The organism is Algibacter luteus (assembly GCF_030344935.1).
Classification (GTDB): domain Bacteria; phylum Bacteroidota; class Bacteroidia; order Flavobacteriales; family Flavobacteriaceae; genus Arenitalea; species Arenitalea lutea.
Genome location: NZ_CP128313.1, coordinates 3,377,814 through 3,435,484, shown reverse-complemented (window position 1 = coordinate 3,435,484; position 57,671 = coordinate 3,377,814). Strand labels below are relative to the sequence as shown.

The following is a 57,671-nucleotide window of genomic DNA, read 5'->3' as shown; positions in this document are numbered from 1 at the left end:
GTAAGTGACGAACTGCCATAAGCATCTAATATAATATAAACCTTCACATTTCGATGTGCTGCTTCTTTTAAACAATTTGCTATATCATTTCCTGTTTCATCATTTTCGAAAATGTAAGTCTGTAAATGAATCTCTTCTCGCGCATTTTCAATGATTTCTTTCATCATAATGAAATATTCGTCACCAGAATGTATCAGCGTTATATTTTCATCGTCCTTAAAAAGCATATTTATCATCTGTCTACCGTTGTTTTTTATAACTTTTATGTTTTGTAAGCTAAAAATCTAATATTTGTTTTGAAATCATTCTTTATTCAATTTATCGAGATTTAAAGAAGGTAAAATCAATCCAAGAGTCAGTAAAATAGAAACACCTGCAATTATAAAAGGATAATAAAATCCACCAGCAACTAACCACGTTCCTATAATTGGTCCTAAAATTTGACCGATGCTATTAGTAGAACTTTGTATGGATATATTTCTTCCTGTATTTTTCTTTGATATCAAAGAAACTGCCGAGAGCAAATTTGGTGTAACCATGGCACCACCCGCGGCAAAAACAACAATTAAACCATAGACCATGAATTCATTATTAAAAAATGGAAAGATAATTAAGGATATTCCAGATATTAGTAGCCCTAAAGCAATTTGATTTTTTGCTGATAAGATCTTTTCGCCATAACTGGCAAAAACTGGTTGCAAAATAGCCATTACTGATCCACAAAGCATAAAGCCAATGCCTACTTGGTTACTATTAAATGCTAATTCATCTTTACCATAGATTGAAAATACTGTTTCAAATAAGGTTACTACAAATTGCATCACAAACGATAGTAACAGCAGAGCAACAAAATACCTGCTAAACGAAAAATGAAATATTACTTTCTTAGATTTGAATTTACTGACTTGCTTTGAATTTTGAAGCCATTTAACTACTATAAGTAATACAATTAACCCCACTATGGCGACAAAAACAAAAGGAACAGAAAACTGGTTTAAATGTAATTGTCCAAACGAATATTCTAAATGTAAATCTGTTTGTGATAAGAAACCGCCAATTACGGGACCAAAAATAAGACCAGAACTTATTGATACTCCAGACCAAGCCATAATTTTTGTTCTTCGTTTTTCTGAAGTGATATCACTTAAATAGGCATTACTTACCGGAATGACAGAGGATGTGAATATGCCACCAAATATGCGTGCAACATACAGCATAGTCAGCGATGTTGCAAGACCAGTAAGTAATTGCATTATTACAAAACCAATAAGACCTATTATTATAATTGGTTTACGTCCGTATTTATCAGATAGCTTGCCCCAAACCACTACAAATACTAATTGAAAAAATGGATAAATACTCGTTAGCAGTCCAATATGGAAGTTGATAAGGTCAGTATCGAGATTGTCTTTTAAAGCTAATCTTTCGGTATAGTAGGGAAGGGTTGGTAATAAAATACCATACCCTAACATTACTACAAATAAACTCAATAGGATTAAAAATATCCTGTTGAGTTTTTCTTTCCTATCCATTTACTTTTTACCAATTTTTCGCTTCAATAATTGCGCGTTAATAGCCACTATAATCGTACTCAAACTCATAAATACTGCTCCTACAGCTGGTCCCAAAACAAAACCTGAAGAATATAGTACGCCAGCCGCTAAAGGAATAGCTACAACATTGTATCCCGTTGCCCAAATCAGGTTCTGAATCATTTTGTTATAGGTTGCTTTTCCAAATAGTATTAGATTGGCAATATCCTGAGGGTTACTGTTTACCAAAATAATGTCTGCAGTCTCTGCTGCTACATCGGTACCAGAGCCTACTGCGATTCCAACATTAGCTTTGGCAAGAGCAGGTGCATCGTTTACGCCATCTCCTGTCATTGCTACAAACTCATCTTCTGCTTGAAGCTTTTCTACGATTTCCACTTTTTGATGTGGTAACACCTCTGCGTAGTAACCGTCCAATCCTAATTTTTCACTTACGGCTTTAGCTGTCTTTTCGTTATCGCCAGTAGCCATCAATACCTTGATGTTGTTCTTTTTGAACACTTTAATCGCATCTGCAGATTCTGGTCTTATTTCATCAGCAAGAGCGATGTATCCTGCTAGCTGACCATCGATTAATACAAACACAACAGTTTCAGCAGCGTCACTATAAGCATCTTCAGGAATAGAGATTTTTTCATCTCTTAAATATCCAGGACTTACTACCTTAACTTGCTTTCCTTCAACATTAGCTTCTACACCTTTACCTGTAATGGCATTGAAATTTTCTGGGTTAGGAATTGTAATATTATCTTCTTTGACCTTTTTTATAATTCCAACTGCAATAGGATGTTCCGAGCTCTGTTCCAAAGCACTTGAAAGCCTTAAGATTTCTTCTGTTGAATAATCTTGGTTTGTGGATTCAACTCTTGTGACACCAAAATCACCTTTTGTCAATGTTCCAGTTTTATCAAACAATAAAGCTGATATTTTTCGGGATTCTTCAAAAGCTGTTCGATTCCTTATCAATAAGCCATTTTGGGCAGATACTGCGGTAGATATAGCAACAACTAATGGAATGGCAAGTCCTAATGCGTGCGGGCAAGCAATAACCATAACCGTCACCATTCTCTCTAAGGCATATACAAAAGGAAAGCCTAAAATGAGCCAAACAGCCAATGTTCCAAAACCAATAGCCAAAGCAATGTAGGTTAACCATTTTGCAGCCCTGTCTGAAAGGTTTTGCATTTTAGATTTGGTCTTTTGTGCTTCCTCAACCATTTTGATGACCTTATTGAGATAGCTATCCTTACCTGTATGTTCTACCTTAACCTTTAAGGTGCTATTGCCGTTTACCGAGCCACCAATTACTTTATCATTTTCATCTTTTTTTACAGGTTTGGATTCCCCTGTAAGCATTGATTCATTTAAGTAACTCGAACCATCTACTATAATCCCATCAGCAGGAACTTTTTCACCAGGCTTTACTAAAATCACATCGTCTTTTAACAAATCTTCCAAGGGAATATCTTCTATAGTATCACCCTTTACCCTGTGGGCTTCGGCGGGCATCATACTTACTAATAGCTGTAGGGCTTTTGATGCACCTAGTACACTTTTCATTTCTATCCAATGACCTAAAAGCATAATTGCGATTAGTGTTGAAAGTTCCCAGAAAAAATCTTCACCACGTAAACCGAATACTGTAGCGGTACTATAAAAGTAGGCGACGCTAATAGCCATAGAAATTAGGGTCATCATTCCTGGTGAACCCTTCTTTATTTCTGACCAAAATCCTTTTAAGAACGGCCAGCCACCATAGAAATACACTACAGTTGAAAGTGCAAAAAGGATGTATGGATTTCCGGGTAAGAGAAATTCATATCCAAAAAATTCTTGAATCATTGGGGATAAGAATAGAATTGGAATGGTAAGCACGAGCGTTACCCAAAACCTTTTCCTGAAGTCGGCAATCATCATTTTATGATGGTCGTGCCCCATTTGTCCGTGACCAGGATTATGACCCGAATGGTCGCCACTTCCGTGGTTCATTTTAGAGTGGTCTTCTTTTTTGTTTTTCATCTTTGAGTGGTCCATTTTAGAATGGTCCATTTCTTTGTAATTGTGGTGTTCGTGGTTTTCCATAATTGATATTGTTTTAGTGTTATCGTAATTTTTTTCTCATTGCTTCAGAAATGTTTTCTGCATAGACCCCATAGGCATCCACCAAAGTACCCTTAATGCCATCTTTAGACGATATGGCATATAGTACGCTATTATCATCGGTACTGCTCATACCTTCAAAACGATGGGTCTCATCAACTTTAAAAGCTTCAGGTTTAATTTCGATTTTAAGTGAGGCACATTCCAAACACGTAGGCTTTACGTTAAAATCGTAGCTGTAGCCTCTTTGTTTTAAATCGTTAATTGCTTCTGAAAGCGTATAGTAATTCTTCATTTTGTTTTAGTTATAAGTCATTGTAAAATAGCTCCCATCGACCTCGGTGAATTTCTGAAATATTAACAAATTGTTATTGTTTAATTCTTCAATAACAGTATAGTTGAGTTGTTTGATACGGATACCCAATGCATAGGCCTTAATATTTATTTTTGACTCGATTTGTATATTTGCTTTGTCGGTATTCAATTGACGGTCATATATTCTAATAAGGCTTCTAGAACCAAAAAAGTTCAGTAAGCCAGAATCAAAACTCATTTCTAGTTCAATATCTTTTAGATTGACTAGGTCGTATAACTTAGTAAAGTTTTTAGTTGAGCTATTGATTTCGGTTTCTTTAGAATTGGGTTTTGCAAACGGGAATGCCATTACCATAATGCTTGTTTCATCAGGTTTACATCGATAGGTCGTAGTATATTTTTCTGTAGGTTTTTTTTCTTCATCAAATAATTCCGTTACGACCTCAATTTGATAATATCCCTTTTTCTCTATTATTTTTCCAGCTTCAAACGTTTGTTTGTTAAGCAACACACCATCTTCATCAAAATTTTCGCGTGCTACCGTCCTGCCTGAGATTTGCCCAATGAGCATTTCAGTTTGTCCATTCATTGGGACATTGAATAGAATAAGGAACAGTATATAGCTTTGTTTTATCATATGTGATGCATCAATTTCTTAACTTCTTTTGCCATAACATCACTCAAGTCAATTGCATTTGAAGGATGTGGAATAGTATTGCAGGTCACTATTTTTTCAACGCCAGAATCCATTAGGTCTTGATAGGCATTGCCTGAAAAAACAGCGTGAATGCCCACACATATTGGCGATTTCATTCCAGCTTTATTTAAGTGCCCTACGGTTTCAATCATTGTACGAGCTGTTGAGATAATATCGTCAACCAAAACAGGCGTGGCATCTTTATATTTATCTACATCAGGAACAGAAACTTCTACATCGCGGTCACCGTGACGTACTTTTTGTAAGATGGTAAATGGTGCATCTGCGTTTTTAGCTACTTCAGATACCCATTGTTCGCTTTCGGAATCCGGACCTATTAATACTGGGTTTTTAATATTTTCTTTTATCCACTTTGAAATGTCATCTGCAGCGTGAATGACTTTGTTTAGAATGTTATAGACTTCACTCAATGAGTGTATCCTGTGTAGGTGAGGGTCAACAGTGGTAATACTATCAGCAAAACCGGAAATTAACTTCCCGAAATAGGTAGAGGTAACGCCCTCACCCTCATTAAATATTTTGTCTTGTCGCATATATGCCAAATAAGGTGCTACCAAACACGTGCACATCGCGCCCAATGATTTGGCGGTGTGGCTTAAAAAATAAAGGGGTAATAGTTTTTCGTCTGGTTCGTGCAAGGTGCATACAAGTACCACACATTTATCTTTTACGTCAGATAATATGCGCGTGTAGGATTCACCGTCAGGAAATTTTCGCAACGTTGCTTTTCCTATTTCTGCATCCATTTTTGTTGCCATTAACTCTGTTAATTCCTCGTTTCCCGGTAGGCTGAATAGTATAGTTTTCATTTTGTTTTTTATTTAATAGTTACAATGTCGTTATGACTGTTCTTGTACTCTAAGGCGTAATTCAATTCGCCCTGTGATTCTGCATAAAGCGTATATAGTAAGTCGTCTTTTTCAATTTTGTCATTCAAATGCACATTCAATAAAATTCCAGCAGATTTAGATTGAGGGGCACCCGAAAGTTTGGCAAGCTTTGCTATCTTTCGATTGTCAATACGCTCTAAAATACCTGACGTCTCTGCTCTAATTTCAATTTTATAAGGTGCCAAAACGGGTTGTGTAAAGCGACCTTGGGCTTTACAAATGGCAAGGAATTTTTCATAAGCTTTACCAGATATAAGCACTTCTTTGGCGGTTTCCGTCCCTTTTTCTTTTTCGACTTTCCCCGAAAGCTCTATTAGTTCGCCAGCCAAAAGCAATGCTCTTTCCATAAGGTCGATTGGTGCATCTGTCTCATTTTTCAAAACCTTTAGTATATCGATGGCTTCCAAAGCTGGGCCAATTCCTCTCCCTACAGGTTGCGTACCATCTGTAATGACCACTTTCACATTAAGCCCAACAGCGTTACCGACTGTTTCCATATGGTTTTTTAGTTTTTGTGCCATTTCTTCACTTCTAACTTTTGCAGTTTCTCCCACGGGAATATCTATAACAACGTGGGTTGAACCTGCCGCAGATTTTTTTGAAAGTACCGAGGCTATGAGCTGCCCTTCACTATCTATATCCAAGGCCTTCTCAATCTTAATCAGTACATCATCGGCAGGGCTTAATTGCGCTGTACCACCCCAAACAAAACAACCTTCTTCTTTTTCTACCACAGCCGTTATTTCTTCGGAAGAGAGCGTTACATTGGTCAGAACTTCCATAGTATCTGCTGTACCAGCGGGCGAAGTAATGGCTCGCGAGGACGTTTTTGGCATTGTAAGTCCATAAGCAGCAACAATGGCAACTACTAATGGGGTTGTTCTATTGCCAGGTAATCCGCCAATACAATGTTTATCTACTACTATTTCTTTGTTCCAATTTAGTTGCTTTCCAGAGGCAATCATAGCTTTTGTGAGGTCGGATATTTCATCAATATCCATTCGGTCACCAGCACAGGCTGCAATGAATGCCGAAAGGTGTATGTTGGAATAGTCGCCTTCAACGATATCGGTTATGATTTGGTTATAGGCGTTATAATCCAGTTTTTGGTTATAGATTTTTGCCCTGACGTGGCTTAACGACTCTATAGGTTCTAAATGGGAAACGTACAAGGTGTCATTGTCAGAAACATTCAACTTTTTTGCAGCAGCATCCGATAGCCCTATTTCGTTGGGTAGCAGTATGTCAGAATTTATAACATTGAGACTTGCTACAATTGAATGGGTTGCCTTTGATATCCTTATTCTTGTTAATGCTTCAAAACCTTCGGAAATACAGACGTGGCAATCCTCACGCATATACACCACATTTTCATTCTGAGTGTAGATTCCAAGATGTTTGTATTTTAAGATATTTGAGTGTTGTTCCATAGTTTATTTTATTTCTTCAATGCTATATAATTGTGGGATTTCAGCATTCCAATCATAGGTTTCCTTGATACCTTTTTGTAATGCTTCTGCACTTTCTTTTTCACCATGCACTATGAAAATCCGCTCTGGTTTATTATTTATTTTGCTCATCCAATCCATAAGTTCAGCGTGGTCTGCGTGTGCCGAAAGCCCTTCGATTTCCGCAACTTCCATATGAAACGGTACCCATTTTCCATACACTTTCAATTCCTTATCGCCTTCCAGTAATTTTCTTCCCCGAGTGCCTTCGGCTTGATACCCCACAAAAAGCAAAGTGTTATTTGGATTTTGTGCCTGTGTTTCAAGGTAGTTGAGCATTCTACCACCAGTAAGCATTCCACTTCCCGCAATCACGATTTTTGATTTGTCATCGGTTCGTAATTCCATAGTTTCCCGATAACTACTTACGACCGTGAAATGTGAGCACATTTCATCACATTCATTGTCCTCTAATCTGTGCCAATCCCTTGTGCGGTGGAAGAGTTCGAGTACATTCGCTCCCATTGGGCTGTCCATTATCATTTTTACTTTCGGTATTTTGTTCTCTTTTAGCAATCTCCAAAAAATCAACATCATTAATTGGGCACGTTCTACCGAAAAGCTTGGAATAAAAAGGCTGCCACCTCTATTGATGGTATCGTTGACCAATTTTTCAATCTGTGGCAGTGCTTCTACTTCATCTGGATGAAATCTTCCGCCATAAGTGGATTCAATGAAAAGCACATCCGCTTTTTTGGGTTTTAGTGGTGGGTAGAGCAATAAATCATTGGTTCTTCCAATATCTCCCGAAAAGACAAAACGTTTTCCGTGTATATCCAACTCGATGTAAGTAGCACCGAGAATATGACCATTGTACTGAAATCTGGCCTTTATATTTTTCATCAATGGCATCCATTGAGCAGGTGGTACTCCCTTAAAATGTGGAATGGTTTTCTCAACATCGTATAAATCGTAAAGCGGTTCTGCCGGACTATGTTTGGAATAACCTTCTTTGTTGGCACGTTCGGCTTCCTGCTCTTGGATTTTTGCACTATCGTTCAAAATGATTTTTGCAATGTCCAAAGTGGGATTAGTGCCGTATATTGGGCCTTTAAACCCTTGTTTTACCAATCGAGGTAAATACCCTGTGTGGTCCATATGGCCGTGGGTAAGCAAGACCATATCAATTTCTGAAACTTTAACGGGTGGATATTCCCAGTTTTTAAGGCGCAATTCTTTCAACCCTTGAAAAAGTCCGCAATCTATCAATATCTTTCTCTCTCCCGTATCCACTAAATATTTTGAGCCAGTTACAGTACCGGCCGCTCCTAAAAAGTGGATGTTGATTCTATTGTTTTTCATCGTATTCTTATGTATTAGTGTCCACCACAACAGGAGGATGTGTTTCCTTTGTCTTGGGTCGATTTGTATAACGCTACCACTTCATTATATAGATTTCGTGAATCTTCTTTGATATAAAGTGCTACCTTTTTTATAGATTTAGGTTCAAAGTCTACCATATCCAATAGTATTTCCAAGGCCTCTTCAAGCAGTTTTGGGTCGTCTTCCAATGCTTCGTAAAAAGGCTCAAAATCTATGTTGTTCTGTTTTTTTAATTCTTCAGTTTTCATATAATTATTTTTTAATTGTTTTTACACAACGCTTCAGAATCTTCCAAAATCTTTCTATGTCTTGTTTTATCAATTCCGATTTGATTTAATAAAGTAGGTTTTTCGTGAAGCTCTTTGCATAGTACAATACCTTTATCCAATAATTTTGTCTTTTCAGATTTGGTCATTGTTGTTAATGCTGTTAAGGGATGAAATCCGGACTTGTCTATTCTGTCTTTTAAACCGTTTCCCATTGGATAATCCCAGCTTGTCAATAACAATCCAACACATTTGCCGTACTGTATTGCATCCGTAGTAAATCGTGTATTGGTATATACACCTCCTTTATGTAGTTTAGCTTCGTGACCTTTTTGATGTTCCCATTGTTTTTCAACATCCAAAAATCGTGAATGGATGTACAAGGGAATCTTGACATTACAAAACCTACCTTGGTCACTATGGTATTTGCATTCAATCATATAATGTTTGTTATCTTTCTGTGCAATAACATCTACTTCGTGCTGTACGCAATTGCCTTGTACAATCACACCAACCTTCGTTTCAAATCCTTCGTGTGCCAATAGTTTTCCCACTAACTTTTCAAACGGAAAGCCAGAAGGGCCCAATTCCATCAATGCTTTTTTGAGTTTGTATTTTGAAGCACTTACACGTGATTTACCTTTAAGCATTTTAAATGCCATTTGGTAGATTTTTTTTGTAGTAATCCCATTGTAAATTGCAGATTCAATTTGTGCTACTATTTGCTGAATTATCTCCTCACTTGCTTGAGCACGTCGCAATGAATCTTTGAGTTTGTCAACATTAAAAGGAACAATATCTCCCGAGTGTTTTATTATGTTTATTGAGCTGTCCATTGCTTAAATATGTATTGTCATTACAGGTAAAGTGGAATGGTTGGTAACACCTTCGGCAATACTTTTTGAAAACAGACTTAAAAATCCTGTTTTACCGTGTGTGACCATTGCTATTAAATCTGAAGGATGTTGTTTTAGAAATGTATTGATGCCTGTTTCAACTGAGGGTTCATTATACACAGCCATTGAATAGTTTTTCAACTCCGGAAAGTTTTGTAACATTTTTTCAATAGGGTCTAGGCCAAGTTTAATATTATTGAAATCGGTCTCGGTATTAATACGCAATAAGTGGATGCGGGCACCACATTTATTAGCAATGGATATTACCTGCTTAAAAGCATCGGTTATATTCTCTTCGAAATTTGAAACAAATACAATATTCTTAAACGGAAAGTTGACCTCTTCATCTTTTACAACAATTACGGGTGCATTGGCTTTTCGTACAATTTCCTCGACATTGCTACCGGTAATTTCTCTTATGACACCTTTAGTGCCACTACTTCCTGTAATAATGAAGTCATGGTGGTAATGACCTGAATGGTCTAAAATATCGCCTTGACCAGCGTCAAATTGTAAGAACCTGCGACACTTTAATCCTTCACGTTCGGCTGTTTTCTCCAATTCTCTTAAAGCTGATTTTGCTTTACCTATTTGCTTTAATGTTTCAGGATATCGTTTTTCCTTTTCTTTATCCAGTTTTACCCAATCCACAGGGGTTTTCATAAGATGTAAAAAGTGAATTTCAGAACTGTATAACTTTGCCATTTCTATACCTAGTTGTGCTGCTTTATTGCAATTCTTTGAAAAATCGGTTGGTACTAATATGTTTCTCATTTTTTGATGGTTTATAGGTTCGTATATTTTTTAGTCTAGGGTAACTTCATTTCCAGAAGGTACTTTCTCTTCAAAACAGTCTAAATTGTATATTGTGGTATCTGCGATGTTTTTTAATGCGGTTTCGGTTAAAAAAGCTTGATGACTAGTAATGAGAACATTATTAAAAGTCATTAATCTGGCAATGACATCGTCTTGCAAAATGGTATCAGAGTGGTCTTCAAAAAACAGACCTTCTTCCTCTTCGTATACATCTATTCCGAAATACCCAATCTTGCCAGATTTTAATCCTTCAATAACGGCTTTGGTGTCAACTAGACCTCCGCGACTTGTGTTAATGAGCATAACACCTTCTTTCATTAGTGTTATGTGTTCTGTGTCTATTAAGTGCCTGGTTGATGGTGTCAATGGAACGTGCAGACTAATTATATCTGCCTGTTTGCAAATGGTGGTACAGTTGGTGTATATGACATCATATAAATCTATCAGGTTCTTATCTTCAGAAACATCGTGGGCTAGTATCTTACATCCCAAACCGTGCAGTATTTTTACGAGTACTGCTCCTATTTTTCCTGTACCAATAACACCTACTGTTTTGCCGTTTAGGTCAAATCCTGTAAGCCCGTTCAGCGAGAAATTTTGTTCTCGAACTCTATTGTGCGCTCTAACAATCTTTCGGTTAAGTGTTAAGATGAGTGCAAGAGTATGTTCTGCTATAGCATATGGTGAGTAGGCTGGTACACGAGCTACTTTTAGTCCTAGTTTGTCAGCTTTTTTTAAATCAACGTGATTAAAACCCGCTGAGCGCAATACGATATATTCAATCCCTTGTTGGTACAATATATCTAAAACTTCAGCAGAGGCATTGTCGTTTGAGAATAGTGCGACAGCTTTTGAGCCTCTTGCTAATCTAGCTGTTTCTTTAGTAAGCCTGTATTCCAGAAAATTCAACTCGTGCTTTCCATCATTAGCTTTAACAAGGGAAGGTTTATCAAATTTATGTGTACTGAATATTGTTGTTTTCATATCTTAATAATTTATGAACCAAAAACTTTTAAAAGGTCTTGCAATTCTTCATCTATATGATGCTGTTTTACGACATTTTGAAATGGGGTGGTGCAAATCATATTATTATATAACCCTACCATAACATTTTCAGAACCTCGCAAAAGCACGTCTATAGAAGCAGCACCAAGTCTTATCCCCAGCATTCTGTCAAAAGCTGATGGATGGCCGCCACGTTGAACGTGTCCTAGTCTTGTTATTCGTAAATCTATATCTGGGTTGACTTCCTTAATTTTGGATGCGACTAAATCTGTACCTGTTTCATCACCTTCGGATACTACAATTAGGAATGCATCCTCGCTATGGTAATTTTTAACTTTTTCTAGTAAGAGGTGTAAGTCCTGCGTACTTTCAGGAATTAGGATGCCATTGGCACCAACCACTAATCCTGAATGGATACCAATATATCCAGAATCTCTTCCCATTACTTCTACAATGAACACACGGTTATGGGATTCAGCGGTATCTCGTATTTTATCAATATTTTCAATAGCAGTATTTACAGCAGAATCAAAGCCTAGGGTATAATCCGTTCCAGCAAGGTCATTATCAATAGTTCCAGGAATACCAATAAAAGGGATGTCACATATTTCTGAAAAGGCCAATAGACCTTTAAAAGTGCCATCGCCGCCAATAGCAATTAGGGCATCTACATGGGCTTTCCGTAGAGTTTGTAGCGCTTTTTCACGGCCTTGCAGGGTCATAAAGCGCTCACTTCTTGCCGTTTTTAGAATTGTGCCACCTTGATGTACTAACTTTTGTAAATCGTGTGATTTTAATGGAATTAAATCACCATCTATTAATCCCTCATATCCTTTTCTAAAACCGCTTACTTTAATCTCATTAACTTCAGCACATTTTGTGATTGCATACAATGCAGCATTCATCCCAGGACTGTCGCCTCCGGATGTAAATACGCCTATATGTTTAATTTTATTCGTGTTCATTTGATATTTTTTTTTGTAATCTTATTTCTGAAATAGTAAAATCTTGAATTACCTTCCAAACAAATTCTGCCTCTTTCAGAAAGAATTGATGGTCTCCTTCCGATGAAGTAATAAAGTGTACGTTTTTAAATTCCCTTGATAATTTTAAGGCATTTTCTAAAGGTGCCGTAGTGTCTTTTTCCCCGTGAATAAAAAGGATACCTTTATCCTTAATTTTCCTTGCTATCGCAAATAAATCTGTTTTCAAGATGACTTCTGTGAGCGAATAATAATAACTCATCCAATGATGCTTTTTTGCATCTTCATAAACTTCATCCGTTAGGTTATCAGGCTTGAATGCACTTGACATAAATATGGGATGAATCATACAGATGTATTTCGAGAATTTGCTTGTTGAAATCCTATCTACAAAGGAATGTGTGGACATAACTTTCTTAAATTCATAAACATCTTTATAAACAGGTATGCCTATAAGTATTCCTGCTTTGAACCAAGTTGGTTGCTTTTCCAATAGTGCCAACGAAATTATAGCTCCCATTGAATGTCCAGCAATAAGTATATTTCCATCGTTGAACCCTTCCTTGTTTAGAACTAATTCTAAAGCTTGTTGCTGACTTAATAGAGAATAATCACTTTTTGGTTTTGGCGAATCACCAAAACCGAGAAGGTCAATAAGAAGTAATGTATGTGTTTTGGTAATCCCATCTAATTCACGTTTCCAATATTTTATAGAGCCTGTCAATCCGTGCAACAAAACAAGTTTGTTCTCTCCAGAACCTATTATTTCATAGTTCAATGAAGTTTTGTTGGCATCATAAGCTGGTTGCTTACCAATCTTGTAATGTTGATAACCTGCTATAGCAATAACAGGAAAAATAAACACTATGGATATGAGTAGTAATGTCATTGTTTTGAACTTTCATTTACTATATTTCTATTTACTAAAATTGGCGTTTTACCATAAAACTTATTGAAGACTACACAAGCAGTTAAATCACCAGTTACGTTAACAGCAGTCCTGAACATTCCTAACAGCCTTTCTACTCCAATAATAATGATTATGCCTTCTGAGGGTATGCCAACGCTACTGAGTACTGAAGCCAAAATAACTACACCACCACCTGGTATAGCAGGTGTGCCAATGGATGCAGCTACAATGGTAACGATGACCACTATGATGTTTAGTAAACTCATTTCCAAGCCATAGGCTTGAGCGATAAACAGCGTAGTTATGGTTTGATAGAGTGCAGTTCCATCCATATTAACTGTAGCACCAATGGGAATTATAAAATTGCTGATGGTCTTGTCTACTTGTAGTTCTTCTTCAGCGGTTTTTAGTGATAAGGGCATCACAGCCGCAGAACTTGTCGTTGAAAAAGCCAATAGTTGTACATCCCTTATTTTTTTTAGGAATTGAAATGGGTTTGTTTTTCCCAATAGTGCAACAAGTCCTAAATAGAAAATCACCAATAATAGAAGGCCAAGAAGTACTACTCCTACATAGTATGTTAGACCAGATAAGGAACTTAATCCAACACTAGAGGTAAGCTGCGCCATAAGACCAAAAACGGCAATAGGTACTAGAAGCATTGACCATTTTACTACCGTCATACAGACTTCCTGTATGGCACTTAAAAGAAGCTTTACTGGGCGCAGTAAAGAATCCTCAAGTGATAGCACAGCTACACCAATAATGATTGTGAAAATCACAATACTTAACATTTCACCACTTACCATTGAGGCCAAAGGATTTTCTGGAAGCAAATTTGATATAGCGTCAGGGATGTTTTCAAGTCCGAATGACAGCTCGGTGCCTTCTGAATTTACGGATGATACATCATTATGTTCTGATAGTGCCTGTTGGTGCAAGAAGCGTCCTGGTTTGAAGAGCTGAGAGATAATGGTACCAAGACTTACCGAAACTATAGTAGTGCCTAGAAAATAGAGTAACACACCACCACCTAATTTTTTTAGGCTGCCCTTATCATTACTTGCAATACCAGTGATGATAGATGCAACAATCAAAGGAATCATAATCATTTGAACCAACTTTAGAAAAAGTACACCAGGAAGTGCTAGCCAATTACCTGCCACGTCAGCTGTTTCTTTAGATATCCAACCATTTTGAGGACTCAAGAGCAAACCAAACCCAACACCTAGAAACAAAGCGATGATTACTTTGAGCCATAGGCGATTCTCTACCAGTTTTACCAGATAGTCGTTTAGTGATTTAAGTGATTTTATCTCCGTGTCAAACATTTCCTATTTTGTTATGCTATACTGATTTTTGAATCCAAGTAAACACTTTGAACCAACTTCAATAATTCAACGCCTTCACCGAAAGGCTTTTGAAAAGCCTTTCTTCCTAATATTAGCCCTGAGCCTCCAGCACGCTTATTAACTACTGCTGTTGTAATAGCTTCAGTTAAATCAGTTTCCCCTTTAGAGCCACCACCTGAATTAATCAATCCTATTTTTCCCATATAGCAATTTGCTACTTGTAATCTGCATAAATCAATAGGGTGTTCTGTAGTGAGCGTTTCATACATTTCATCATCATATTTACCGAAATCGATATTCTTAAAACCAAAATTGTTGGTTGGAAGTTTTTGCTTAATAATATCTGCCTGTATGGTTACACCTAAATGATTTGCCTGACCAGTTACATCGGCAGCTGCGTGATAATCTTCTTTTTCTGTTTTGAATGCTTCGTTTCGGGTGTAGCACCATAAGATGGTTGCCATACCCAGATTATGAGCCTCTTCAAAAGCTTCTGAAATTTCTTTGAGCTGTCTATTGCTTTCCGCTGAACCAAAATAGATGGTAGCACCCACGGCAACCGCTCCCATATCCCAAGCCGCTTTTACCTTACCAAATAGTGTTTGGTCATATTTATTAGGATAGGTAAGTAGTTCATTGTGATTAATCTTCACAATAAAAGGTATTTTATGGGCATATTTTCTGGCATTTAGTCCCAAAACGCCAAAGGTTGATGCTACTCCATTACAACCAGCTTCTATAGCGAGCTTAATAATGTTTTCTGGGTCAAAATAATCTGGGTTTTTATAAAATGAGAAAGCAGCACTATGCTCAATACCTTGGTCAACAGGCAGGATGCTTAAATACCCAGTTCCTGACAGATTTCCGTGACCGTATAACTGTGAAAGACTGCGTAGTACCTGTGGATTTCTATTGCTATTAATAAAAACCTTGTCAAGGCTATTATCACTTGGTGTTAGTAATTCATCTTTTGTTATTTTTTCACAGATGTGATTTAAATAATAGGGTGCTTTTTCGCCTAATATTTCTATAATGTTGTTGCTTGTTTTCATTTTTGATAAGAATTAGTGTATACCTAAGCTTTCATTGGTTTTAGATATAGATTTAGTCCCATTTGCCTCTATTCCAGTAAGTGCCCTTATAGCATCTATAGTTTCTGGTATTACTATAGCTTGGTTATCCACGATATAGGCATAAAAGAGTTCATCTCCCTGTACTTTCAACATATCTTCCCAAAGGGCCACTTCATACATATCGCCCCAAGGTCTTCCCATATCCAAAAACATTTCTTTAATGGTATTGTTTGAGACTAGGCCTTGGTCATATTGAATAAACTTTATACGACTAGACGTTTTAAAAGCATTTAAAACTTCTTCTTTCGAGGCTTGCTTTTTTAACTTCACGTTCCAGTAGTGCATATGGCTTAAAGTTTCTGGAACTTTTACCGCAGAAGTAATCACATCTAATTCTGGGTCAACGCTTTTAGCATCCGGACCTTGATGGCTCGGGATATCTCTTTCGGGCACCATGGTGTTCATTATACCACCCAAATGACTTTCCCAAGGGTCTGTAGCTCTTCTTAAAAGCGTCCCTCTGGCATAATCCAATAAATCAGCTCTTTTTAACGCGGTTAACGTTCTTAATATAGAGGTTGTATTGCAAGAGACTACTCTGGTCGCGTCTCTATTTAACGCCGATTCATAATTATTTTCGGCACTAAAGGAATGCCCCGTGGTTTCGTGTTTTTCGCCACCGTGCAATATGAATTTGATGTTCTGTTCCTTATAGATTGCCACGTTTTGAGCTGCAATCTTTTTAGGGGTGCAATCCACAACAAGGTCTGACTTATTTAAAAGTTCTTGCATATTTCCTTTTATTGTAATGCCTTCAGACTTCATTTTGTCTTCAGCTTCATCAGTTGCTGAATAGATATCATACTCTTTTCTTACCGCATTTTGAATGCGCCAATCGCTTATGATATCACATACTCCAGAAAGCTTCATATCATCCTGTAGGTTGATTGCATCGGCCACTCTTTTTCCTATTACTCCGTATCCTATTACTGCTATTTTTTTCATATTATATTGTTTTAAGTGTTTGATTTTTTATTAAAATGATGGAACCGATAATGCCTGCAATTAAGGAAGCAAACAGGATGCTTACTTTTGCTGTATAGATAAATTCTTCATCGGCAAATGCCAATTCGTTTATAAAAAGGGACATTGTAAACCCGATACCAGCTACAAAGGCAATTCCGTAGATGTGATACCAAGTAATATTTTTAGGAAGTTTTGCTAATTTTAGAAAGACCAAAATTTTTGAAAATAAGACGACACCAATAAACTTTCCGAATATGAGACCAAAACCTATTCCTAGACTTATCGGATGGGTAAGTACTTCCAACACTTTGCCGTGTAGGTGAATACCAGCATTAGCAAAAGCGAATAGTGGTAGTACGATAAAATTCACAAATGGATTTAAAGCATTTTCAAGCTTTTGGAATGGTGTTTCAGCTTCTGAACTTGTAGTTTTGATTTCTTCTAGTATTTCTAATTGGGAATGAGAAATTAGCGAACCTCTTACAGGTTTTTCTTTATTGAACTTGTTGTGTAATGTCGCAAGGCGTTGTAAAAATGTAGCCTCGTTTATTTTTACACGACCTGGTATAGCTAGGGCTGTTAGTATGCCAGCAATAGTAGGGTGTACTCCTGAGAAGAAGAAAGCTAGCCAAACACCACCTATTCCTATAATGGCATAGAACCAAGTTTTTCGTACTCCAGCATAATTGCCAATAACTAGTAATCCAAAGAAAAGAAAGGCGTGAAATAAATCCATAGTGGATATACCAGAAGTATAAAAAAGTGCAATTACCAATACACCGCCTAAATCGTCAACGACAGCAAGTGTTACTAGGAAGACACGTAATGCAATGGGTAAGCGTTTTCCGAAAAGAGCTAGTACACCTAAAGAAAAAGCAATATCGGTAGCCATAGGTATTCCCCAACCTTGTGAAGCTTCACCGGTAGTGTTGAGGATAAAATATATGAGGGCAGGAAGAACCATTCCCCCAATAGCGGCACCAATAGGCAATACTGCATTTTGAGGTGTTGATAGTTTTCCACCTAATATTTCTCTTTTTAATTCTAAACCAACCTGAAGAAAGAACAGAGCCATTAATCCATCATTAACCCAGAGTAGTAATGGTTCGGTCAATTGAAAATTACCGATGCTAAATGAAATAGTAGTATTTAGAATATTTTGGTAAGTGCTTTGCCAAGGTGAATTTGCCCAAAGCATAGCTATTGTTACTGCTATTAAAAGCACAATTCCTGTGTTGCTAAATACTTTATTCGTAATGTTCCAGACGCTATTATGTGCAGTACTTTTAATCATTGATTGTTATTTTTTTTACTGCGGGTTGCGAATTGATTGTGGATTTTGATTCTGATGGTTTGTTGAAATTTCTAATAATCAGGCGGTTGCTCTTTTCGTAAGTGAAATAGCTTACCGCCCAATTAAAACCAACCATCAATCTATTTCTAAAGCCGCTAATGGACATAAGGTGAACAATAGACCAGAGTAGCCAAGCGAAATAACCACCAAATCTGAATTTGCCTAAATCGGCTACTGCTTTACGTTTACCTACTGTCGCCAATGAACCTTTATCGTGATATTCAAAAGGTTTAATAGGCTTGTTTTTTATGATATTTAGGATTGATGTACCTAAGTACTTTCCTTGTTGAATAGCTGTTTGCGCAACCTGTGGATGCCCTTTTGGTGTTTTTTCGGTAATTACAGCCGCTATATCACCAATGGCGAATATGTTTTTATAATCTTCTACCATCAAAAAGGGGTTGGTTTTAATACGGTTACCTCTGACAACATATTTTTTGTCAATACCTTTTGGAAACTGGCCTTTTACACCTGCTGTCCAGATTAGATTTTTTGCCATAATGATGTTATCACGATTTGTGATAACCTTTGAGCCATCATAATTACTTACTGATTCATTGAGTAATACATTTACATTCAAATCTTCTAGGTATTTTAGGGTTTTTGATGATGCCTTGTCTGACATCGAGCTTAACAACTCACCCCTAGCTTCTATCAAATAAATGTTCATTATAGTTGAAGGGTATTCTGGGTAATCTTTAGGAAGGATGTATTTACAGAATTCCGCTAAAGCTCCAGCCATTTCTACTCCTGCAGGACCGCCTCCAACAATCACAAAATTGGTTAGTGTATCACGTTCTTCATCATCACAGGTAATAGCAGCCTGCTCTAAATTTTGCAACATCATGTGTCGGATATTGAGAGAATCGCGAATATCTTTCATCCCCAAGCTGTTATCAGCTACGTTATCCATACCGAAGAAATTGGTAGTTGTTCCTGTAGCTAACACCAAATAATCGTAATGAACATCTCCTTTATTGGTTCTTACAATATTTGAAGTAGGTTGAATTTCTTCTACTTCTGCCAATCGAAAAACCACGTTTTTATAACCGTTAAACTGCTTTCTGAAGGGAAACACGATGCTATCGGGCTCTAGGGCACTAGTTGCCACTTGGTAAAGTAATGGCTGAAACTGATGAAAGTTGTTTTTGTCAAACAAAACCACTTGTACCTTTTTGTTCTTTAGTTTTTCTACCAAAGCCAAACCTGCAAAACCACCGCCTACAATAACCAAACGCGGCCAATTGGTGTCTGGTAGGCATATATCATCTGTTACTTTACAAGTAGATTTTGATGATATACTATGTATGTGATTATCTTCCATAATTATTTTAGATTCTCTAACTGTTGTTTTTGTCCCTTGCTATCATTACCGAACATTTAGCGTGGGTGGCTAAATATTGTGAAACAGAACCCAATAATAGACGTGAGAGCGCACCCTGACCTTGAGAGCCAACTACAATTAAATCAGCATCCCAATCTTCAGCCTTTTCTAGAATTACATTTTTGGGTAGCCCGCTAACAACACTAGTGGTTATGGTAAGTGTTTTATTTAAATTCTTAAGGTTGTCACTGGCTTCAGAAACAATTTTTTCACCCAATTTTTGAGCACCGCTTATGAATTCTTCATAATAATTGTTTAAGCTACCACCTGTAGCCATCAGTTCAGGGCCTATTGCTGTAGGAAATTCGTAAACGTTTATAATACAAATCTCCGTACTTAGTGGCAAGGTTATTCTGTTAAGCTGCTCAACAGCTGCTTTACTGAAATCTGAACCGTCTAGAGCCAATACTATTTTCATAATTTTTAGTTTATTAATAGAAATATTTTAGGCTTTATTTTTACTTATAAAGCTTTGGGCGTCTTGTTTTGAAGCGAAATAAAAGACGCTCCCTTTACTTTTATCCTGAACGATTACAGCATTGGCCTTGTCTACTTTTGTATCATCAATCGGATTACTTCCAAAGCGGACATTGTCAATGTTTTTCTGAAGTTTCTCAACACAGCCTTGACAACAACCAAAGTAGATTGTACCATCTACATCTATCGGTATTTGTTTTACACCCATAAACCTGTCGTTTACCATACAGACTTTTTCATTCGGTACGATTTCATAAGTTGTTTGAGAAGCAACAGCTGAATTCATTTGAATGGGTTTTGTTTTAGTGACTGCAAGCGTAGCTGTTTCAGGCTTATCTTTTTTCTGGTTGGAACACGAAAGCAATATTATTGAGGCTAAAATCAAAAATAGAATACTGATTAATAGCTTGTAGATTCTTCCGCTTGGATTTTCTACTGTTACTACTATGGGTTCGTTGTTCGGTTGTTTAAAATATCTTCGTTTCATTTTTTAAATTATTATTGATTATGAGTTTTATTTAGGCTAATTAGTTTATGCCAATACAAGTGTTCATATAAGCCAGACCAATACATTCCAAAGGTGAAGGCAAAAAGTAATTCTTCAATTGGGATTCCTAAGACTAGAATATGGGTGAGATTGTCGAGATTCCAATATAGTTCCACATACTGGGGGTAAAATGGAAGAATACTTCCAAAGTATATGAAATACAGTATGGTAAACAAGATGCCCCCAACCCATATCTTTCTTTTTAAATCTGGGCGACAGTATAGCGTGGATAGACCACCGATGAACATTGCTAAAGTGCCACAATAAATATGATTTAGTGTTGTAAAAACTGCTAGAATAAGGAAAACTAAAGCAGGTATAAATAAGATATATTTATGCAAAAGATGTCTTCTGTGATTTCGCTCTGTATGGTCTACTTCAATAAGGTTTTGTTTAAAAATTAGATTATAAAGTACCACGCCAATACCACCGATGGCAAAAGAAAAAATAAGGCTTTCGATATCGAAGCCTGTTTTTTGAGCCAAATCAAACAGCGAGGGTGGAAACCAATATTCTGGTACAAATAACGGTTCTGTTAAACCAAAGGGCATAGTAATAAGACTCATTTTGAGCATTTCTTTTCTATACCCTCTCTTTGAAACATAGATTATTGCCCAAAGGGTAAGAATGATAAGTGACCATATGAACCATACGTATTGCATAGTTTTATATTTTTTGGATTTTCAAATAATTAACCGTTTCCTTTACGGATAAGGGATAGGTGGCATTACCTGTTCTAACATAAAAGGTTGTTTTTATTCCATCATTAACATAGACTGGATTAGGTGAGGATTCAACATCTACTAAACATATATCTTTCCCGTTTATCTGATAAAAAGAAACATGGTTACTAAAACAAGCTTCGTGGTCTATATAGGTGGAGACAATACGAAAGATTTCTCTTTCATACCCATCTCTATTCTTATGTTTAAGGGTGTTGTAATCTTTTTCGAGTCCTAAAATGACTCCATCATCATCTACACCAATAATTAATTTCCCTCCATCAACATTCATGAATCCAACTATTGTTTTTGCAATTACAGCTTCTAAGTCTTTATTGGCTCCTTTTTTAAAATAGTCATATTTTATTGACGATTTAAATTCTACCCAATTATGCTCTCCTAATTCTATAAGTTTTAAAACATCTCGTTTCATAAGGTGTTCTTGTTTTTTTACCAAGTTTTTTTTCTTAATGAAGCTTATCCAAAATATGCCAGACAGTAATCCCAAACTGGCTCCAAGTATTGAAAAAAGTCCACCCATTCCTGCCATGTTAAATGTAAAGGACTCCAAGAGACGTTTTTGTAAAATTTCTCTAAATAGCTCTACTGAAAAAGAATTTTTACTAAACTCAAACCAATAGACAACCATTGTAAAAGGGTGAATTAAGAAATAGAATATCCCTGTACCTATAAGTATATGAATTAAAATTAATTTGATTTTTTTTATGTTGGTACTAGTCTTCATTCAAATAAGCTTATAATTTCTCCCCTTGAAATATCATATTGTATGTTATATCCTCTACTGTTCTTTTGAAGCTATACTCAAAAGTATGGTTGAGCATATCAAAGCCTCCAAAATGTTCATCGCCTTCTTGGTGCTCATCATTTAAATGATGGGTCCATTCGGTTTCATCATTTTGCATATGTCCCATCATGCCCCCATTGGTGTGACCTTGTCCAAGCATATGACCATACATGTTTTCAAAATCTTCACCTGTGGAACATACCATTGCACCATCAATATCTTCATAGTAATTAAGTATGAACGTGGAATCAGTAACTGCACTATTGAAATGGATTCGAATTGTTTTATTCCCAATTTTACTTATATTGGCCGTAGCATCTTCTTCGGTATCTATAATTATTCTATCCATGTCATCAATTATAGAAATTGTACCTACATAGTTACCTTCTATATCTATATCAGAAATTAATTCTGATTTTTCACATGCCGCCAAGACAACTAATAGTAAACTAGTTGAAATGGTTAATAATTTAATTTTTTTCATTTTCTTAATTTTTATCTTAGTCATTTTTAAATCTCCAGAAATTTTTATCGTCGCTTTTATAGGTTAAACCTTTTTTGTTCTAATTTGAGCATTATAAAAAGCGCCAATACAAGCACCAATTAACCATCCTAAAATGAACGTCTGAATTATACCAAATAAAGCTTCCAATAAGGGAACATCCATTCTTATAATATCGGTAGTATCTAAACCGTGTAACAGACTATTAAAAAAGGTAATTGTTCCTTCTTGTCCTGCTGTAGCCATTACGATCATACAGCCCAAATAAATCAGTGCACCTGTAAATCCAAAGGCAAAACCGAGTTTTTTTATATTTAATCGATACATAATTTTATTTTTTTAATTGATTGTTAGAGTTTAAAATCTTTATTGATTCTTCATATTCTTCTTTGGATATTTCACCTTTTGCAAAGCGATTTTTCAATATATCCAATGGGCTCTCTTTTTTTGTTTTTTGATATGGTATATCTGCTGGGATAAAAAATATCCAAGCTAGTAAGATGACCCATATAATCCACCATATAAGGTGCATACCTCCAAAATGTCCGTCGTAAAAATGCATAATGTTTAATTTTTGAGTTGTTATTAATTTAATTCTGATATTGTATAGCTTCCTAGTGTGTTGAGTTGTTTTTGCAAGTCATCAACCGTTAGGTTTTCTTTCATTGTGATGAGTGTAGCGCCTTTTGGTGCTAAAAAAATCTCTGCTTTTTCAATATTGGGATGTTCTTCCAGAGTCTTCTTGACCCTTGAAACACATCCACCACAACTAATTCCGTCTATTTGAAATTTCTGTTTCATTGTGTTTAGCTTTTAGTGATGTTTATGCCCTTTGTGCTTTTCTATGGGCTTTTCAGTTTGATCGTTTTGATTATGATCATGACCCTGATTATTTTGGCTATCATGATTATGCCCACCGTGTCTGTGTGACCCGTGTGGCATAAATAGGTGAATGCCAAACATAAAAAGGATGAAAATAAATAGCGATGAACCGCCTCCTATCCCAAACGAGGGTGCTAAAAAGATGAACAGTAGTGGCAGTGCACAACCAATAATCATCCATATCCAGTGACTGTTTTTCATTGTTTTTTATTTTTTCATTGTTAAAAATTAGTGATGCTTGGAATGATCATCTTTGGTCGGTGTATCCATATTGTCCATTTTATTCATCATTCCCTTCATATCCATTCCTTTTTCTCCCATCATCTTCATACAGGACTGCATACAATCCTCGCTCATCATTCCTTTTTCGTGCATCATCTTCATCATATTGCCCATCATTTTACCGTCCTTCATCATTCCTTGCATCATATTCTTCATCATCATACTGTCCTTCATCATCATTTTCATGCCATCGCCTTGCATCATATTCCCCATCATTTTTTTATTGCCCTGCATCATTTGCATGGCGTGATTATTCCCTTGCATGTTGCCCATAAATTCAGTCATGTAATCATGGTTGCTGGCAATGGCATCAAAAAGCTCTGTTCTAGTTTCCGAATTTTCGAGCATTGCGTTAGGATCTGTTTTCTGGTTGCAACTGTTTAAGCTTAAAAGCCCTATTGCAGATAAAATAATTACTAGTGTTTTCATAATATTGATTTTATTAATTTTCATTTTAAATAGCACATTCTCAATAAGACTATTAAGTGTTTAGGATTAAAGAGAATGTGCATCCGCTATTAATTGGCAGATTTTAAAAAGGCCTCAATCTTTGTGATTTCCTTTTCTGTTAAATTTGCCCGAATTCGCATGTGTAAACTTATGGTCTCCCAATCGGTATCATTATAATCGGCAGGTGAAGGTGCTAAATGACACCTGTTACATGCCTCTCCCCACAATTGTGCACCAGATTTTTCAATTTTGAATTCCTCTTCTACATCTGTAACAGCTGAATATTTATCCTTTGTGGAAGAACAGCTTACTATTGTTCCTACTGTTAGAAGTAGCATTGAGCCGATTAAAACTATTTTATGTATTGTTTTCATTATTTCTATTTTTTATGTTTATTAGAATCCAATGGCCCAGTGTACAAAGAAGCCATTGGTAGTTCCACCTCCGTCATGACCACCAACGCTATCTGTTGTCTGGTATGCAACTTTTATCACAGACCTCCAGGTTAGCCAATAGTTTAGTCCAAAGGCATATTGGTCAGACTCTTCTTCCCATTCTGCACCTTCTGGTGTATTGAGATTTGAATACCTCCCTACTAGTTCTAATTTTTTTAGAAAATCACTACTAGCCATTGTTGGGCGATAGCTTAATTGAGCGTAGAACGAGTTGCTTTTATTATCGAAGGTGTATTCCTCTTCATCTCCATCTTCATGAACTTCGGTATAAGTGGCATCATCTATATCAGAATTATTGTATTGTGCTTTAATATCAATAAAACCTTTAAGGGCAGGAATCTGTTTTATAAAGGCAAAATCGACGGCATATAAGAATGCTCCAACATTTTCGTATTGGGAATCACTAGCACCAACTTTACTTGTTGAATATGTAGAAAAACCTATTTCAGTTGAAGAATCTGCGAAAGGCAATAACCCAATTCGTCCTCCAAAAGCCTTACTATTATTGTTGTCTTCAAAATTTTGAAACATAAGCATACCTGCTTCTTCTGGTTCTTCGCTACCATCCTTTAGCCTAGGGCCATTGGTGGAATACACCGAATAATTCAGTTTAGGCCCTCCAAGCTCAAAAGCACCTCGAAGTTCGACACCAATGCCTGATGATGGTGCAATACCATCATGACCAAAACCAAGAGGTCTCGTCGGAAGTCTGTTAATCCAAGCAGGATGTAACCGTTCCATAAATGTTCCAAAAGGAAGAAGGAACTTTCCGGCACGAACCGTCATGTTCTTATTTAAAACATACATAACATCGGCATATTCTAGTCCAACTTCAAGTTCGTTGCCTTCTAGTACAAATTCAAGCTCTGCTTCAAACATAAGTCTGTCAGAATGTTTAAATAAGAAAATAGGCGCAAACGCAGAACCAACATAGGATGATTCTGTTTCTTCATCACTACTTAAAGTGTTTAGTCCTGTATGGCCATAACCTCTAATCATAAACTGGGTTTTACTTGGCTTAAATACTTGATAATCAGTTACACTGTCAGTTTCAAAGTTGTTGTACGTTTGCCCATAAGTGATATGGCCAAATCCAACAATCATTAATAATATAATTAGCTTTTTCATTTTTTAAGTGTTCTTATGTAGTTAATAATTTCCCAGCGTTTTTTTTCTGGAATTGATGATTTGTAGCTAGCCATAGGAGCTCTTCCTTCAGCAATTTTCCAAAAAATAGCACCATCTGATTGTGATTGAACTGCTTCACTAGTCAAATTTGATGGTTTTGGAGTTAATCCTGCACCGGCCATACCATCTCCTTTACCTTTTGGACCATGACACACAAGGCACATTACCTTGTAAAGTTTTTTTCCATTAGCTGCTGCATTAGCATCCCCTATTAAAGGATTGACTATTTTGTCGGCATTGGCTGGGGCTACCCATTTTTTTTGTTGTACCGTTACGTAATTGTTTTTGGGCGGATTAGTAAAGCTTACAAACAGGGCAAACAATAAACCTGTACATGTAATGCCGATTAAGATTTTTTTTGTTTTCATTTTAATTAATTGGTTTTTAGAATTATTAAATTTAATCGTTAATCAGATGTTGTATCTGCATAACTTTCGTTCTTATTTATATTATTTCATCATAGAAATTACGTTTCCAGTTTTCTGTGTTTTTATAATCTGTCATACTCATACCCATAACTTCTTTAAATTGTCTTGATAGATGGTTAACACTGCTGTAATCGAGAACATAACCTATGTCAGAAAAAGAAAGCTGATTGAGTTGAATGAGTTCTTTTACTTTTTCAATTTTTAATCTTATAAAGTACTTTTCAATGGTGGTCTTTTCCTTAGATGAGAACAGCTTACTCAATGCCTTGTAATCTCGGTGAAGGGATGATGATAAATGTTCCGAAGTCTTAACCTTTAAAGTTAATGGCAGTTCAACAAGTTGTTCAATCAGAATAATTTTTATTCTTTCAACGAGCATATCTTCTTCACTTTTTACAATCTCAAAGTCATTTGCGTGTAGCACTTTGGTAACGTCTTGCTTAATTTGTGCATCGCTTAATTCTGGTGCTTCCACTAAAAGCTTTCCTAGCTCTAGCGAAAGGACAATTATTCCTAGTTCTCGTAGTTCTTGCTTTATTACTTTTAAGCAACGACTACACACCATATTTTTAACCCAAAATTCTTTTGGTTGTGTCATATTTATAGGGTATTGTTATTGGGCTTTTGCTCAATAGTTAATCCTGTAATTGTATGTTTTACAGTTTAATGTGTAAATGATACTGTTGGGAATTGGGTACAATAGTATATAGCCAATAGCTATGTGCTGGCTATAACTAATTGTGCAGTAAAAGGGCTTTTACTGCGATGTAGAAAATCAAATTAAGTATGTCTCGTATAGAATATGTATATCCTTGTATAGCAAGGGCGGCCTATACGCTTCAAAAGGAACTATATTTTTGTCTAGTCCTTCAAAAAGATTGATGTAAGAATAAATAAATGTATTTAAGAAGACTAAAGTGTCAATTTCTAAAACCGTATTCGATTTTTTAAAGGTATCACTAGCTTCTTTTAAAATAGTCTGATTGTCGCAACAATCCTTTTCTTGTAAAGTAGTACATTTCTTAGTGGGGTTATTTTTCTTTTGAACTTTATCTTTACAAGCTTGTGCTTCACTAAAAAAAGCCATATCCACTAATTTGTCACAGCAAAAATGCATATTCACCGTAAAAGAAGAGGTTGACAACAATATAAATGCTGCCAAAAAGAAAGACAATATTTTAGTAAAAATAATTTTCACAATGTAAAGTTAAGAAATTTTGTTTAACATTTAGAATATAATGTGATTACGACATCGTTTTTTAATGCGTTTAATATCAGGTATTTATGATGCTATACAAATTTTCATTCGTACAAATATAAATTTAATGATTAAACAGAAATATGATATTCGTCATATATTTAGATTTTCTAAAATGCATATGCTACTGAAAAATTTAGACCAAATGGATGCCCTGGACGTAACCCTGCCGGAACCCTCGATACCGCATATGTTGTATTAAAAAGATTTATAATATTAGAAGACAGGGTAAAGTTGTTATCAATAAAATAACGGGCAGACAAGTCCACTATAAAATTTGAACCTACTTTAAAATTCTCTGGGATTGAGCCAGAACCTGCCCTAGTTCTAAAAGCACTTGTGTATCTTGAGTTTACGTTTACCTCAAATTTTGTATGCTGTAATCCAATAGATGCGTTTAATTGATTTTTTGCAATGTAGGGTATCTCGTCCCCTTTGGTAACTACCCCATAAATATCCTCATTACTGTCAAAACTTGTTGAAAATTTAGTATCTGTAAGGGTGTAAGAGACGGATAAGGGAAGTTTAAATCTACTGGTCTGTTTGTATAGCAGGTTGTAATTAAGTAAGAACTCTATCCCGCTCACACGAACTTCACCTGCATTAAATTGGTCAAGGCTTCCTGTACCACCAGTAGCGGCCAAATCACTTCCAAGTAGGTTTTGGTAGTCATTGTAAAAGCCTGCAACTTCGCCATTGAAACCTTTAAAGCTAAATCGGGAACCCAATTCATAATTAATACTTTCTTCAGGATTTTGCCCTGGGGTATTGCTTGGCGGTGAAAAGCCTTTATGAACACCACCAAATATTGAGAGGGCATTACTAAGCCTATAATTAGCCCCAATTCCAGGAATCCAGACATCTACTTTGTTTTCTCTAATCGATAGGTCTTGACCAGTTCGTGAAGGGTCGTCAGTCCCATAATCTGTCCGGGTCAAAGAGATGTTTTCATAGCGCAACCCTGGGGTCAAGGTCAAATTTTCAATTTTTACCGTGTACAGTAAATGTGCTGCCAATGCTTTGGCACTGCCTATACGGTTGGCATCTGTTCCTTTTTCGCCAACTGTAGTCCGTATTAATTCTTGGTTTTGAAACGCATATCTATCCACCCATTGAAACCTATCTTCGTCATCTTCGTGATATCGTATTCCCGCTTCTAAGCGCTGTACCCATTGGTTACCCCATTTTAGCGTGGCAACAGATTGAATTCCATTTGAAGTATAAACCCTATTGTTAGCCTTTATACCTAATGCATCCATTTGGGTGTCTTCGTTACCCAAGAGGGTTTGATATTCAGAAGGAAAATTTTCTGGTGAAGACAAGATATTGTTGATACCTACGCGTTCGCCCAAATTTACATCATCTAATTTATACCAATTTCGTTTAAATTTATTGAGATAGCCTGTTGTCCTTATGTCAATGGATGGTGACAAACGGATAAAATGGGTGAGCTGGTACTGTTGGTGTTCGGCGGTCATGACATCTTCTGAAGAAGCCCTGTACCTTCTAAAAGGATTTTCTTCAAAATCTGCATCTGTCAGGCCCAAATAGGTTTCGTTCGCTTCTTCTTCTGAATATTGGATTTTAAACAAAAGTGACTGATAGATTTTGGCATCTAAATTTGTATTTATTCTGAATTTGGCCAAATAATCTGTCTTGTCGAAACCTGTGTTACCACCACCGTCTAAATCCTTAAAACCATCAGAACTGTAGCTGAAATAATCCGTCACAAACCCAAAATTCTTAAAACTATTGCCTAATACCAATTGGGTGTTTCTTGAATCATAGTTTCCTGCAGCAATCGACGCTTTTCCAGAAAATTTTTCCGGTATACGAGAGGATATCATATTTATGGCACCACCCGTGGTGTTGGGACCGTATTGTATTTGGCTGCTTCCTTTTAACACCTCTATGGCTTCCATTCTGCCAATAGTAGGAAAATAATAGGCAGCTGGTGCACTGTAAGGAGCAGGTGCAATCAAGACACCATCTTCCATTAAATTAATTTTAGCGCTACGCTCGGGCGAAGTACCACGTAAACTAATATTGGGACGTAATCCAAATCCATCCTCTTCGTAGATGTTGATGCCTGGAACGGTCTGTAAAATTCTATTGATGTTGGTATAAGAGAATTTTTTTAAATCCTTTTTAGAAATATAAGTTGCAGAGCCCGTTTTATTCCGTGCCTCAAATTTACTTCCCAATAATGCATTTCCCGTAACGACGACTTCCTTAAGTCGCTCGGTTTGTTGATTAGTTGAATCTTTATATTGTTGGTTGGTCTGTGCCAATCCCGTGATGTAAAATAGTAAGGCAATTGCTGTTAAGGATAGAATTTTCATTTGAAATTTTATTTAGAATGATTATAAATAGAGTGCAAATGTAATATCCTCTCTTGTATCTTCCAAGTTGTTTAGAATAATTCTTAATAATATTTTTTAACTTGATTATTCTCAATGTTTTATACTAACACAAAGAAAATAGTTATAAATAAACCTTAAATTAGACCACCATTGTAGTCTAAATTATTTGTTAAATAAATCAACTCTATTTATTTTTTTATAACTTTGCAGTATTAATGAAAAAAAGTTTCTATAAAATATCATCCTTTTTAATGGCATTATTAGTCATGCTTTCAACGGTGTCTTTCACTATTGAAAGTCATTATTGTGGTGATTTTTTAGTGGATACATCTTTGTTTGGTTCTGCCGAAAGTTGTGGTATGGATTTAGCACAAAATAAATGTTCAAAAGAAGATACCCTTGAAGGAACGAATTGCTGTAATAATGAACAAATTACCGTAAATGGGCAAAATGAGTTAAACGTTTCGATTGATAATCTCACAAATGATCAGCAAATTTTTGTTGCTACATTTGTATATGCCTATATCAACCTTTTTGAAGGTTTAGAAAACGAAGTATCCTCATTTTCACAATACCCACCACCATTTATCGTCAAGAATATCTACAAACTTGATGAGACTTATTTAATTTGATTTTTAAACAATAGACTTTATTATCCTATGGGTACTTTTCCATTAGGGTAGCTTTATGTATTCGGTATTTTCTTTATACCAAAGTTTAATTGTTTAATTATCAAAATTTATGTTAAATAAAACTATCCGTTATTTTCTTGAAAATAAGCTAATAACATTTATATTACTCGCCGCATTTATAGTTGGAGGTTATGTAACCGCTCCGTTTAATTGGGAAAGCTCTTTAATAGAGAGAAACCCAGTACCTGTTGATGCCATACCTGATATTGGCGAAAATCAACAAATTGTATTTACCGAGTGGATGGGTCAATCTCCTCAGGATATAGAGGATCAAATAACCTATCCATTAACAACAGCATTACTTGGTATTCCAAACGTGAAAACCATACGTAGTAATTCAATATTTGGACTTTCCAGTATTTACATCATATTTGAAGATGACGTTGATTTTTACTGGAGTAGAACTAGAATTCTAGAAAAACTAAATTCTTTACCACCTGGTACAGTACCTAATGAGGTAACACCAGCACTTGGACCTGACGCCACAGCATTAGGGCAAGTATATTGGTATACCCTTGAAGGTAGAGATGTTAAAACGGGCAAACCAACTGGTGGTTGGGACCCTCAAGAATTGCGAACCATTCAAGATTTTTATGTGCGTTATTATTTAACTGCTGCTAGTGGTGTTGCCGAAGTAGCTTCAATTGGAGGCTTCTTAAAAGAGTACCAGATCGAAATAGATCCTGATGCTATGAAGGCCAACAACGTGGACGTTAAAATGATAATGAACGCTGTTAAAAACAGTAACCTAGATATTGGTGCCAGAACTTTAGAGTTTAATAAAGTCGAATATTTGGTAAGAGGCTTGGGATATATTAAAAATCTAGAAGATCTTGAAGAAAGTGTTGTTACGGTTCGAGACAATGTTCCTATTCGTTTAAAGGATGTTGCCAAAATACAGTTTGGGCCAGCAGGCCGTAGAGGAGGTCTTGACAAAAGTGGAGTGGAAGCTGTAGGCGGGGTGGTTGTAGCACGTTATGGTGCCAACCCACAAGCAGTAATTAAAAACCTAAAAGCTAAAATAGAAGAAGTCGCTCCAGGCCTGCCCTCTAAGACCCTGGCCGACGGCACCGTTTCTAAGGTGACCATAGTACCTTTTTATGATCGTTCAGGTCTAATTCAGGAAACCATAGGGACTCTAGAACTAGCACTTTCTCACGAAATACTGATTAGTATTTTAGTGGTAATCGTATTGGTTCTTAATCTTAGGGCTTCCATATTAATTTCGAGTATATTGCCCGTTGGCGTATTGATGACTTTTATATTAATGAAATATTTTGGTGTAGATGCCAATATTGTAGCCCTTTCTGGTATTGCCATTGCTATTGGCGTCATGATCGATGTAGGTATTGTTTTTACCGAAAATATAGTTAGGCATTTGGAAATGCCTGAAAATGAAGGTGTAAGAGGCAAAAAATTAGTGCAGGTTATATATATAGCAACCGTAGAAGTGGCATCAGCTGTAATTACGGCTCTTGCTACCACAGTTGTGAGTTTCTTACCAGTATTTGCCATGCAAGCCGCAGAAGGGAAGTTGTTTAGTCCTTTGGCGTGGACCAAAACATTTGCGTTGATTTCAGCACTGTTCATTGGTATTATGTTTATTCCAGCCTTGGCAAAGGTTCTGTTTTCAATTAGAATTGATTCAAAGCGAACGAGCCGAATATTTAATGGGGTCTTAATAAGTTTTGGATTTGTTTTCCTAATCGCTTATGGAAGCATTATTGCAATAGCCCTAATTGCCATTGGTATAAATAATCTATTGACACAAGTACCAGAAAAAATCTTTTTAAAAGGAAAATTAAAACTTCCTTATTCCGAAAAAACAGCCAATTATGTCAACATAATCATCACCATTATAATTTTAGTCTATTTCCTGACTATAGAATGGATGCCTTTAGGGGTAGCTAACTCCACATTTGTCAATTTTATTTTTGTGATAATAGTAATAGGTGTTGTTTTGGGGGCATTAATGGCTGTAGTATATTTTTACAAAAGCATTTTAACCTGGTGTTTGGATAATAAATGGAAATTTTTATTGATTCCCATTCTCGTGGTTTTCTTCGGAATGACCATTTGGTTAGGGTTTGGTAAAGTCCTTGGTTTTATGCCAGAATTCACTAAAAATAATGTGGTTTGGGAAAAACTGGACAAAGCCCTCCCTGGGTTGGGCAAGGAGTTTATGCCAGCCTTGAATGAAGGATCATTTTTGTTGATGCCCACCACCATGCCACACTCTAGTATTTCTGAAAACATGGAAGTTATTGCAAGTATTGATAAACACGTCATGACCATCCCTGAAATCGGGTCTGCAGTAGGGAAATGGGGGCGTGTTAACTCTGCCTTAGACCCTGCGCCAACATCCATGTATGAAAATACTATAAATTATATTCCAGAATATATTCTGGATGAAGATGGGCACAGAGAGCGTTTTAAAGTCAATGAACACGACGCTTTTGTTTTAAAAGATGGCACAACTTATAAATATGGCACAGACGAATTTCGTAAAATAACGGAAGAGGAACTTATTCCAGATGATGACGGTGAAAACTTCAGGCAATGGCGCGAGCATATCAAGAAACCGGATGATATATGGAATGAAATTGTTAAGCACGCCAAATTTCCAGGATTAACATCAGCTCCAAAACTGCAACCTATCCAAACACGATTGATTATGTTGGCAACAGGTATGCGAGCACCCATGGGGATTAAAGTATTTGGACCCACGTTGGAGTCGATTGAAAAAGTTGGATTTGAATTAGAAAACATTCTAAAGGAAGTACCAAGTGTCAATCCACCAACCGTGTTTGCAGATAGAGTTGTTGGTAAGCCTTATTTAGAAATGAAATTAAACCGTCAGGCCATGTCTAGATATGGACTATCCGTAAAAGATATGCAAATGCAACTCTCGGTAGCCATAGGTGGAAAACAACTAACTACAACAGTAGAAGGTAGAGAGCGCTTTCCAGTACGTGTACGTTATGCCAGGGAGTTTAGGGACAATCCAGATGATATTAAAAAGATATTGATCCCTACACCCGCAGGAGTTCAAGTAGAATTGGGTGAATTAGCTGATGTTACTTATGTTAGAGGGCCTCAAGTCATAAAAAGTGAAGATACATTTTTAACAGGCTATGTTATATTTGATATGAAAGAAGGCTATGCGGAAACCAATGTGGTTGAAGATGCACAAGCCCTTATCAAACAGAAAATGGATAGTGGCGAATTTGTATTACCAGCAGGTGTAACCTATCGTTTTACGGGAAATTACGAAAACCAGATAAGAGCATCAAAACGTTTAATGATTGTGGTGCCTATTTCATTAATTGTAATTCTGTTAATTCTATATTTTCAGTTTAAATCAATGATTCCTTCACTGATGGTTTTCTCTGGCATCTTTGTAGCTTTCGCCGGTGGTTTTATCATGATTTGGTTATATGGGCAGGAATGGTTCTTGAATTTTGATGTATTTGGGGTATATATGCGTGATTTGTTTCAGATGCACACCATAAACCTGAGCGTCGCCGTTTGGGTAGGTTTTATTGCCTTGTTCGGGATTGCAACCGATGATGGGGTAATTATGGGAACTTATTTAACCCAAGTATTTGATAAGAGACATCCAGAAACCGTTAAAGAAATTCGGGCTTCGGTAATTGAAGCAGGTTCAAAAAGGGTTCGTCCCGCAATGATGACCGCAGCGACTGCTATCATTGCTTTAATCCCTGTACTTACATCTAGTGGTAAAGGTTCCGATGTGGTTATCCCCATGGCAATCCCTTCATTTGGAGGCATGCTGTTACAGGTCATGACCATGTTTGTAGTACCTGTACTTTACAGTATGTGGAAGGAGAAAGGATTAAGAAAACAATTAAAATCAAGTAATGCTTAAATTTATAAAGATGACAGCGAATACTAAAAAATATCTTTTCTTGAGTCTAGTTGTACTGTTTACAACAAGTATTTTCAGTCAAGAAAATTTGAATAACTATTTGGAAATAGCAGCCAATAATAACCCTGCTTTAAAAGCAAAATTTAACGATTATATGGCTGCGATGGAAAAAGTACCTCAGGTAGGTACTTTGCCAGATCCTACTTTTGCTTTTGGGTATTTTATCCAACCTGTAGAGACAAGGGTTGGACCACAAAGGGCAAACTTTAATTTAATGCAAAGTTTTCCGTGGTTCGGTCTATTAAGTGCTAAAGAGGATGTGGCCACTGAAATGGCAAAAGCCATGTACGAGGACTTTGAAAATACAAAATCCAATATCTTCTTTGAAGTAAAAACAGCCTATTACAACTATTATTTTATTGAAAAGGCTATAGAGATAACTAGAGAGAATATTGAAATTCTTGAAGTTTTTAAACGCCTGTCTTTAGTGAAGATTGAAGCAGGCAATGCCTCTATTGTAGATGAATTGCGTGTTGAATTAGAACTAAACGATTTGGAAAATCAATTAGAACTGTTTTTGGATACAAAAGATGTTTTGCTAATAAAGTTCAACAACTTATTAAACGGGGAAGCTGTTTCTGAAATACTAGTTCCAGAAGAATTGTGGCAAGAGGAAATTCCCTTAGAGCAGTTAAATATGCTTGATGAAATCTATGCCTCAAACCATCAAATTAAAAGCATAGAACATAAGTTGAACGCCTTTTTAAATCAGGAAATTGTAGCTAAAAAAGAAGGATTGCCAAAGTTTACTGTTGGTGTAAATTATACCATAGTTGGTGACAATCCTATGTCAACCGCATCAGATAATGGTAAAGACGTGTTTTTGTTTCCATCGGTAGGTGTTAAAATTCCTTTATATCGTAAAAAATATAAAGCTTTAATAAAAGAAGCACAATACAGACAGGAAGCTGAAATATCCAGAAAAGAGGATAAAAAGAATACTTTAAGTTCGGTTTATGAAAATACGTATAAAGACTTCAGTGATGGTAACAGACGTATTGCTTTAAATCTAAGGCAATCTGAAATTGCAAAAAAAGTTTTGGACATATTAATTGTTTCCTACTCTACAAACTCTAAAGACTTTGAAGAAGTATTGCGGATAGAACGCCAATTACTTAAATACAAATTAGAACATCAAAAAGCATTAACCGATAAAAATGCCGCAGCCGCATTTATGGATTATTTAATAGGACAATAAAATGAATATCATGGAAAAATATAAAAAATATATCATAGCAGCCGGTATTTTAATACTCGGAATTATTTTAGGAAATGTGTTTTCTGGTGGAGACTCAGAAACTACACATGCGGAGGGGGAACACGATTATGTTCAAGACCCTGTAACACAATTATGGACCTGCTCTATGCATCCACAAATAAAGATGGAAAAACCTGGGAATTGCCCAATTTGTGGGATGGAACTTATTCCAATGGAATCATCTGATGATTCTTCAGAAAACATTGCAGCCAATGAAATCGTAATGAATGAAGAAGCCTATCAATTGGCAAACATTCAGACTACTGTAGTTGAAAAGGCAAGTGCCGAAAAAGAGATACGGCTGTTGGGTCGTGTAAAACCTGACGAACGTAGGTTGTATTCTCAAGTATCTCATATTCCGGGTCGAATAGAACGGCTGTACGTTAATTTTACAGGTGAAAAAGTATATGCTGGTCAAAAAATAGTGCGTATTTATTCGCCAGAATTAATCTCTGCCCAAAAAGAATTGTTTGAAGCTATCAAGTCCAAAGATGTTTATCCACAGTTATATACAGCATCGCGTAATAAATTAAAGCTTTGGAAACTGTCGGACAAACAAATTGAGGCTATAGAGTCTTCTGGAAATGTTCAAGAACAGATTGATATTTTATCCGATCATTCAGGTTACGTAATGAGTAGAAATGTAGAGCTTGGAGACTATATTAAGGCTGGTGGTAACTTGTTTGATATTGCTAATTTAAGTACGGTTTGGGTTATGTTTGAAGCATATGAAGCAGATATACCCTGGATACATGTTGGCGACAAGGTAAACTTTACCATACAGGCTATTCCTGGAAAAAACTTTGAAGGTAAAATCACCTATGTCGATCCTTTTGTGTCTTCTAAAACTAGAGTTGCTAAAGTACGTGTAGAGGTAAATAACCCATCAAACAAACTTTTACCAGAAATGTATGCCAGTGGTATTATCAGGGCGAAAATGAAAGGGATGGAAAATACTATTGTCATTCCAAAATCGGCGGTGCTATGGACAGGAAAGCGAGCAGTTGTTTATGTAAAGGTTCCACATGAGAAAACTATTTCTTTTGTATATAGGGAAATAACCTTGGGTCCAGATATGGGTCAGTTTTATAGTGTTAAGGAAGGCTTGGAAGAAGGTGAGATTGTTGCCACAAATGGCGTATTCAGAATTGATGCTTCTGCACAATTATTGGGGCAAAAAAGTATGATGAACCCAGATGGCGGAAAGGTTAATGTTGGTCATAATCACGGAGGAATGGGTATGGACGGCGACGCGAAAGACGATGGCGTTGATCATTCTAAAATGGACATGGGTGATTCAAAAATGGAAGGTGAAACAGACCATAGTAATATGGAAATGGAGACCGATCATACAGATATGGACCAGCGCATTACCACAACCGATGCTTTTAAAAGTCAATTAGAGCAAGTGTTTAAAGCCTATATTAAATTAAAGGATGCATTTGTAGGAGACGATGGCAGTACCGCTAACGCTTCGGCCAAAACGCTATTGAACGCCATGAATAAAGTGGATATGAAACAACTGTCCGACCATAACGCACATAACCATTGGATGACGATATCCAAAGAAATTACAGAGTCTGCCACCTCTATCTCAAAAATTTCGGATATAAAAAAACAGCGCAGTCATTTTAAACACTTATCGGCACATTTATCTAAAGGTGTAAAACTCTTTGGCGTCAACCAAAAAGTTTACGAGCAATTTTGCCCAATGGCAGACAGCAATAAAGGAGCATATTGGCTAAGTCTTAATGAGCAAATAAAGAACCCTTATTACGGGAGTAAAATGTTGACTTGTGGAGACACGAAAACAGTAATTGTAAAATAATAAAAAACTTTAAAAATAAAATAGATGAAAAATTTAAAATTAAAATCAGTAGTAATGATAGCCTTAATAATGGGTATGTCAAGTATAATTTATGCGCAACACGATCATAGTAAGATGAACATGAAACAGAACGATCATAGTATGATGGATCATGATAAATCTATGGTAAAGTTAAACGATAAAAACCTTACCAAAGCATACATACATTACACCATGATAAAGAACGCTTTAGTTGAAGCCAATTCTGAAAAGGCACAAAAAGCGTCTAAAATGCTTGTTGGAATTTTAAAGAAGTATGGTAAAGCAAATGATATTAAAAAGGTGGCCGAAGAAATGAGCTCTAAGTCTAATATTATAGATCAGCGAATTGTCTTTTCTAAGCTTACACTAGTATTTGAGCCTTTATTAAAAGATAACATAGTTGAAGGTGAGATTTACAAGAATTTTTGTCCTATGGCAAGCAATGGAGGTTCGTATTGGTTTTCAAATTCCAACAAAATAGTAAATCCTTATATGGATAAAGTCATGGCGAGTTGTGGAAGTGTAAAAGAAATATTTAAGTCAATGTGATTAGTAGCTGAGGCTGGTTTATCAATTGCTATAGTAGTATTGTTAGGTCAGCTTCTTAATCAATAAATATAAAATCATGATAAAACAAGTAATTACTATAGCACTTTCAATCATTACTTTGGTTGGTTGTAAAAACGAAACCAAGAAAGCAGAAGTTGCTGAAGTCAAAGTTGAAAAAAAGGTTGAAGTTAAAACAGAAACTCAACAAGATTACCAAGTAGGTTCTCAGGTGCCAAATGAATTGGTCTGTATGGTAAACGATGCGTATATGAGCAAACCTCAAATACCAGTTCCAGTTAATGGCAAGACTTACTATGGTTGCTGTCAAATGTGCGTTAAGACCTTGAACAACAATGAACATGCACGAACAAGCATCGACCCTTACAGTAAACAAAAGGTCGATAAGACCGAGGCGTTCATTGTACTAATGGCAGTCGATGGCAAAGTGGCTTACTTTGAATCAAAGGAAAATTTTCTAAAGTTTAAAGAAGTAAGCCAAATGAACCATTAAGACAAGTCTCCATAACAAATTGAGATTTGTTTTCGATGTACCAGCTTACGGAAACATGTAGAAAAAAGATAGCGAAATTAATTTCAAAATGATCGAAAAAGAACACAAACTATGAAATGATGGAAATGTACTGGTGTGCTTTGGGTGTTGGTATACTTGTGTTCCTGATATCATTGGTCGTGGGCAGGTTCAAAGGATGGTTGGACCGTCCAGAGTGATAGGAAGCGTTTGATTGAAAAGACAGTGGTCTTCAACCTTTTATGTTTTTATTTCTTACAGAAATAGTTTATGAGACAACATTAAAATCAATCAAACCAATGGATATGGCAACTAAGACGTAATATGAACTAGAAAAATAAACTAAGAACTATGTTAAGAAAAATCGCAGTATTATTGGTACTTCTCATTTCATCTGAAGGCATTGCCCAAGTAGGCACAAATGGAGCGGATAGAAAGGAAGAAGGGCGACCTATTAAGGAGTATAACCTTACCATTGAAGAAAATAAAATGACGCTTGGTGGTGTCTCTGCCAATGCAATGACTATCAACGGTAGTATTCCTGGACCTGTTTTGAAATTTGAGGAAGGAGACCTTGCTATAATCAACGTAACCAATAAAATGGATGAAGAAACCTCGGTACATTGGCACGGTTTAATACTTCCCAATTTTTACGATGGTGTACCCTATTTGACCACGCCACCCATTGAGCCAGGAAAGACTTTTCAATACAGAATCCCAATCAACCAATCGGGTACGTATTGGTATCATTCCCATACAATGCTACAAGAACAGAAAGGTGTTTATGGCTCTATTATCATTCATCCAAAAGAAAAAACCTTGGAATATGATAAAGATTTGGTCGTGGTGTTATCAGATTGGACCAATGAAAAACCAATGAATGTATTGAGAAATCTTAAAAGAGGTAACGAGTGGTATCAAGTTAAAAAAGGTACAGCAGTTCCACTTAGTAGGGTCATTTCAGAAGGTGCTTTTGGCCCCCAACTTAAATTTTGGAGAGACCGTATGGAAGGCGCTGATATTGCCGACATTTATTATCCCGCATTTTTGTCCAACGGTAAAAAATTGGCGGAGTATCCAGAATTCAGGGCAGGCGAAAAAATACGTCTTCGCTTCATCAATGCGTCTGCCTCTACTTATTATTGGCTGGATTTTGGCGGAGGAAACCCAATGGTGGTATCTAGTGATGGTATTGACGTACAGCCCGTATCCAAAAGCCGATTTCTATTTGGCATAGCCGAAACGTATGATGTCATTGTCACTATTCCCGAAGGAACCTTAGAAGTTACCGCAACAGCTCAAGATGGTTCAGGTCATACCTCTATACAATTAGGTAATGGCACCCTTTATCCAGCCAAAAGAATAGACAGACCTGATAAAGTAGAGATGATGAAACAAATGGGTAAAATGGATATGAAAATGGGAGCACCTGCAATGGTTGGAAATAAAAAAAAGAAGACACCTGAAGTTTTAATGCAGAAGTATGGGATGAAGATGGATATGAAAGACGGCCAAATGAAAATGCACGATAAAATGTCAATGAAAGATGGTAAGATGAATGACCAAATGGATATGAAAATGAAGATGGACGATACGATGGGAATGAAAAAGGACGGCCATATGCACGATATGCAAATGATTCAGAAAGATACTGCCTCTTTTGATTATAACACGCGGAAAACCTACTTCAACTACGACTTTTTAAAGGCAAAGGAAAATACCACCTACAAAGCCGATTTACCCATAAACGACATTCTGTTGAACCTGACCGGAAATATGCAACGCTATGTATGGAGTATGAACGGTGTTCCACTTTCGGAAACCGATAAAATAAAAATTAAAAACGGGGAAGTAACCCGAATAACACTCAACAACCTAACAATGATGCATCACCCAATGCACCTGCACGGGCATTATTTCAGGGTCATTAATGAAAACGGCGAACGTTCACCATTAAAGCATACTGTAAATGTACCACCAATGCAAAAAGTGGTCATAGAATTCTATAACGAAGAGTATGGCGATTGGTTCTTTCACTGCCACGTATTGTATCATATGATGGGTGGTATGGCAAGGGTTTTTAGTTACGATACCCCTCGGGATAAGCGTATGGCTGAGTTTCCGGCAAAAAAAATAATTGATGAAACAGACCATTATTATTCGTGGGGATTGGCTCGTGCTGGCTCAAACTTTAATGAACTCTTTTTAACGTCGAGTAATATTCGCAACGAATTCGGATTGAGAGCAGAATTCGATTATGACAAAAATCTTGAAGCCGAAGTAAATTACAATAGGTATCTCAATGATTGGGTGCGCCTCTATGTAGGTATTAACACCGAAACCGAAATACCAGATTCCTTCGATGAGTTCAATACTGTTGGTCTTATTGGGGTAAAATACTTTACGCCTTACAGGTTTAACGTAGATGTGAGTATGGATAATCAACTGCGCCCAAGAATACGTCTGGACAGGGAGCTATTGATTTTTCCTAGAATTTTTCTGGAGGGCGAATACGAATATAGAGCAGACTTTGGATGGGTCAATGATTTAGGAGATAGCTCTTATGAAAGTGAAACACAATGGTTGGTAGGTCTTTCGTACATCCTCTCTAGAAATTTTTCAATACAGGGTAACTACAACAACCGATATGGTTGGGGTGGTGGTTTATTAGCACGATTTTAAACAACTAAAAAATAAAAAGATGAACTATTATTTTAATAAGACAATCAATGGAACTTTTGAAGAGGTCATCGAGAAAGTAACACAAGGATTAAAGGAAGAAGGTTTTGGAATACTAACAGAGATTGATGTAACAGAAACCTTAAAGAAAAAACTGGATGTAGACTTTAAAAAGTATAGGATACTCGGAGCGTGTAATCCACCCTATGCTCATAAGGCCTTACAGGTAGAGGATAAGATAGGGACAATGTTGCCATGTAATGTCATAGTACAAGAAATTGAGATAGGAGTTATTGAAGTTGCTGCTGTAAATCCTATGGCATCAATGCAGGCTGTGAAAAATGAAAAATTGAATGATGTTGCTAATGAAATAACGGCAATGTTGGAAAACGTAATTGAAAAAATTTAAAAAACTCAAAAACCATAAATATGACAAAAAACTATAGAATAAATTAAAGCTATAAACTTATTGAAGTTTACGGTAGTACAATAAAATAAGAAAGAATATAATAATAATTTTTAAAAATAATAATCATGAAAGATTCATTTAAACTTGAGATTTTAAAAACGAATAAAGAACTCACAACAGAGGAACAGGAAACTTTTCGCGAAGAATTTAAGCCTTTATTAAATCAAACTGGAATAATGGCACTTTGCCTTGAAGCTAAGGAATTATATATTGAATTTAATCCAACACTTTTAAATTTAGATTCCTTTAAGCTTAAGTTGATTGAACTAGGATTTCCTGTAAAACGAGAGGCAGTAAATGTCTCATAGTATTTTGATTCTAATAGAGCTATAAAGAACTGAAGTTTTTGGTATGGTTCCGAAAACTTCGGTTCGGGTTCTTAGGAATTGGAACTAGGTTAAAGTAATAAACTAAAACTTCAAACAATAATAAACATAAAAATATTTAAAATGAGAAAACTAAAATCTACGTTAGGAATAGTTGCAATAGCATTTGTAACCTTAACGGTAGTGTCTTGTAAAGACGCAAAAACAGACAAGAATAATTCAACAGACCATCATTCAGAGATGAATGCGGATGAAGACCATTCAAAAATGAATCACGACAATAGCAATGGTCATCACGATGGTGATAAAAAGGAAATGGCAATGGGTGGAAATGGCAATTCACAAGCGGTATTAAATGATTACTTCAATCTTAAAGATGCTTTAGTATCAGATGATAACGCAAAGGCTAAAGTACTTGGGGCAACTCTGGTAAAAACTTTACGTAGCCTAGATATTTCATCAAATTATTCAGAAAGTCAAAAGGACGATTTAAAAGATATTATTGAAGATGCAGTTGAGCACGCAGAACATATTTCTGAAAGTGATATAGCGCACCAACGTGAGCATTTCAAAATATTGAGCAAGGATGTAATCGATATGGTTGCCATTACAGGGACGGAAAACACTTTATACCAACAGTTTTGTCCAATGTATGATGAAGGTAGTGCTTGGTTGAGCATGAGTAAAGACGTTAAAAACCCATATTACGGGAGTAAAATGTTGACCTGCGGAAAAGTCCAAAAAGAAATCAATTAAATGAAAGCTGTAAAAATCATAGCAATAGTATTGTTGGTCGCTTTTGTAGGCATACAGTTTATGCCTGTAGAACGCAATCAAAGCGATGGTGTTCCAAAAACCGACTTTATGCTGGTAAATGATGTCCCAAGTGATATCAAAAACAAGTTGCAAGTTTCCTGCTATGATTGCCACAGTAACAACACACAATATCCTTGGTACAATAAAGTACAACCCGTTGCTTGGTTTCTGGAAGACCATATCAAAGAAGGTAAAGCTGAATTGAATTTCAATGAATGGGCAGACTATTCAGACAGAAGAAAAAAGAGCAAATTAAAATCAATTATTAGTCAGATTAGGGATGATGAAATGCCGTTAACTTCATATACTTTAATACATGGAGAGGCAAAATTTTCAGAAAACGATAAAAAAGAAATTACCCAATGGCTTGAGCGCCTAATGGATAGTATAGAATAAAATGGATAGTATAACACAAGCATTATTAGGTGCAGCTATAGGAGAGGCAACTCTTGGGCGTAAGATTGGGAGCAAAGGAGCTGTTATTGGCGCAATTATAGCTAGCATTCCTGATCTTGATGTAGTTTTGTTGCCTTTATATTCGGCTGCTGAAAGAATAAGTGTTCATAGAGGATTTAGCCATTCTATTGTGTTTAGCTTTGTAGGTGCATTTATAATTTCATTTATTTTATCAAAAATTAAGTGGACAAAATTAGTGGCCTATTCAAGGTTGTGGTTATTTACATGGCTAGCATTATTTACACATATGCTATTAGATGCCTTTACATCCTATGGTACGCAGTTGTTCCTGCCTTTTTCTAATTATCGAGTAAGTTTTAATGCTATAAATATTGTCGACCCAGTTTATACAATCCCTTTATTGATAGGATTGGTTTTAAGCTTAACTATATATCGCAATAAAAAAACTAGAATAAAACCAACGTTAACTGGACTTGCGATAAGTACGTTTTATTTAATACTCACTTTAGGAATAAAAGGTTCTGCTAATAATAGCTTTGAGGCTAATTTAAAAGAAACTGGTATTGTTTATAATGAATTGTTAACGGTTCCTGTTGGTATAGGCAGTGTTAATTGGTATGGTGTAGCAAAAACACAAGAGAGTCTCTTTATAGGTAAATATAATACTATAGCGCAAAACCAAATAACCTTTTCGGAATTTCCTATAAATGACTATTTATTAGAAAACATAAATCCAGAACTAACAACAACTTTAAAATGGTTTTCTAACGGATTTTATACTGTAGCGGAACACGATGGAAAAATAAGACTCTATAATATGCAGTGCGACATGCAAGGCATTCGTACGTATGGAGATTATAAAGCACCCACGGCTTTTTATTTTGAAATAACGCCATTTTTAGATGAGAGTTATAATTTAAGCACAGGGATGCATAAAAGAGACTAATAAATAAATAAAATAAATAAAAAGATGAAAAATTTAAAAATGAGTATAGCAACAATGTTATTGTTAGTAGTTTCTTTTACCAACGCACAGGAAAAGGAAAAAATGAACCACGACCATAGTAAGATGAAAATGACTCATGAAGATATGAAAATGGACAAAATGCAAGGTGCTAAAGCAGAAGCAGTTCTTGCTGATTATTTTATGCTGAAAGATGCTTTGGTGGGAGAAGACGCTAATAAAGGAGCCCAAGCTGGAACTAAATTAGTAACATCCCTTAAAGTATTTGATATGACTGTTTATAACAAAGAGGAACAAAAAGAACTGGCTGATATCATAGAAGATGCTACAGAACACGCCGAACATATCGCAAAAAGTGAATTGGAACATCAGCGTGAGCATTTTAAGACCTTGAGTAATGACATAACAGATATGGTTGCAATTACAGGAACAAAAAACACGTTATATCAGCAGTTTTGCCCAATGTACGATAAGGGTAGTGCTTGGTTAAGTAAAAGTAATGAAGTAAAAAATCCATACTATGGCAGTAAAATGCTTAAATGCGGAAAAGTGCAAAAGGAGATTAATAATTAGTTTGCATCCTTTGGTGTAAAGTAATATCTAATTCCATAAAAAGGAAATGAACCTTTTCATTGATGAATAGTTATTAGTTAAAAACTTCCATTTTATGGTATTAGAAAAGTCCTAGTTTGGGAAGGGTAAAGATATTGATGGTTAGTCATATACCCTTCCCTTGTTAGGCACAAGAAATTTGGAAAAGAAAAGTTGATTTGGTTAATAGCAACCAGCCTGCACAAGGGAGAGAGATTAATCCTTAAGAGTAATTTAATACTATCTCTCTTCCAGTGTCAGGACAATACAAGCTTTTGAAAAAGAGAAGTTTAGTAAAAGATACTTGAATTTGAGAGGAAGACTTATTTTTTTGATTGATGGAATACCGTCTAACTCTCATTTTCAGGTATTATTTTAAACGTTTTCAAGCGTTTAAGGTGAAACAGTAAAATTTAATATGGGATATAGATGAAAGAATGTTGTAAAAGCAGTTGTAATAAAAAGCCAAAACAATCTAGTGTAAGAAAGTGGCTCAACTATTTATTGTACTCAGTTATAGCTTTTATAGTATTGGGAGCCTTGCTTCTTCAGTTATTTGGTAAAAAGTAATCATAGTAGGTATGCAAAAAATTAGGGATATAGCAAAATGTGATAGTTTCTATAAACAGCTATTTAAAAAGCTTCTATTAACGACCACTTTAGTTGTTGTTATATCGCTTGTTTATGTCTTATTAGCATTACTCGTTGTTGCCCATCCATTCTTATCTTATATCATAGTTGTATTGGCATCGATAAAAACATTTTTCATAGTAAGACTTACCTTTATCCAGTTGAGTAAAATAATTGGAGAAAGCCATAAACTTAGTCACGTGTTAACGCTCTTTGGAGTTTTAATTCTCTTAATCGTGCTGTCATTCTCATTCGATTATCACGCTCTTTATATTACGGATGGTGATAACTTTAAAACATCCCTCACAGGAAATAGTTCGTTTTTTAGACAATTTTTCGAGTTTTTATATTTCAGCTTAATCACGTTTTCTTCAGTTGGTTTTGGAGATATCGTACCGATCTCTGTTTCAGGAAAAATAATGGTAATGTTGGAAGTCTTTTTAAGTTTTTTCGTTCTGGTCTTTGGTATTGCAAATATTAATCGAATACATGTTGATAAATAAAGTTTTTAAAATCAATACTTATTAAAGTCTTAAAAAATAATTAAAAATGGTAAACAGGCATACAGCACTTAAAATCAGGAAGGTTCACCGTTATTTAGGTCTTTTCATTGGTGTTCAATTTTTAATGTGGACCATTAGTGGCTTGTATTTTAGTTGGACGGATATTGATGACATTCATGGAGACCAATTTAGAAATTCACAGTACCAACCTAAAAGGTTCCACAATCTTATCAGTCCCTCTAAATTAGATGTACCAAAAGGAATCAGGACTATTGAAATAAGAGATTTAGATAATATGCCATATTATTGGATAAATCAAAATCAGCTCTACAATGCATCAAACGGAAAATTAAAAAAGGGGATTACAGAACGTGAAGCATTATATGTTGCCAATCAATTCATGGACAAATCCCTAAAGGTCATTGATGTTAAATTAATTAGTGAAGTTGATAAAAAACATGAATATCGTGAGAGATTATTACCAGCTTATGTGATGTCTTATGATAATGATGAAGTACTTAAAGCCTATGTTTCTGTGCTTGATGGAAAATTCCAAACAGTAAGACACCGCAGTTGGCGCTGGTTCGACTTTTTATGGATGACACATACTATGGATTATGAAGGAAGAGACAATTTTAACACCATTGTTTTAAGGGCATTTTCATTATTAGGATTAATCACAGTATTGAGTGGCTTTTTGCTTTGGTACACTTCTTCACCAAGTATTAAGAAAATTATAAAAATGAAAAAAAGTGAGTGAAAATAGAAGAAATAGAAGAAAGAATAAAAGAAATAAGCGTCAAGTGAAAAGTGATATATCAAGAAAGGATAAAATTATTGGTATACTAGCAATAATAATAATTGTCATATTAGCAGCCGTTGCGGCCTATTATTATTCTCTTTCAAAAGCAGACATGACATTGTTTTAAAGCTAATACAATATGAACGAGGTTATCTATATTAAGAATATGGTTTGTCCAAGATGTATCCTGGCAGTTTCTAACATTTTACAAGAGCGTGATATTCCATATGTCGCAATTAAATTAGGAGAAGTTGAGCTAACAAAACCTTTAAGCGTGGAAACTAAAAACTTATTTTCTAAAGCACTTCAAGATTCTGGATTCAGCCTAATCAATGACCGTAAAAGTCAACTTATAGAACAGATGAAAACCTTGGTGGTGGATAAAATCCATCACTCGTCAGAGGAATTAGATATTAAATTGGCAGACTATATAAGTGAAAAATTACATCTTGATTACAAATACTTAAGTTCTCTTTTCTCATCGGTTGAAAGTATAACGTTTGAACAATACATCATTAATCAGAAAATAGAACGTACAAAAGAACTCATCGTTTATGACGAATTAACCTTAAGTGAAATAGCTTTTAAGCTAAACTATAGTAGTGTTGCTTATTTAAGCAATCAGTTTAAAAAAGTTACTGGGATGACGCCCACACAGTTTAAAAATAGTATAAATAAAAACAGAAAATCACTTGATGATTTTTAGGGTATTGAGAATTTAATGCTACTGTTATGTCGAACAATCGACTAGCATATTAAATGAGTTAAAGTATTATCTATTCTAGCAAATACTTGTTTTGTGTAAATCTTAATTTTAATAACTTAAATTAACTAAAAATATAAATTATGGAAAACAACGAAAAAAAGCCAAATAATTATTTAAAATTTTTCGCAATGATTGGTACCTCAATGGTTGCGATGTTCTTTTTAATGTACACACACTCATATCAGATTATTGACCATTTCTGGTATAGTGAAACCAGGTTCTTTATGACTTTGATTATGGGTGGGTCGATGGTCATTATTATGCTTCTGTATATGTTAAATATGTACAAAGACAAAAACAAGAATATTATGATTTTGAGTCTAGGGGTTTTGTTGATTGCAGGTGGAATTTGGCTAGTCCGAAGTCAAGTAACAGTTACTGGTGTCGACTATATGGAGGGTATGATTCCCCATCACTCTATAGCTATTTTAACTAGCGAACGATCTAAAATAAAAGATATTAGAGTAAGGAAAATTGCCGATGAAATCATTAAAGCACAACGTCGGGAAATAATGGAAATGCAGTGGTTAATCAATGATATCAAAGAAAATGGGATAGTGGAAACAGAAGAAGAAAAAGAAAAACGTCCTCTTCCCAAATTTGAAGGATCACTTACAGAAGAAACAAAGAATCTAAACGATTAAAAATATAAGGACACATCATCGATTAAAAGAAAAAGGATTTGCCTCAAATAATCTTTCCAATTAGGGAAAGGCTTTAGAGGTTGAAAATCTTTTTTCTTTTAGAGGTTGATGAATTAAAAAAATGACTGCCAGCCTGCAAAAGATTCTTAACGAGGATAGTAGAGTGATTTTTCTCGAAACACTACATTTGCTTTTAGAATATAATATTAGAGATTTTAAGTTATAGTTAATTTGAATGATATGTTAATCTTTTTTGCTTATTTAAGTATTTGCTTAAATAATTATATAATTGTAAATTTACTAAAATTTTAATTATGGCTCTTGAATTAAGTTGCACCCGTGCAGAGGCAGACCAGAAGCAGTTGATGCGCTGTCGTAACACTTTGAATACAAGCTCAGAATTAATCAATAGTATTGGTAAGATACTGGCCCTGGCAGGTAATGAAACCAGACTGAAGATTCTATTCCTGTTGAACGAGGAAGGTGAGCTTTGTCCTTGTGATTTTTCAGATATACTGCAAATGAGTGTCCCGGCAATTTCACAACACATTCGAAAGATGAAGGATGCCGGATTGATTTCTTCGAGACGAGATGGTCAAACGTTGTATTACTCTTTGGTGAAAGATTCAAGCGAAGTATTGGAAGGAATTTTCGGCAGGCTTAAAGAAAACAAAAAAGTAGCATAGAATGAATATGGAAAAATCATCAAATACAGCAGCTTACACTGGAATAATTTCAGCAATAGCGGCATCAATATGCTGTATGACACCAGTTTTGGCTTTAATCGCAGGAACAAGCGGAATTGCTTCAACATTTTCTTGGATTGAGCCTTTTAGACCTTATTTAATAGGACTAACAATTTTAGTTCTTGGTTTTGCTTGGTATCAAAAACTAAAATCGCAAAAAGAAATTGACTGCGAATGTGAGACGGACGACCTGCCTGCCGGCAAGACAGGAAAAACAAAACTTATTCAATCAAAAACCTTTTTAGGAATTGTAACCGCATTTGCAATTGTGATGTTGGCTTTTCCATACTATTCAGGAATTTTTTACCCAAACACAGAAAAGCAAATAATCTTAGTTGACAAATCGGACATAAAAACAACTGAATTCAAAATCAGCGGAATGACTTGTGCAAGCTGTGAAGAACACGTCAACCACGAAGTAAATAAACTTAATGGAATTGTAAATTCAAAGACGTCCTACGAAAAAGGAAATGCAATTATTGAATTTGACAAAACCAAGACGAATGAAATGGAAATTGAGAAAGCAATTAACTCAACAGGTTATAAAGTAACCGACAAGGAAGAAAACTAATGGAAATCCAATTAAAATCAGAAATTACATGCCCCAACTGCGGACATAAAAAAGCAGAAGACATGCCAACAAATGCGTGTCAGTTTTTTTATGAGTGTGAAAATTGTAAAAAGGTTCTGAAACCAAAAGAAGGAGATTGTTGTGTTTACTGCTCTTATGGAACTGTACCTTGTCCGCCAATTCAAGAGAATAAAAACTGTTGCTAATTCAGAATAGATTTTTGCACAACCATTGCATTAAATTTATCATATCTTTGTTACGATGAAATTTTTAGCATTCATATTATCAATTTATATTTTCGCGCTTAACTTGGCACCTTGTGAAGATAATGTTGCGCTTGATAATGAAGTTAAAATAGAAATTTCACAGGCTGTCGGTGACGATCATCAAAATTCAGATTTGTGTTCGCCATTCTGCAATTGTCATTGTTGCCATATCCACGCAACATATTTTAAAATTGTAGACTTTACAATAGATACAAACGATATTTCTACAGAAGTGTTTTATCACTTCAACGGTCTGGAAAAAGACTTCAATTCCACCATCTTACAACCACCCCAGGTATAATTCAGTTTTTATAGGATAACTATATCCTTTTTTGACCGTATTGGTCATTTTTATTCGATGGGTTTATCCAAACTTTCATCAAATTTTCAACTGAATTAATACATTTTCTATGATTAATAAAATCATTGATTTTTCAATCAATAACAAATTCATAATTGGTTTGCTAACGCTCACCATTATTGGAGCAGGTATTTGGAGTATGACCCAAGTACCAATTGATGCTGTTCCAGATATTACCAACAACCAAGTGCAGGTTATTACACAAGCACCAAATTTGGGAACGGAAGATATTGAGCAAATTGTAACCTGTCCTGTTGAAGTCGCAATGAGCAACCTTCCCAATGTACAGGAAATTAGGTCAATTTCTCGTTTTGGCTTATCGGTGGTTACCATTGTGTTCGACGATGATATGGGAACATATTTGCCGCGACAATTAGTAGCAGAAAAACTAAACGAAGTCAAAGAGCAAATTCCAGCGGGTTTTGGCGAACCCACTATGGGTCCCATTTCAACAGGTTTAGGAGAAATTTACCAATACACACTAAAAGTAGCACCAGAGTTTAAAGACAAATATACCATTGCAGACTTGCGTTCTATGCAAGATTGGATTGTACAGCGTCAAATGGCTATGGTTGAAGGTGTGGTTGAAGTCAATGCTATAGGCGGCAAAATTAAGCAGTACGAAGTCGCTGTTGACCCAAACGATTTAAACGCTATTGGTTTGACTATTACAGATGTATTTAATGCACTTGAAGCTAATAACCAAAATACAGGTGGCGCATACATCGAAAAAAACCATCAAGCTAATTTTATTCGTGGGGAAGGGTTGGTGCGCAGTTTAGAGGATATTAAAAAAATAACGGTCAAGAACGTTAATAATATTCCTGTAACTATTGGTGATATTGCTACAGTTCAATTTGGTTCTGCAATTCGCTATGGTGCATTAACACAAGATGGTGAGGGTGAAGTTGTAGGTGGATTGGTGATGATGCTTAAAGGTGCTAATTCCAATGATGTTATCGCTAATGTAAAGGAGCGAATGGCACAAATAGAAAAGTCATTACCTGAAGGAATCATTATTGAATCATTGTTAGACCGAAGTAAATTAATTGGCGAAACAACCTCTACAGTTGCAACCAATCTAATTGAAGGCGCACTAATAGTCATTTTCGTTCTTATTTTCTTATTAGGAAACTGGCGAGGTGGTTTAATAGTAGCTTCGACCATTCCGTTGTCTCTGTTGTTTGCCTTTATATTGATGAATGTATTCGACGTGTGGGCAAATCTAATGAGTTTGGGGGCAATAGATTTTGGAATTATTGTCGATGGTGCAGTAATTATTGTTGAAAGTACTGTTTTTCTCATTACATCTCAAGTCCTAAAAAAGAAAAGCCTTACAGCTAAAGAGCGCGATAAAGTAGCTTCTAATGCTTCAAAAAAAATGATGAATGCTGCCTTTTTCGGTCAGCTTATTATTCTTATTGTGTTTCTTCCAATTCTTGCTTTACAAGGTATAGAAGGGAAAATGTTTAAACCAATGGCATTAACTTTCATTTTTGCTATGATAGGTGCAATGGTGCTTTGTTTGACGTATGTACCAATGATGTCTGCATTGGTATTAAGAGCACCAAAAAACGACAAAAAATCTTATGGAGATAGATTTGTGCATTGGGTTGAGGATAAATATCAACCATTATTGGTAAAGGCATTGCAAAAAGGAAAATGGATTATAGGTATTGCAGTCGTGCTATTCGGAATTGCAGTTTTTATGTTTAGCCGAATGGGCGGCGAGTTCATCCCGCAACTGGATGAAGGTGACATTGCATTTCACGCCATATTAAAACCAGGTAGTTCTCTAACAGAAACCATTGAAACAACGACAAAAATAGAGCAAATTGTAAAAGCTAAATTTCCAGAAGTCGAAAAAATAGTTAGTCGTATTGGTGTTGCAGAAATACCAACAGACCCAATGCCAATGGATTTAGCGGATGTTTTCGTAATTCTAAAACCAAAAAGCGAATGGACGACAGCTACTACTAAAGATGAGCTGATTGAGAAAATGAAAGAAGCGGTTGAAATCGTTCCGGGCGTTAATTATGAGTTTACCCAACCTATTGAAATGCGCTTTAATGAATTGCTTGAAGGTGTTCGAGAAGATATTGCCATAAAACTATATGGTGAAGATATTGATGTGTTGTCTCAAAAAGCTGAAGAAATATCTAAAATTATTGCAGGTACAGAAGGTATTGGTGATATGAAAGCGGAGGCAACAACCGGACTACCACAGATGACTATTAATTACGATAGGGATAAATTAGCGCAATACGGACTTCAAATAAATGCGCTAAATCAAACTGTACAATCTGCATTTGCTGGTGGTACGGCAGGCGTGATTTTTGAAGGTGAAAAACGCTTCGATTTAGTGGTGCGTTTAAGTTCTCAAAACCGAAAGGATATTTCAGATGTTCAAAACCTCTACATCAATCTACCTTCTCGCACTCAAATTCCATTACGTGAAATTGCAGATGTTAGCTACAAAGCAGGACCAATGCAAATAAGCAGAGATAACACCAATAGAAGAACCTATGTAGGTATCAATGTGAGAGGTCGTGATGTAAAATCATTGGTAACTGAAATAAAGAAAAAACTAGATTCACAATTAGAATTGCCTTCAGGTTATTTTATTCGCTATGGTGGCGCTTTTGAGAATTTGGAACGTGCAAGTAACAGATTGCAAACTGTAGTGCCAATAGCATTATTACTCATTTTTGTACTCATATATTTTGCTTTAAAATCATTACCACAAACCTTAATGATTTATATAGCCATTCCTATGGCAACCATTGGTGGTGTTGTCGCGTTATGGTTGAGAGATATGCCATTTAGTATTTCGGCAGGCGTTGGTTTTATTGTGCTATTTGGCGTTGCGGTTTTAAATGGATTGGTAATGATTAGCGGACTCAACGAATTGAAAGAGGAAGGCGTAGCTAATCTAAAAGATATGATTGTAGAGGGTACTAAACGAAGAATTAGACCTATAATGCTAACAGCATTTACAGATGTATTGGGCTTTTTACCTATGGCAATTTCCGCATCAGCTGGTGCAGAAGTACAACGTCCATTGGCAACTGTGGTTATAGGTGGCTTACTAACTTCTACTTTGCTTACTTTATTCGTGTTACCAATTTTGTACCATTGGGTAGAAAACAAATCGTTTAAGTTCAAAATGAATAAAAAGATAGTTACAGCAACTGCGGTTTTACTTATAATGTTTGGTTTTTCGACACAAAGTAACGCTCAACAGATAAGCGATACACTTCCTGAAATAACAATACAGGAGGCTGTAAAACTCTCAAAAAACAATTATCCGTTGTTGAAGCAAAAGCAGTTGGAAATCACAAAACAGGAACAACTAAAAGCTACTGCCTATGATTTTGGTACAACTCAAATATTTACAGGAGGCGAGGAAATTAATAGCGGAAATGGTGTTTATACTACTATAGGAATTAGTCAAAGCAACATTGATGTGTTTGGTATTTCTGCAAAAAAGCGATTGCAAGAACGACGCATTCAATTAGCTCAAAAAGCGTTTCAACTTTCAGAATTGGAATTAGAACTGGAAGTGAAAAAAGCTTGGGCAAATGCCTTGCAGAGTAAAAGGAATTATAATTTGTACAAAGAGTTAGATTCTATTTATATCAACTTCGAAAAAGCTGTTGCCTTAAATTATGAAGTAGAAGCCATTTCAAGATTGGAATATTCAGCAGCTAAAAATCAAGCCTTACAGATTCAGAATAAATTTATGCAATCAAAAAGCGAATATGATATTGCATTACAACAGTTAAATTTATGGTTGGTTTCTGATACATTCTATTCGGTTTCTAATGATTTTGAAATTACTAGTGAAATCGATGTTGATGCTTTTAATCTGGAGGAACATCCTTTATATGGTATTGCACAATTACAGGTAACAGAAGCAGAAGCAACATATAAAGCTGCCAAAGCTGATAATTTACCCAAGTTAAATCTTCAAGGTGGCTTACAAAACGTAAATGGTAATTCAGGGTTTTATACCTATCAAGCAGGTGTTTCCATTCCTTTTTTGTCTGGCACAAATAAAGCAAAGGTTAAAACTTCAAAAATCGATAAGGAAATAGCCGACTCGAACATTCAGTTCAAAAAACAAGAAGTACAATCTAAGTTTATACAATCAAAAGAGAATTACCAAAAATGGAAAACGTCTTGGGTTTTTTATAAAAATAAGGTGTTACCACTTGTAAAAGAGCAAAAAGCAGGTGCCTTATTTGCCTATAAAGAAGGAGAGATAGATTATACAGGGTTTACACAACTCATAAAAGAAGCTATTCAATCTGAATTAGAAGCTCAAGAAGCATTAATAAATTATTTAGAAAGTACATTTCAACTACAATATTTTAATCAATAAGAAAATGAAAAACATACAATATATAATCTTAGCATTGCTAACAGTTTCCCTTTTAATTGTTGCTTGTGGAGATAAGGATAATCACAATAGTGAAGATGGCCATTCACAAAATGATGATGCAAAATCAGAAACTAAAGAAGACCATAGTGAAGAAGAAGTTATGCTTTCACAGCAACAGTTTGACGCTTTAAAAATGAAAACAGACACCTTAGTATTACGCAATATGAGCGGTTATGTAGAAGCTAATGGCGCATTGGAAGTACCACCACAAAACGAAGCGGCAATAACTTCTGTAGTTGGTGCAAATGTGGTATCTATAAAAGTTATTGAAGGCGATAAAGTTAATAAAGGTCAAGTCGTTGCGTATCTATCACATCCTAATATTATAAAAATGCAGACCGATTATTTGAATGCTTTTAGCAACAGTAATTTTTTAAAGAAGAACTATGAACGTCAGCAAAAATTATATGATTCAGGAGTAGGTTCTGGTGCCAATTTTCAAAAAGCCGAAGCAGAATATGATGCCTCTAAAGCTATGGTAAATGGATTGGAAGCTCAATTGAGACTATTAAACATAAATACGTCATCGGTACGAAATGGAACAATTGCTCAAAGTATATCATTACGAAGTCCAATAGATGGTTTCGTGCAAAAAGTTGAAGTTAAAACAGGGCAATATGTAGAACCACAAACCGAACTTTTCGAAATCGTAAACACGCATCACGTTCACGCAGATTTAATGGTTTTTGAAAAAGATGTATATAAAGTAAAGAAAGGGCAGAAAGTAACATTTACCATACAGTCCATACCTGACACAGAACTTATAGCAGAAATATATTCTGTAAGTAAAACATTTGAAGATAACCCAAAAGCGGTACACGTTCATGCTGAAATTGAGAACAAAAAAGGCAACCTAATCCCTGGGATGTATATTCAAGGTAAAATTCAAGTAGAGAACACCAAAACAAAAGCACTTCCTGAAAGTGCCATTATTAAAGACGGTGATAGGTATTATGTTTTTTCAGTAGAAAAAGAAAATGACGATTGGAGTTTTAAACCAGTAGAAGTTATTTTGGGTGCAAAAGACGACAATTGGATAGCGGTTCAATTTTCTGAAGACATAGAGTCAAATGCAAAATTTGCCTACAATAATGCCTACTATCTTATTGCAGAAATGAAAAAAGGCGAAGCAGAACACGAAGATTAGATTATGAAAACAATTGAACAATTATTGGAGTCAAAAGATATTCGCATAACAGCAATGCGTTTGCTGATATATAAGTTTCTTGCTGAGAAACAAGTAGCAGTAACTTTGAGTGATATCGAAAATGCTTTTGAAAAAGCAGATAGAACTACATTATATAGAACAGTAAAAACCTTTGAAGAAAAAGCGATTGTACATCAAATAGACGATGGTACAGGAATTACAAAATATGCGTTGTGTGAAAAGGGATGCAATTGTGAGATTGAAACAGATTTGCATTTACACTTTCATTGCAATAACTGTAATGAAACCATTTGCTTAACAGAACATAAAATACCTCAAATTAAAGTGCCAGAAGGTTTTATTTCAGAAAATGTAAACTTGGTAGTAAAAGGTATTTGTGATAAATGTAGTGGTTAATAATGCACTTCCATTGCAGGCAATTTTACAATAGCTTTGAATTATTAATAATTTAATAATGAAGAAAAAGAAACTCAATTTACGAGATATAAAGCCAAATCCTAAAAAAGAGCATAGTCAAAATGATGGTCACAATCACAGTGGTTCAGAAAGCGTAGGAAAGTTTAATACCTATTTGCCAGCAATTTTCAGTTTTGTAATGTTAATGATAGGTGTTGCTATCGATTATTTCGATATGTTCCCATATTTTAAAGGATGGATTCGTTTACTATGGTATGTGGTAGCCTATATTCCCGTAGGTTTTCCTGTGATAAAGGAAGGGTGGAACAGTATTATAAGTGGCGATTTTTTTACCGAATTTTTCTTAATGTCTATTGCAACCATAGGCGCATTCGTAATTGGAGAATATCCTGAAGGAGTAGCGGTAATGTTATTCTATGCTGTTGGTGAGTTATTTCAAAGTGCAGCAGTAAATAAAGCAAAGGGCAATATTAAAGCTTTGCTCGATGTACGTCCTAATGAGGCTTTGGTATATCGCAATAATGATTACATTTCTGTAAGTCCAGAAACGGTTGAAATTGGAGAAAAAGTGCAAGTCCGTGTTGGCGAAAAAGTGCCTTTAGACGGTATTCTACTTTCCGAAAAAGGCTCATTTAATACAGCAGCATTGACAGGCGAAAGCAAACCTGATACAATTGCAAAAGGCGAGAAAGTATTTGCAGGCAGTATTAATATGGATGGTGTTATTGAAATTGAAACTACCAAAGAGTTTAAGGATAGTTCCATTGCGAGAATTTTAGATATGGTGCAGAATGCAACAGCAAGAAAATCAAAAACAGAATTATTCATCAGGCAATTTGCACGCATTTATACACCAATTGTTGTGTTTTTGGCTATTGGTGTTACTTTCATTCCTTACTTTTTCGTAGATGATTATGTCTTTAGAGACTGGTTATATCGTGCCTTAATATTTTTGGTTATATCCTGTCCTTGTGCTTTAGTTATATCCATTCCGTTGGGTTATTTCGGAGGGTTGGGTGCAGCTTCAAAAAATGGAATTTTGTTCAAAGGAGCTTCCTTTTTAGATGCTATGACCAAAATAAATACATTGGTAATGGACAAAACAGGAACGGTTACCAAAGGTGTTTTCAAAATCAAGGAAATCAAGTCTATAGGTTGGGAAGAATCTGAATTTATGAAATACCTAATGGCTATGGAAGAACAATCCACACATCCAATCGCAAAAGCCATTTTGGAATATAAAGATGAGGGTGCAGATTACAAGGCTTCCGAAGTATCTGAAATAGCAGGAAAAGGTTTAAAAGGTATTGTAAATGGTAAGACTGTTTTAGTTGGTAACAAAACTCTAATGACAGCCAATAAAATCAATGCTTTAGAGGAAACAGAAACTATTGTAGAATCTATAGTGTTAGTATCAATAGACAATACATTTGC

59 protein-coding genes (2 of these 59 cut by a window edge) are annotated in these 57,671 nt (G+C 35.7%); 25 read left to right on the top strand and 34 right to left on the bottom strand.

All coding sequences use genetic code 11. The annotated features are described in order from the left end of the window. The 34 genes from O5O44_RS14695 to O5O44_RS14530 all read right to left on the bottom strand — a co-directional run. Positions 1–227, bottom strand: partial view of a phospholipase D-like domain-containing protein gene (locus O5O44_RS14695; protein ID WP_289194983.1) — the 5' end (the start) only. The gene continues 919 nt to the left of window position 1, outside the view; 227 of the gene's 1,146 nt are visible here — the first part of the coding sequence; it begins with the start codon at positions 225–227; its stop codon lies beyond the left edge, outside the window. A gap of 75 nt (positions 228–302) precedes the next feature. Then, entirely contained in the window at positions 303–1,532 is a 1,230-nt protein-coding gene (locus O5O44_RS14690) for an MFS transporter (protein WP_289194982.1), read from the bottom strand. After that, positions 1,533–3,635 carry a copper-translocating P-type ATPase gene (locus O5O44_RS14685; protein ID WP_289194981.1) on the bottom strand — a complete coding sequence of 701 codons (2,103 nt, stop codon included), beginning with the start codon at positions 3,633–3,635 and terminating at the stop codon, positions 1,533–1,535. A gap of 19 nt (positions 3,636–3,654) precedes the next feature. Then, complete coding sequence (locus O5O44_RS14680; protein ID WP_289194980.1) at positions 3,655–3,948, bottom strand: phosphoribosylpyrophosphate synthetase; 294 nt, start codon at positions 3,946–3,948, stop codon at positions 3,655–3,657. A gap of 6 nt (positions 3,949–3,954) precedes the next feature. Continuing rightward, positions 3,955–4,557 carry a hypothetical protein gene (locus O5O44_RS14675; RefSeq protein WP_289194979.1) on the bottom strand — a complete coding sequence of 201 codons (603 nt, stop codon included), beginning with the start codon at positions 4,555–4,557 and terminating at the stop codon, positions 3,955–3,957. A gap of 44 nt (positions 4,558–4,601) precedes the next feature. Then, positions 4,602–5,495: a ribose-phosphate pyrophosphokinase gene (locus tag O5O44_RS14670; protein ID WP_289194978.1), complete on the bottom strand. Its 894-nt coding sequence runs from the start codon at positions 5,493–5,495 to the stop codon at positions 4,602–4,604. Positions 5,496–5,503: 8 nt separating this feature from the next. Then, positions 5,504–7,006, bottom strand: a complete 1,503-nt coding sequence (locus tag O5O44_RS14665; RefSeq protein WP_289194977.1) for a thymidine phosphorylase family protein — start codon at positions 7,004–7,006, stop codon at positions 5,504–5,506. A 3-nt stretch (positions 7,007–7,009) separates the two neighbouring features. Further along, positions 7,010–8,386, bottom strand: a complete 1,377-nt coding sequence (locus tag O5O44_RS14660) for an MBL fold metallo-hydrolase RNA specificity domain-containing protein (protein ID WP_289194976.1) — start codon at positions 8,384–8,386, stop codon at positions 7,010–7,012. Between the two features lie 14 nt (positions 8,387–8,400). Beyond that, positions 8,401–8,655: a hypothetical protein gene (locus O5O44_RS14655; protein WP_289194975.1), complete on the bottom strand. Its 255-nt coding sequence runs from the start codon at positions 8,653–8,655 to the stop codon at positions 8,401–8,403. A gap of 11 nt (positions 8,656–8,666) precedes the next feature. Further along, the gene (locus O5O44_RS14650) at positions 8,667–9,509 is read right to left on the bottom strand and encodes an ATP cone domain-containing protein (protein ID WP_289194974.1); all 843 of its coding nucleotides are present in this window, start codon (positions 9,507–9,509) and stop codon (positions 8,667–8,669) included. Positions 9,510–9,512: 3 nt separating this feature from the next. Then, on the bottom strand, positions 9,513–10,343 hold the full coding sequence (locus tag O5O44_RS14645) for a universal stress protein (protein ID WP_289194973.1): 831 nt from the start codon (positions 10,341–10,343) through the stop codon (positions 9,513–9,515). 30 nt (positions 10,344–10,373) lie between these two features. Then, on the bottom strand, positions 10,374–11,369 hold the full coding sequence (locus tag O5O44_RS14640) for a 2-hydroxyacid dehydrogenase (RefSeq protein WP_289194972.1): 996 nt from the start codon (positions 11,367–11,369) through the stop codon (positions 10,374–10,376). Between the two features lie 11 nt (positions 11,370–11,380). Beyond that, positions 11,381–12,355, bottom strand: a complete 975-nt coding sequence (locus O5O44_RS14635) for an ATP-dependent 6-phosphofructokinase (RefSeq protein ID WP_289194971.1) — start codon at positions 12,353–12,355, stop codon at positions 11,381–11,383. Beyond that, positions 12,342–13,262 (bottom strand): alpha/beta fold hydrolase, encoded by a 921-nt coding sequence (locus O5O44_RS14630; RefSeq protein ID WP_289194970.1) that lies wholly within the window; start codon positions 13,260–13,262, stop codon positions 12,342–12,344. The genes O5O44_RS14635 and O5O44_RS14630 overlap by 14 nt, the downstream gene beginning before the upstream one ends. Further along, complete coding sequence (locus O5O44_RS14625; RefSeq protein WP_289194969.1) at positions 13,259–14,614, bottom strand: dicarboxylate/amino acid:cation symporter; 1,356 nt, start codon at positions 14,612–14,614, stop codon at positions 13,259–13,261. The genes O5O44_RS14630 and O5O44_RS14625 overlap by 4 nt, the downstream gene beginning before the upstream one ends. Positions 14,615–14,625: 11 nt before the next feature. Continuing rightward, on the bottom strand, positions 14,626–15,687 hold the full coding sequence (locus O5O44_RS14620) for a class I fructose-bisphosphate aldolase (RefSeq protein WP_289194968.1): 1,062 nt from the start codon (positions 15,685–15,687) through the stop codon (positions 14,626–14,628). A gap of 12 nt (positions 15,688–15,699) precedes the next feature. After that, on the bottom strand, positions 15,700–16,713 hold the full coding sequence (locus O5O44_RS14615) for a type II glyceraldehyde-3-phosphate dehydrogenase (RefSeq protein ID WP_289194967.1): 1,014 nt from the start codon (positions 16,711–16,713) through the stop codon (positions 15,700–15,702). A 1-nt stretch (position 16,714) separates the two neighbouring features. Then, positions 16,715–18,028 (bottom strand): Na+/H+ antiporter NhaA, encoded by a 1,314-nt coding sequence (gene nhaA / locus O5O44_RS14610; protein ID WP_289194966.1) that lies wholly within the window; start codon positions 18,026–18,028, stop codon positions 16,715–16,717. Continuing rightward, the gene (locus tag O5O44_RS14605) at positions 18,021–19,412 is read right to left on the bottom strand and encodes an NAD(P)/FAD-dependent oxidoreductase (RefSeq protein ID WP_289194965.1); all 1,392 of its coding nucleotides are present in this window, start codon (positions 19,410–19,412) and stop codon (positions 18,021–18,023) included. Before O5O44_RS14605 ends, nhaA begins: the two co-directional genes overlap by 8 nt. A gap of 16 nt (positions 19,413–19,428) precedes the next feature. Further along, a complete protein-coding gene (locus tag O5O44_RS14600; protein WP_289194964.1) occupies positions 19,429–19,890 on the bottom strand; it encodes a universal stress protein in 462 nt (153 codons plus the stop codon). Positions 19,891–19,917: 27 nt separating this feature from the next. After that, positions 19,918–20,436 carry a hypothetical protein gene (locus O5O44_RS14595; protein WP_289194963.1) on the bottom strand — a complete coding sequence of 173 codons (519 nt, stop codon included), beginning with the start codon at positions 20,434–20,436 and terminating at the stop codon, positions 19,918–19,920. A gap of 11 nt (positions 20,437–20,447) precedes the next feature. Then, positions 20,448–21,158, bottom strand: a complete 711-nt coding sequence (locus O5O44_RS14590; RefSeq protein WP_289194962.1) for a lycopene cyclase domain-containing protein — start codon at positions 21,156–21,158, stop codon at positions 20,448–20,450. A gap of 4 nt (positions 21,159–21,162) precedes the next feature. Further along, positions 21,163–21,963 (bottom strand): AlbA family DNA-binding domain-containing protein, encoded by an 801-nt coding sequence (locus O5O44_RS14585; protein WP_289194961.1) that lies wholly within the window; start codon positions 21,961–21,963, stop codon positions 21,163–21,165. Positions 21,964–21,973: 10 nt separating this feature from the next. After that, positions 21,974–22,507, bottom strand: coding sequence for a hypothetical protein (locus tag O5O44_RS14580; RefSeq protein WP_289194960.1), 534 nt, complete (start codon positions 22,505–22,507; stop codon positions 21,974–21,976). A 63-nt stretch (positions 22,508–22,570) separates the two neighbouring features. Then, the gene (locus O5O44_RS14575) at positions 22,571–22,852 is read right to left on the bottom strand and encodes a DUF5676 family membrane protein (protein ID WP_289194959.1); all 282 of its coding nucleotides are present in this window, start codon (positions 22,850–22,852) and stop codon (positions 22,571–22,573) included. A 4-nt stretch (positions 22,853–22,856) separates the two neighbouring features. Then, positions 22,857–23,087 (bottom strand): SHOCT domain-containing protein, encoded by a 231-nt coding sequence (locus O5O44_RS14570; RefSeq protein ID WP_289194958.1) that lies wholly within the window; start codon positions 23,085–23,087, stop codon positions 22,857–22,859. Positions 23,088–23,110: 23 nt separating this feature from the next. Then, the gene (locus O5O44_RS14565; protein WP_289194957.1) at positions 23,111–23,326 is read right to left on the bottom strand and encodes a heavy-metal-associated domain-containing protein; all 216 of its coding nucleotides are present in this window, start codon (positions 23,324–23,326) and stop codon (positions 23,111–23,113) included. A 309-nt stretch (positions 23,327–23,635) separates the two neighbouring features. Then, entirely contained in the window at positions 23,636–24,118 is a 483-nt protein-coding gene (locus O5O44_RS14560; protein ID WP_289194956.1) for a hypothetical protein, read from the bottom strand. A gap of 89 nt (positions 24,119–24,207) precedes the next feature. After that, on the bottom strand, positions 24,208–24,513 hold the full coding sequence (locus O5O44_RS14555; protein ID WP_289194955.1) for a hypothetical protein: 306 nt from the start codon (positions 24,511–24,513) through the stop codon (positions 24,208–24,210). Between the two features lie 21 nt (positions 24,514–24,534). Next, positions 24,535–25,722, bottom strand: coding sequence for a porin family protein (locus O5O44_RS14550; RefSeq protein ID WP_289194954.1), 1,188 nt, complete (start codon positions 25,720–25,722; stop codon positions 24,535–24,537). After that, positions 25,719–26,150: a c-type cytochrome gene (locus O5O44_RS14545; RefSeq protein WP_289194953.1), complete on the bottom strand. Its 432-nt coding sequence runs from the start codon at positions 26,148–26,150 to the stop codon at positions 25,719–25,721. Before O5O44_RS14545 ends, O5O44_RS14550 begins: the two co-directional genes overlap by 4 nt. A 76-nt stretch (positions 26,151–26,226) precedes the next feature. Further along, positions 26,227–26,808, bottom strand: a complete 582-nt coding sequence (locus tag O5O44_RS14540) for a helix-turn-helix domain-containing protein (protein WP_289194952.1) — start codon at positions 26,806–26,808, stop codon at positions 26,227–26,229. Between the two features lie 177 nt (positions 26,809–26,985). Further along, positions 26,986–27,408 (bottom strand): HYC_CC_PP family protein, encoded by a 423-nt coding sequence (locus tag O5O44_RS14535; protein WP_299217646.1) that lies wholly within the window; start codon positions 27,406–27,408, stop codon positions 26,986–26,988. 170 nt (positions 27,409–27,578) lie between these two features. Further along, the gene (locus tag O5O44_RS14530) at positions 27,579–29,810 is read right to left on the bottom strand and encodes a TonB-dependent receptor family protein (RefSeq protein WP_289194950.1); all 2,232 of its coding nucleotides are present in this window, start codon (positions 29,808–29,810) and stop codon (positions 27,579–27,581) included. A gap of 236 nt (positions 29,811–30,046) precedes the next feature. Between O5O44_RS14530 and O5O44_RS14525 the strand changes: the two genes are divergently transcribed. From O5O44_RS14525 to O5O44_RS14410, 25 genes are all read left to right on the top strand, one after another. Continuing rightward, positions 30,047–30,463 carry an HYC_CC_PP family protein gene (locus O5O44_RS14525; protein ID WP_289194949.1) on the top strand — a complete coding sequence of 139 codons (417 nt, stop codon included), beginning with the start codon at positions 30,047–30,049 and terminating at the stop codon, positions 30,461–30,463. A 109-nt stretch (positions 30,464–30,572) separates the two neighbouring features. Next, positions 30,573–34,412 carry an efflux RND transporter permease subunit gene (locus O5O44_RS14520; RefSeq protein WP_289194948.1) on the top strand — a complete coding sequence of 1,280 codons (3,840 nt, stop codon included), beginning with the start codon at positions 30,573–30,575 and terminating at the stop codon, positions 34,410–34,412. A 10-nt stretch (positions 34,413–34,422) separates the two neighbouring features. Then, a complete protein-coding gene (locus O5O44_RS14515) occupies positions 34,423–35,670 on the top strand; it encodes a TolC family protein (RefSeq protein ID WP_289194947.1) in 1,248 nt (415 codons plus the stop codon). Between the two features lie 10 nt (positions 35,671–35,680). Continuing rightward, positions 35,681–37,558 carry an efflux RND transporter periplasmic adaptor subunit gene (locus O5O44_RS14510; protein WP_289194946.1) on the top strand — a complete coding sequence of 626 codons (1,878 nt, stop codon included), beginning with the start codon at positions 35,681–35,683 and terminating at the stop codon, positions 37,556–37,558. 24 nt (positions 37,559–37,582) lie between these two features. Beyond that, positions 37,583–38,128: a DUF3347 domain-containing protein gene (locus O5O44_RS14505; RefSeq protein WP_289194945.1), complete on the top strand. Its 546-nt coding sequence runs from the start codon at positions 37,583–37,585 to the stop codon at positions 38,126–38,128. 76 nt (positions 38,129–38,204) lie between these two features. Further along, positions 38,205–38,639: a hypothetical protein gene (locus tag O5O44_RS14500; protein ID WP_289194944.1), complete on the top strand. Its 435-nt coding sequence runs from the start codon at positions 38,205–38,207 to the stop codon at positions 38,637–38,639. Positions 38,640–39,008: 369 nt separating this feature from the next. Continuing rightward, the gene (locus O5O44_RS14495; protein WP_289194943.1) at positions 39,009–41,339 is read left to right on the top strand and encodes a multicopper oxidase domain-containing protein; all 2,331 of its coding nucleotides are present in this window, start codon (positions 39,009–39,011) and stop codon (positions 41,337–41,339) included. 19 nt (positions 41,340–41,358) lie between these two features. Continuing rightward, positions 41,359–41,745: a DUF302 domain-containing protein gene (locus O5O44_RS14490; protein WP_289194942.1), complete on the top strand. Its 387-nt coding sequence runs from the start codon at positions 41,359–41,361 to the stop codon at positions 41,743–41,745. Positions 41,746–41,870: 125 nt separating this feature from the next. Further along, positions 41,871–42,113, top strand: coding sequence for a hypothetical protein (locus tag O5O44_RS14485; protein WP_289194941.1), 243 nt, complete (start codon positions 41,871–41,873; stop codon positions 42,111–42,113). A gap of 141 nt (positions 42,114–42,254) precedes the next feature. Continuing rightward, the gene (locus O5O44_RS14480; RefSeq protein WP_289194940.1) at positions 42,255–42,887 is read left to right on the top strand and encodes a DUF3347 domain-containing protein; all 633 of its coding nucleotides are present in this window, start codon (positions 42,255–42,257) and stop codon (positions 42,885–42,887) included. Next, complete coding sequence (locus O5O44_RS14475; RefSeq protein WP_289194939.1) at positions 42,888–43,343, top strand: heme-binding domain-containing protein; 456 nt, start codon at positions 42,888–42,890, stop codon at positions 43,341–43,343. It begins immediately after the preceding gene. Position 43,344: 1 nt separating this feature from the next. Beyond that, entirely contained in the window at positions 43,345–44,310 is a 966-nt protein-coding gene (locus O5O44_RS14470; protein WP_289194938.1) for a metal-dependent hydrolase, read from the top strand. Between the two features lie 24 nt (positions 44,311–44,334). Then, the gene (locus O5O44_RS14465) at positions 44,335–44,901 is read left to right on the top strand and encodes a DUF3347 domain-containing protein (protein ID WP_289194937.1); all 567 of its coding nucleotides are present in this window, start codon (positions 44,335–44,337) and stop codon (positions 44,899–44,901) included. Between the two features lie 599 nt (positions 44,902–45,500). After that, positions 45,501–46,052 carry a potassium channel family protein gene (locus tag O5O44_RS14460; RefSeq protein ID WP_289194936.1) on the top strand — a complete coding sequence of 184 codons (552 nt, stop codon included), beginning with the start codon at positions 45,501–45,503 and terminating at the stop codon, positions 46,050–46,052. Between the two features lie 46 nt (positions 46,053–46,098). After that, positions 46,099–46,812: a PepSY domain-containing protein gene (locus tag O5O44_RS14455; RefSeq protein WP_289194935.1), complete on the top strand. Its 714-nt coding sequence runs from the start codon at positions 46,099–46,101 to the stop codon at positions 46,810–46,812. A gap of 181 nt (positions 46,813–46,993) precedes the next feature. Then, on the top strand, positions 46,994–47,560 hold the full coding sequence (locus O5O44_RS14450) for a helix-turn-helix domain-containing protein (RefSeq protein WP_289194934.1): 567 nt from the start codon (positions 46,994–46,996) through the stop codon (positions 47,558–47,560). Positions 47,561–47,700: 140 nt separating this feature from the next. After that, on the top strand, positions 47,701–48,264 hold the full coding sequence (locus O5O44_RS14445) for a DUF305 domain-containing protein (RefSeq protein WP_289194933.1): 564 nt from the start codon (positions 47,701–47,703) through the stop codon (positions 48,262–48,264). Positions 48,265–48,578: 314 nt separating this feature from the next. Then, positions 48,579–48,950, top strand: coding sequence for an ArsR/SmtB family transcription factor (locus O5O44_RS14440; RefSeq protein WP_289194932.1), 372 nt, complete (start codon positions 48,579–48,581; stop codon positions 48,948–48,950). 1 nt (position 48,951) lies between these two features. Beyond that, positions 48,952–49,581, top strand: a complete 630-nt coding sequence (gene merTP / locus O5O44_RS14435; RefSeq protein ID WP_289194931.1) for a mercuric transport protein MerTP — start codon at positions 48,952–48,954, stop codon at positions 49,579–49,581. After that, positions 49,581–49,787 (top strand): GDCCVxC domain-containing (seleno)protein, encoded by a 207-nt coding sequence (locus tag O5O44_RS14430; protein WP_289194930.1) that lies wholly within the window; start codon positions 49,581–49,583, stop codon positions 49,785–49,787. Before merTP ends, O5O44_RS14430 begins: the two co-directional genes overlap by 1 nt. 55 nt (positions 49,788–49,842) lie before the next feature. Next, positions 49,843–50,148 (top strand): DUF6660 family protein, encoded by a 306-nt coding sequence (locus tag O5O44_RS16320; protein ID WP_062054126.1) that lies wholly within the window; start codon positions 49,843–49,845, stop codon positions 50,146–50,148. Between the two features lie 109 nt (positions 50,149–50,257). Beyond that, positions 50,258–54,592, top strand: a complete 4,335-nt coding sequence (locus tag O5O44_RS14425) for a CusA/CzcA family heavy metal efflux RND transporter (protein WP_289194929.1) — start codon at positions 50,258–50,260, stop codon at positions 54,590–54,592. Between the two features lie 4 nt (positions 54,593–54,596). Continuing rightward, positions 54,597–55,799 carry an efflux RND transporter periplasmic adaptor subunit gene (locus tag O5O44_RS14420; protein WP_289194928.1) on the top strand — a complete coding sequence of 401 codons (1,203 nt, stop codon included), beginning with the start codon at positions 54,597–54,599 and terminating at the stop codon, positions 55,797–55,799. A 3-nt stretch (positions 55,800–55,802) separates the two neighbouring features. Beyond that, complete coding sequence (locus tag O5O44_RS14415; RefSeq protein WP_289194927.1) at positions 55,803–56,216, top strand: Fur family transcriptional regulator; 414 nt, start codon at positions 55,803–55,805, stop codon at positions 56,214–56,216. A gap of 58 nt (positions 56,217–56,274) precedes the next feature. Further along, a protein-coding gene (locus O5O44_RS14410) for a heavy metal translocating P-type ATPase (RefSeq protein ID WP_289194926.1) crosses the window boundary here: on the top strand, positions 56,275–57,671 show its 5' portion. Its footprint extends 565 nt past the window's final position; only the first 1,397 of its 1,962 coding nucleotides appear in the window; it begins with the start codon at positions 56,275–56,277; the stop codon falls past the right edge of the window.

Coding starts and splice junctions, on each gene's coding strand:
- O5O44_RS14465 (WP_289194937.1), top strand. CDS start 44,335: ATGAAAAATTTAAAAATGAGTATAGCAACAATGTTATTGTTAGTAGTT.
- O5O44_RS14520 (WP_289194948.1), top strand. CDS start 30,573: ATGTTAAATAAAACTATCCGTTATTTTCTTGAAAATAAGCTAATAACA.
- O5O44_RS14530 (WP_289194950.1), bottom strand. CDS start 29,810: ATGAAAATTCTATCCTTAACAGCAATTGCCTTACTATTTTACATCACG.
- O5O44_RS14500 (WP_289194944.1), top strand. CDS start 38,205: ATGATAAAACAAGTAATTACTATAGCACTTTCAATCATTACTTTGGTT.
- O5O44_RS14620 (WP_289194968.1), bottom strand. CDS start 15,687: ATGAAAACAAGCAACAACATTATAGAAATATTAGGCGAAAAAGCACCC.
- O5O44_RS14655 (WP_289194975.1), bottom strand. CDS start 8,655: ATGAAAACTGAAGAATTAAAAAAACAGAACAACATAGATTTTGAGCCT.
- O5O44_RS14615 (WP_289194967.1), bottom strand. CDS start 16,713: ATGAAAAAAATAGCAGTAATAGGATACGGAGTAATAGGAAAAAGAGTG.
- O5O44_RS14645 (WP_289194973.1), bottom strand. CDS start 10,343: ATGAGAAACATATTAGTACCAACCGATTTTTCAAAGAATTGCAATAAA.
- O5O44_RS14575 (WP_289194959.1), bottom strand. CDS start 22,852: ATGTATCGATTAAATATAAAAAAACTCGGTTTTGCCTTTGGATTTACA.
- O5O44_RS14680 (WP_289194980.1), bottom strand. CDS start 3,948: ATGAAGAATTACTATACGCTTTCAGAAGCAATTAACGATTTAAAACAA.
- O5O44_RS14640 (WP_289194972.1), bottom strand. CDS start 11,369: ATGAAAACAACAATATTCAGTACACATAAATTTGATAAACCTTCCCTT.
- merTP (WP_289194931.1), top strand. CDS start 48,952: ATGAATATGGAAAAATCATCAAATACAGCAGCTTACACTGGAATAATT.
- O5O44_RS14580 (WP_289194960.1), bottom strand. CDS start 22,507: ATGAAAAAAATTAAATTATTAACCATTTCAACTAGTTTACTATTAGTT.
- O5O44_RS14625 (WP_289194969.1), bottom strand. CDS start 14,614: ATGTTTGACACGGAGATAAAATCACTTAAATCACTAAACGACTATCTG.
- O5O44_RS14415 (WP_289194927.1), top strand. CDS start 55,803: ATGAAAACAATTGAACAATTATTGGAGTCAAAAGATATTCGCATAACA.
- O5O44_RS14650 (WP_289194974.1), bottom strand. CDS start 9,509: ATGGACAGCTCAATAAACATAATAAAACACTCGGGAGATATTGTTCCT.
- O5O44_RS14470 (WP_289194938.1), top strand. CDS start 43,345: ATGGATAGTATAACACAAGCATTATTAGGTGCAGCTATAGGAGAGGCA.
- O5O44_RS14510 (WP_289194946.1), top strand. CDS start 35,681: ATGGAAAAATATAAAAAATATATCATAGCAGCCGGTATTTTAATACTC.
- nhaA (WP_289194966.1), bottom strand. CDS start 18,028: ATGATTAAAAGTACTGCACATAATAGCGTCTGGAACATTACGAATAAA.
- O5O44_RS14665 (WP_289194977.1), bottom strand. CDS start 7,006: ATGGAACAACACTCAAATATCTTAAAATACAAACATCTTGGAATCTAC.
- O5O44_RS14550 (WP_289194954.1), bottom strand. CDS start 25,722: ATGAAAAAGCTAATTATATTATTAATGATTGTTGGATTTGGCCATATC.
- O5O44_RS14455 (WP_289194935.1), top strand. CDS start 46,099: ATGGTAAACAGGCATACAGCACTTAAAATCAGGAAGGTTCACCGTTAT.
- O5O44_RS14660 (WP_289194976.1), bottom strand. CDS start 8,386: ATGAAAAACAATAGAATCAACATCCACTTTTTAGGAGCGGCCGGTACT.
- O5O44_RS14420 (WP_289194928.1), top strand. CDS start 54,597: ATGAAAAACATACAATATATAATCTTAGCATTGCTAACAGTTTCCCTT.
- O5O44_RS14690 (WP_289194982.1), bottom strand. CDS start 1,532: ATGGATAGGAAAGAAAAACTCAACAGGATATTTTTAATCCTATTGAGT.
- O5O44_RS14450 (WP_289194934.1), top strand. CDS start 46,994: ATGAACGAGGTTATCTATATTAAGAATATGGTTTGTCCAAGATGTATC.
- O5O44_RS14540 (WP_289194952.1), bottom strand. CDS start 26,808: ATGACACAACCAAAAGAATTTTGGGTTAAAAATATGGTGTGTAGTCGT.
- O5O44_RS14570 (WP_289194958.1), bottom strand. CDS start 23,087: ATGCATTTTTACGACGGACATTTTGGAGGTATGCACCTTATATGGTGG.
- O5O44_RS14635 (WP_289194971.1), bottom strand. CDS start 12,355: ATGAACACGAATAAAATTAAACATATAGGCGTATTTACATCCGGAGGC.
- O5O44_RS14490 (WP_289194942.1), top strand. CDS start 41,359: ATGAACTATTATTTTAATAAGACAATCAATGGAACTTTTGAAGAGGTC.
- O5O44_RS14670 (WP_289194978.1), bottom strand. CDS start 5,495: ATGAAAACTATACTATTCAGCCTACCGGGAAACGAGGAATTAACAGAG.
- O5O44_RS14495 (WP_289194943.1), top strand. CDS start 39,009: ATGTTAAGAAAAATCGCAGTATTATTGGTACTTCTCATTTCATCTGAA.
- O5O44_RS16320 (WP_062054126.1), top strand. CDS start 49,843: ATGAAATTTTTAGCATTCATATTATCAATTTATATTTTCGCGCTTAAC.
- O5O44_RS14585 (WP_289194961.1), bottom strand. CDS start 21,963: ATGAAGACTAGTACCAACATAAAAAAAATCAAATTAATTTTAATTCAT.
- O5O44_RS14425 (WP_289194929.1), top strand. CDS start 50,258: ATGATTAATAAAATCATTGATTTTTCAATCAATAACAAATTCATAATT.
- O5O44_RS14595 (WP_289194963.1), bottom strand. CDS start 20,436: ATGAAACGAAGATATTTTAAACAACCGAACAACGAACCCATAGTAGTA.
- O5O44_RS14685 (WP_289194981.1), bottom strand. CDS start 3,635: ATGGAAAACCACGAACACCACAATTACAAAGAAATGGACCATTCTAAA.
- O5O44_RS14475 (WP_289194939.1), top strand. CDS start 42,888: ATGAAAGCTGTAAAAATCATAGCAATAGTATTGTTGGTCGCTTTTGTA.
- O5O44_RS14560 (WP_289194956.1), bottom strand. CDS start 24,118: ATGAAAACACTAGTAATTATTTTATCTGCAATAGGGCTTTTAAGCTTA.
- O5O44_RS14545 (WP_289194953.1), bottom strand. CDS start 26,150: ATGAAAACAAAAAAAATCTTAATCGGCATTACATGTACAGGTTTATTG.
- O5O44_RS14485 (WP_289194941.1), top strand. CDS start 41,871: ATGAAAGATTCATTTAAACTTGAGATTTTAAAAACGAATAAAGAACTC.
- O5O44_RS14525 (WP_289194949.1), top strand. CDS start 30,047: ATGAAAAAAAGTTTCTATAAAATATCATCCTTTTTAATGGCATTATTA.
- O5O44_RS14555 (WP_289194955.1), bottom strand. CDS start 24,513: ATGAAAACAATACATAAAATAGTTTTAATCGGCTCAATGCTACTTCTA.
- O5O44_RS14600 (WP_289194964.1), bottom strand. CDS start 19,890: ATGAAAATAGTATTGGCTCTAGACGGTTCAGATTTCAGTAAAGCAGCT.
- O5O44_RS14565 (WP_289194957.1), bottom strand. CDS start 23,326: ATGAAACAGAAATTTCAAATAGACGGAATTAGTTGTGGTGGATGTGTT.
- O5O44_RS14460 (WP_289194936.1), top strand. CDS start 45,501: ATGCAAAAAATTAGGGATATAGCAAAATGTGATAGTTTCTATAAACAG.
- O5O44_RS14630 (WP_289194970.1), bottom strand. CDS start 13,262: ATGACATTACTACTCATATCCATAGTGTTTATTTTTCCTGTTATTGCT.
- O5O44_RS14675 (WP_289194979.1), bottom strand. CDS start 4,557: ATGAATGGACAAACTGAAATGCTCATTGGGCAAATCTCAGGCAGGACG.
- O5O44_RS14440 (WP_289194932.1), top strand. CDS start 48,579: ATGGCTCTTGAATTAAGTTGCACCCGTGCAGAGGCAGACCAGAAGCAG.
- O5O44_RS14430 (WP_289194930.1), top strand. CDS start 49,581: ATGGAAATCCAATTAAAATCAGAAATTACATGCCCCAACTGCGGACAT.
- O5O44_RS14505 (WP_289194945.1), top strand. CDS start 37,583: ATGAAAAATTTAAAATTAAAATCAGTAGTAATGATAGCCTTAATAATG.
- O5O44_RS14480 (WP_289194940.1), top strand. CDS start 42,255: ATGAGAAAACTAAAATCTACGTTAGGAATAGTTGCAATAGCATTTGTA.
- O5O44_RS14590 (WP_289194962.1), bottom strand. CDS start 21,158: ATGCAATACGTATGGTTCATATGGTCACTTATCATTCTTACCCTTTGG.
- O5O44_RS14445 (WP_289194933.1), top strand. CDS start 47,701: ATGGAAAACAACGAAAAAAAGCCAAATAATTATTTAAAATTTTTCGCA.
- O5O44_RS14605 (WP_289194965.1), bottom strand. CDS start 19,412: ATGGAAGATAATCACATACATAGTATATCATCAAAATCTACTTGTAAA.
- O5O44_RS14515 (WP_289194947.1), top strand. CDS start 34,423: ATGACAGCGAATACTAAAAAATATCTTTTCTTGAGTCTAGTTGTACTG.